This window comes from Kitasatospora saccharophila (assembly GCF_039529925.1).
GTDB lineage: Bacteria > Actinomycetota > Actinomycetes > Streptomycetales > Streptomycetaceae > Kitasatospora > Kitasatospora saccharophila.
In genome coordinates, this window is sequence record NZ_BAAANS010000012.1 from 114616 (window position 1) to 169681 (window position 55066).

The 55066-nt window shown below is 75.0% G+C and carries 44 protein-coding genes and 2 pseudogenes (1 of these 46 cut by a window edge); 27 read left to right on the forward strand and 19 right to left on the reverse strand.

The features are described from left to right. Positions 1 to 1136 carry the 3' portion of a SpoIIE family protein phosphatase gene (locus ABD345_RS11590; protein ID WP_344551899.1) on the forward strand. It extends 1066 nt beyond the left edge of the window, so 1136 of the gene's 2202 nt are visible here — the last part of the coding sequence; its start codon lies off the left edge, out of view; its stop codon occupies positions 1134 to 1136. Between the two features lie 203 nt (positions 1137 to 1339). On the opposite strand, the gene ABD345_RS11595 is transcribed toward ABD345_RS11590, so the two are convergent. From ABD345_RS11595 to ABD345_RS11615, 5 genes are all read right to left on the reverse strand, one after another. After that, positions 1340 to 2362 (reverse strand): DUF2637 domain-containing protein, encoded by a 1023-nt coding sequence (locus tag ABD345_RS11595; RefSeq protein WP_344551900.1) that lies wholly within the window; start codon positions 2360 to 2362, stop codon positions 1340 to 1342. 165 nt (positions 2363 to 2527) lie between these two features. Next, complete coding sequence (locus ABD345_RS11600) at positions 2528 to 3343, reverse strand: (2Fe-2S)-binding protein (RefSeq protein WP_344551901.1); 816 nt, start codon at positions 3341 to 3343, stop codon at positions 2528 to 2530. A gap of 95 nt (positions 3344 to 3438) precedes the next feature. Beyond that, positions 3439 to 4308 (reverse strand): hypothetical protein, encoded by an 870-nt coding sequence (locus ABD345_RS11605; RefSeq protein ID WP_344551902.1) that lies wholly within the window; start codon positions 4306 to 4308, stop codon positions 3439 to 3441. A gap of 264 nt (positions 4309 to 4572) precedes the next feature. Next, positions 4573 to 5430 carry a hypothetical protein gene (locus ABD345_RS11610; RefSeq protein ID WP_344551903.1) on the reverse strand — a complete coding sequence of 286 codons (858 nt, stop codon included), beginning with the start codon at positions 5428 to 5430 and terminating at the stop codon, positions 4573 to 4575. Positions 5431 to 5721: 291 nt separating this feature from the next. Then, positions 5722 to 6375 carry a nucleotidyltransferase family protein gene (locus ABD345_RS11615; RefSeq protein ID WP_425556799.1) on the reverse strand — a complete coding sequence of 218 codons (654 nt, stop codon included), beginning with the start codon at positions 6373 to 6375 and terminating at the stop codon, positions 5722 to 5724. A gap of 130 nt (positions 6376 to 6505) precedes the next feature. Between ABD345_RS11615 and moaA the strand changes: the two genes are divergently transcribed. From moaA to ABD345_RS11630, 3 genes are all read left to right on the forward strand, one after another. Beyond that, positions 6506 to 7525: a GTP 3',8-cyclase MoaA gene (gene moaA, locus ABD345_RS11620; RefSeq protein ID WP_344551904.1), complete on the forward strand. Its 1020-nt coding sequence runs from the start codon at positions 6506 to 6508 to the stop codon at positions 7523 to 7525. 77 nt (positions 7526 to 7602) lie between these two features. Beyond that, positions 7603 to 8271 (forward strand): pyridoxine/pyridoxamine 5'-phosphate oxidase, encoded by a 669-nt coding sequence (locus tag ABD345_RS11625; protein WP_344551905.1) that lies wholly within the window; start codon positions 7603 to 7605, stop codon positions 8269 to 8271. Between the two features lie 180 nt (positions 8272 to 8451). Continuing rightward, positions 8452 to 9201 (forward strand): HNH endonuclease family protein, encoded by a 750-nt coding sequence (locus tag ABD345_RS11630; RefSeq protein ID WP_344551906.1) that lies wholly within the window; start codon positions 8452 to 8454, stop codon positions 9199 to 9201. 119 nt (positions 9202 to 9320) lie between these two features. Here the strand turns inward: ABD345_RS11630 and ABD345_RS11635 are convergent, their stop codons facing one another. Both ABD345_RS11635 and ABD345_RS11640 read right to left on the reverse strand, forming a co-directional pair. Then, entirely contained in the window at positions 9321 to 11822 is a 2502-nt protein-coding gene (locus ABD345_RS11635; RefSeq protein WP_344551907.1) for an ArnT family glycosyltransferase, read from the reverse strand. Positions 11823 to 12000: 178 nt separating this feature from the next. Next, complete coding sequence (locus ABD345_RS11640; RefSeq protein WP_344551908.1) at positions 12001 to 13152, reverse strand: alpha/beta hydrolase; 1152 nt, start codon at positions 13150 to 13152, stop codon at positions 12001 to 12003. Positions 13153 to 13373: 221 nt separating this feature from the next. Between ABD345_RS11640 and ABD345_RS11645 the strand changes: the two genes are divergently transcribed. Further along, positions 13374 to 15230 (forward strand): HEAT repeat domain-containing protein, encoded by a 1857-nt coding sequence (locus ABD345_RS11645; protein ID WP_344551909.1) that lies wholly within the window; start codon positions 13374 to 13376, stop codon positions 15228 to 15230. A 90-nt stretch (positions 15231 to 15320) separates the two neighbouring features. Here the strand turns inward: ABD345_RS11645 and ABD345_RS11650 are convergent, their stop codons facing one another. After that, a complete protein-coding gene (locus tag ABD345_RS11650) occupies positions 15321 to 17657 on the reverse strand; it encodes a glycosyl hydrolase family 18 protein (RefSeq protein ID WP_344551910.1) in 2337 nt (778 codons plus the stop codon). A gap of 143 nt (positions 17658 to 17800) precedes the next feature. Next, a complete protein-coding gene (locus tag ABD345_RS11655) occupies positions 17801 to 19609 on the reverse strand; it encodes an MFS transporter (RefSeq protein ID WP_344551911.1) in 1809 nt (602 codons plus the stop codon). 94 nt (positions 19610 to 19703) lie between these two features. Between ABD345_RS11655 and ABD345_RS11660 the strand changes: the two genes are divergently transcribed. From ABD345_RS11660 to ABD345_RS11675, 4 genes are all read left to right on the forward strand, one after another. Next, the gene (locus ABD345_RS11660) at positions 19704 to 20612 is read left to right on the forward strand and encodes a LysR family transcriptional regulator (RefSeq protein ID WP_344551912.1); all 909 of its coding nucleotides are present in this window, start codon (positions 19704 to 19706) and stop codon (positions 20610 to 20612) included. Between the two features lie 644 nt (positions 20613 to 21256). Then, complete coding sequence (gene nicT / locus ABD345_RS11665) at positions 21257 to 22351, forward strand: Nickel transporter NicT (protein ID WP_344551913.1); 1095 nt, start codon at positions 21257 to 21259, stop codon at positions 22349 to 22351. 303 nt (positions 22352 to 22654) lie between these two features. Further along, positions 22655 to 25099: an endonuclease/exonuclease/phosphatase family protein gene (locus ABD345_RS11670; protein WP_344551914.1), complete on the forward strand. Its 2445-nt coding sequence runs from the start codon at positions 22655 to 22657 to the stop codon at positions 25097 to 25099. Between the two features lie 151 nt (positions 25100 to 25250). Next, entirely contained in the window at positions 25251 to 26909 is a 1659-nt protein-coding gene (locus tag ABD345_RS11675; RefSeq protein ID WP_344551915.1) for an FAD-binding dehydrogenase, read from the forward strand. Between the two features lie 50 nt (positions 26910 to 26959). Here the strand turns inward: ABD345_RS11675 and ABD345_RS11680 are convergent, their stop codons facing one another. Next, positions 26960 to 27457: a DinB family protein gene (locus tag ABD345_RS11680; RefSeq protein WP_344551916.1), complete on the reverse strand. Its 498-nt coding sequence runs from the start codon at positions 27455 to 27457 to the stop codon at positions 26960 to 26962. Positions 27458 to 27565: 108 nt separating this feature from the next. On the opposite strand from ABD345_RS11680, the gene ABD345_RS11685 reads away from it, so the two are divergent. From ABD345_RS11685 to ABD345_RS11695, 3 genes are all read left to right on the forward strand, one after another. Next, entirely contained in the window at positions 27566 to 28330 is a 765-nt protein-coding gene (locus ABD345_RS11685; protein ID WP_344551917.1) for an aminotransferase class IV, read from the forward strand. A 124-nt stretch (positions 28331 to 28454) separates the two neighbouring features. Continuing rightward, on the forward strand, positions 28455 to 30077 hold the full coding sequence (locus ABD345_RS11690) for a purple acid phosphatase family protein (protein ID WP_344551918.1): 1623 nt from the start codon (positions 28455 to 28457) through the stop codon (positions 30075 to 30077). Between the two features lie 69 nt (positions 30078 to 30146). Beyond that, a complete protein-coding gene (locus ABD345_RS11695; RefSeq protein WP_344551919.1) occupies positions 30147 to 30479 on the forward strand; it encodes a YnfA family protein in 333 nt (110 codons plus the stop codon). A 6-nt stretch (positions 30480 to 30485) separates the two neighbouring features. Here ABD345_RS11695 and ABD345_RS11700 read toward each other — a convergent pair whose 3' ends face one another. Both ABD345_RS11700 and ABD345_RS11705 read right to left on the reverse strand, forming a co-directional pair. Further along, positions 30486 to 31004: a hypothetical protein gene (locus ABD345_RS11700; RefSeq protein ID WP_344551920.1), complete on the reverse strand. Its 519-nt coding sequence runs from the start codon at positions 31002 to 31004 to the stop codon at positions 30486 to 30488. 85 nt (positions 31005 to 31089) lie between these two features. Beyond that, positions 31090 to 33051, reverse strand: a complete 1962-nt coding sequence (locus tag ABD345_RS11705; RefSeq protein ID WP_344551921.1) for a hypothetical protein — start codon at positions 33049 to 33051, stop codon at positions 31090 to 31092. A 113-nt stretch (positions 33052 to 33164) separates the two neighbouring features. Between ABD345_RS11705 and ABD345_RS11710 the strand changes: the two genes are divergently transcribed. Beyond that, positions 33165 to 33929: a DUF6215 domain-containing protein gene (locus tag ABD345_RS11710; RefSeq protein ID WP_344551922.1), complete on the forward strand. Its 765-nt coding sequence runs from the start codon at positions 33165 to 33167 to the stop codon at positions 33927 to 33929. A gap of 30 nt (positions 33930 to 33959) precedes the next feature. On the opposite strand, the gene ABD345_RS11715 is transcribed toward ABD345_RS11710, so the two are convergent. Then, positions 33960 to 35171, reverse strand: coding sequence for a pyridoxal phosphate-dependent aminotransferase (locus tag ABD345_RS11715; RefSeq protein WP_344551923.1), 1212 nt, complete (start codon positions 35169 to 35171; stop codon positions 33960 to 33962). Positions 35172 to 35270: 99 nt separating this feature from the next. Between ABD345_RS11715 and ABD345_RS11720 the strand changes: the two are divergent. The 4 genes and pseudogenes from ABD345_RS11720 to ABD345_RS11735 form a co-directional block, all read left to right on the forward strand. Continuing rightward, positions 35271 to 35624: pseudogene (locus ABD345_RS11720) on the forward strand (winged helix-turn-helix transcriptional regulator); the annotation flags it as partial. 85 nt (positions 35625 to 35709) lie between these two features. Next, a complete protein-coding gene (locus tag ABD345_RS11725) occupies positions 35710 to 36219 on the forward strand; it encodes a hypothetical protein (protein ID WP_344551924.1) in 510 nt (169 codons plus the stop codon). Between the two features lie 58 nt (positions 36220 to 36277). Next, positions 36278 to 36823, forward strand: coding sequence for a sigma-70 family RNA polymerase sigma factor (locus ABD345_RS11730; protein ID WP_344551925.1), 546 nt, complete (start codon positions 36278 to 36280; stop codon positions 36821 to 36823). A 35-nt stretch (positions 36824 to 36858) separates the two neighbouring features. After that, positions 36859 to 36981, forward strand: a complete 123-nt coding sequence (locus ABD345_RS11735) for a sigma factor-like helix-turn-helix DNA-binding protein (protein ID WP_344551926.1) — start codon at positions 36859 to 36861, stop codon at positions 36979 to 36981. Between the two features lie 59 nt (positions 36982 to 37040). On the opposite strand, the gene ABD345_RS11740 is transcribed toward ABD345_RS11735, so the two are convergent. After that, positions 37041 to 39143, reverse strand: a complete 2103-nt coding sequence (locus ABD345_RS11740) for an MMPL family transporter (RefSeq protein WP_344551927.1) — start codon at positions 39141 to 39143, stop codon at positions 37041 to 37043. A gap of 60 nt (positions 39144 to 39203) precedes the next feature. After that, entirely contained in the window at positions 39204 to 40034 is an 831-nt protein-coding gene (locus tag ABD345_RS11745) for an SDR family NAD(P)-dependent oxidoreductase (RefSeq protein WP_344551928.1), read from the reverse strand. 95 nt (positions 40035 to 40129) lie between these two features. On the opposite strand from ABD345_RS11745, the gene ABD345_RS11750 reads away from it, so the two are divergent. The 8 genes from ABD345_RS11750 (at position 40130) to ABD345_RS11785 (ending at position 48096) form a co-directional block, all read left to right on the forward strand. Continuing rightward, positions 40130 to 41068, forward strand: coding sequence for a LysR family transcriptional regulator (locus ABD345_RS11750; protein ID WP_344551929.1), 939 nt, complete (start codon positions 40130 to 40132; stop codon positions 41066 to 41068). Positions 41069 to 41077: 9 nt separating this feature from the next. Then, complete coding sequence (locus ABD345_RS11755; protein WP_344551930.1) at positions 41078 to 41998, forward strand: MerR family transcriptional regulator; 921 nt, start codon at positions 41078 to 41080, stop codon at positions 41996 to 41998. Positions 41999 to 42055: 57 nt separating this feature from the next. Continuing rightward, positions 42056 to 42508: a MarR family winged helix-turn-helix transcriptional regulator gene (locus ABD345_RS11760; protein ID WP_344551931.1), complete on the forward strand. Its 453-nt coding sequence runs from the start codon at positions 42056 to 42058 to the stop codon at positions 42506 to 42508. Positions 42509 to 42651: 143 nt separating this feature from the next. Further along, positions 42652 to 43695, forward strand: coding sequence for a Dyp-type peroxidase (locus tag ABD345_RS11765; RefSeq protein ID WP_344551932.1), 1044 nt, complete (start codon positions 42652 to 42654; stop codon positions 43693 to 43695). Beyond that, a complete protein-coding gene (locus ABD345_RS11770) occupies positions 43692 to 44492 on the forward strand; it encodes a family 1 encapsulin nanocompartment shell protein (protein WP_344551933.1) in 801 nt (266 codons plus the stop codon). Before ABD345_RS11765 ends, ABD345_RS11770 begins: the two co-directional genes overlap by 4 nt. Before the next feature lie 210 nt (positions 44493 to 44702). Continuing rightward, positions 44703 to 45947 carry a cytochrome P450 family protein gene (locus tag ABD345_RS11775; RefSeq protein ID WP_344551934.1) on the forward strand — a complete coding sequence of 415 codons (1245 nt, stop codon included), beginning with the start codon at positions 44703 to 44705 and terminating at the stop codon, positions 45945 to 45947. After that, on the forward strand, positions 45944 to 47182 hold the full coding sequence (locus ABD345_RS11780) for a cytochrome P450 family protein (RefSeq protein ID WP_344551935.1): 1239 nt from the start codon (positions 45944 to 45946) through the stop codon (positions 47180 to 47182). The genes ABD345_RS11775 and ABD345_RS11780 overlap by 4 nt, the downstream gene beginning before the upstream one ends. A gap of 68 nt (positions 47183 to 47250) precedes the next feature. Then, positions 47251 to 48096: an SGNH/GDSL hydrolase family protein gene (locus ABD345_RS11785; protein ID WP_344551936.1), complete on the forward strand. Its 846-nt coding sequence runs from the start codon at positions 47251 to 47253 to the stop codon at positions 48094 to 48096. A 33-nt stretch (positions 48097 to 48129) separates the two neighbouring features. Here the strand turns inward: ABD345_RS11785 and ABD345_RS11790 are convergent, their stop codons facing one another. Next, positions 48130 to 48516 carry a PPOX class F420-dependent oxidoreductase gene (locus tag ABD345_RS11790; RefSeq protein ID WP_344551937.1) on the reverse strand — a complete coding sequence of 129 codons (387 nt, stop codon included), beginning with the start codon at positions 48514 to 48516 and terminating at the stop codon, positions 48130 to 48132. A 29-nt stretch (positions 48517 to 48545) separates the two neighbouring features. Continuing rightward, positions 48546 to 49904: a glycosyltransferase 87 family protein gene (locus ABD345_RS11795; protein ID WP_344551938.1), complete on the reverse strand. Its 1359-nt coding sequence runs from the start codon at positions 49902 to 49904 to the stop codon at positions 48546 to 48548. 336 nt (positions 49905 to 50240) lie between these two features. On the opposite strand from ABD345_RS11795, the gene ABD345_RS11800 reads away from it, so the two are divergent. Beyond that, entirely contained in the window at positions 50241 to 52592 is a 2352-nt protein-coding gene (locus ABD345_RS11800; protein ID WP_380276282.1) for a Tex family protein, read from the forward strand. A gap of 45 nt (positions 52593 to 52637) precedes the next feature. Here the strand turns inward: ABD345_RS11800 and ABD345_RS11805 are convergent, their stop codons facing one another. Further along, entirely contained in the window at positions 52638 to 53201 is a 564-nt protein-coding gene (locus ABD345_RS11805; protein ID WP_344551939.1) for an NUDIX hydrolase, read from the reverse strand. Positions 53202 to 53640: 439 nt separating this feature from the next. Between ABD345_RS11805 and ABD345_RS11810 the strand changes: the two genes are divergently transcribed. Then, positions 53641 to 54567: an SCO4651 family lipoprotein gene (locus ABD345_RS11810; RefSeq protein ID WP_344551940.1), complete on the forward strand. Its 927-nt coding sequence runs from the start codon at positions 53641 to 53643 to the stop codon at positions 54565 to 54567. A gap of 281 nt (positions 54568 to 54848) precedes the next feature. Here ABD345_RS11810 and ABD345_RS11815 read toward each other — a convergent pair. Beyond that, positions 54849 to 55066: pseudogene (locus tag ABD345_RS11815) on the reverse strand (hypothetical protein); the annotation flags it as partial.

The window sequence follows — 55066 nt, forward strand, 5'->3', positions numbered from 1 at the left end:
CCGAGCACGAACTCGCCGCCGGCCTGCAGCGCGTCATGCTGCCCCGCACCGTCCCCGCCGTCCCCGGCGTCAGCACCGCCGTCCGCTACCTCGCCGCCGGCTCCGGACTCCAGATCGGCGGCGACTGGTACGACGTCGTCCCGCTGCCCGGCGGCCACGTCGGCCTGGTCATCGGCGACGTCCAGGGCCACGACGTGCACGCCGCCGGCATCATGGGCCAGCTGCGGATCGCACTGCGCGCCTACGCCGCCGAGGGCCACCCGCCCGCCGCCGTGATGGCCCGCGCCTCCCGCTTCCTCGCCGACCTCGACACCGACCACTTCGCCACCTGCACCTACGCCGAGGTCAACGTCGACTACGGCGTCGTCTACGCCGTCCGGGCCGGCCACCTCGACCCCGTGGTCCGCCGCGCCGACGGCACCGCGCACCCCGTCCCGGTCTCCGGCGGCCTCCCGCTGGGCGTCGACCCCGACGAGGAGTACCGGGTCACCCGGTTCAGCCTCGACCCCGGCGAGACGGTCGTGCTCTGCACCGACGGACTCGTCGAAGCCCGCGACATGGACCTCGACACCGGGTTCGCCCGGCTCTGCGCGACCGTCTCCGGCAGCCTCCCCGGCATCGACGAGTCCCCCCGCGAACCGCTGGAGGAACTCGCCGACCGGATCGCCTCGCAGGCCGCCGACACCAGCGAACGCGAGGACGACATCGCGCTGCTGCTGCTCCGCTGGGACGGCCCGGCCGGCGGCCGCGCCGCCCAGCAGCTGCGCCGCCGGATCGGCCAGGCCGACCTGGCCCGGATCGCCGAACTGCGCGGCGAACTCCGCGACGCGCTGCGGCGCTGGGGCGTGCCCGACCTCATCGACACCGCCGAACTGCTCTCCTCCGAACTCGTCACCAACGCGATCCGGCACACCGACCGGGACGCGATGTTCACCGCCCGCCTCTACCAGGAGCACGGCCGGGCCCGGCTGCGCGTCGAGGTCGAGGACGAGTCGGACCTCTGGCCCACCCGCCGCACCCCCGGCGAGCAGGCGTCCTCCGGCCGCGGACTGATGCTGGTCGAGGCGCTCGCCGACACCTGGGGCGTGGAGCCCCGGGGGACGGGCAAGCGGATGTGGTTCGAGCTCAGCAGTTAGGCAGACGAAGGGGAGCGAACCAGGGGCTCGGGGAACGGCGAGGCCGTGGCTGCGGGCGGTTCACTGCCGTGGCGTGCGTCTGCTTCGGGTTCTGTTCGCGGCACGCAGCAGCACGGACCTTCGGTGGGCTCGGGCCGTCAGCAGCATCGACCCGCCGTTCCCCGGGCCCCTGAATGTGCGTCCCGCTGTTCTTCACGACCTGCTCAGCCGAACTGCTGCTCCAGGTCCTTGAGCTTCTGCTCCAGGGAGTCGAGCCGGGGCAGGGTCACGGTGTCCTCCTCGGGGGTGAGGTCGATGACGCTGCGGTGGGGGGCGGGGGTGGCGGGGTGGCCGGTGGGGGTCGCTATGGCGGGCTCCGTCGGGGTGGCGGGGGTGGTGGGGGCGGCGGCCGGTTCGAGTTGGCGGGCGGCGCGGTGGCGCCAGCCGGAGCCGGGCTGGCGGCCGATGGCGCGGATCTCGGCGCGTTCGCGGCGGGAGGCCATCCGGCGGCGTTCGCGGTCCTCGGCGGCGGTCCGCTTGTCGTCGCGGACCTCCTCGACCGCCTCGTCCAGGGTGCGGACGCCCTCCAGCAGCATCAGCGACCACGCGGCGTAGGTCTCGCGCGGGGCGCGCAGCCAGCGGACCACCCGGATCTGCGGGAGCGGGCGGGGCACGAGTCCCTGCTCGCGGAGGGCGGCCACCCGGGTCTGCTTGAGGGCGCGGTCGAAGAGGACGGCCGCGGAGAGCGACATGCCGGCGAAGAACTGCGGGGCGCCGTCGTGGCCGAGGCCGCGCGGGGCGTGCACCCAGTTGAACCAGGCGGACGCGGCGGCGAACAGCCACACCAGCAGGCGGGAGCCGAGCGCGGCGTCGCCGTGGCTGGCCTCGCGGACGGCGAGGACGGAGCAGAACATGGCCGCGCCGTCGAGCCCGAACGGGACGAGGTACTCCCAGCCGCCGGAGAGGCCGAGGTTCTGGACGCCGAAGCCGACCAGCCCGTGGAAGGAGAGCGCGGCGGCGACCGCGGCGCAGCAGAACAGCAGCAGGTAGGAGGCCCCGCCGTAGAGGGACTCGGTGCGGCGGCGGCGTTCCTCGGCCCGCTCCCAGGCGGAGTCCGGCCCGCTGCCGGTGGTGGTGGCGTTGGCCGGCCCGGTGCGGCTGCGGGCGAAGGCCAGCAGGGCGATGACGGCCAGCAGGACGGCCGTACCGGCGACGGCCCAGCCCAGCGGTATGTCCGACAGTCTCATGACCTGATCCAGCCTCGCTTTCCGGTCGTGATGGCGGGGACCATCATGGCGGAGAAATTCGGCGATCAAGGCGGGATCGGGGGCATTACCCCGTTAGGGGGGAATTTCGGCGGGGTCAATGAATTATCGTCAGACCGGTGTTGCCCCGGGGGCGTTCCCGCGGCGCTACCGGGCGCGCGGGCAGCTGACGCAGAGTTCGGCGGGGCGGACGGTGTAGTACAGACAGCAGCTGACCCGGGTCCGGGACCGGGCGCCGGCCGGGCCGCGGAAGCCCGGCGTGCCGACGAACGGGGCCGCGGCGGCGTCGCCGGTCAGCAGGGCCTCCAGTTCGGCCACCGCGCGGGGCTCCTCGCCGAGCAGCCCGGCGGCGTACCAGAGGCCGTCCACCACGTCGTCGGTGACCAGCGCCCACAGGGTGCGCGGGCCGCGGCGCACCGCGGGGCGGAAGGAGTCGAGCAGCGGCGCGAAGTGCTCGGCGAGCGCGGTGCGCAGGGCGGCGTCGAGCGCCGGGCGGTCCGGGACGACCAGGGCGTCCGGGCGGGCGGCCGCCGGGTCGTCGGGCAGGCAGTGGAAGCCGGCCGGGCGGGCGGTCAGTTCGCCGGTGCCGCGGTTGATCGAGACCCGGGACGGCGGCAGCAGCGGGACCCGGCGCTCCAGCAGCCAGGGCAGGGTGAAGGCGAGCGCGACCGGCCAGGCGTAGCGGTGCAGGCTGAACCCGGCGGTGACGTCCGGACGGGTCGGGGCGCCGTACAGGTCGAGGCCCAGCCGCTCGTCGAAGGCGATCATCGCGTCCAGCGCGGCCCGGTCGCCGGCCAGCGCGGTGGCGGTGGTCCAGCCGGGGCCGGTGCGCGGGGCGGCGTGGTGGATCCGCAGGTCGGGGAAGGCCCGGCCCAGGCGCAGCCAGCTGTCCCGGCAGGGGAGCGCGTCGAGGGCGGCGGTGCGGGGGGAGGCGGGGGACTGCTCGACCTGGTAGGTGGTCACGCGGGCTCCCTGGGTGGTGCTCCCGGGAGCGGGCCCGGGCACGGCGAGGTGGACCTGCCCGGGCTGCTGTTCACCCCGGGCAGGTAAGGCTCACCTTAGCTGATGCCGTGCCGCAGGTCGCGCCCGATGCCGCCGTCCGTGCTGCCGCCGTCCGTGCTACCGCTGCCCGTGCGGCCGCCGTCCGTGGGGCCGCCGTCCGTGCGGCCGGCGCGCGGGGAGCCGGCGTCCTGGGGGCCGGGCTGCGCCGGGACCTGGGCCAGCCGCCGCGCCAGCCACACCGGCACCCCGCCGAGCGCCTGCACCAGCCGGGACGCCTCGGCCCGCAGCCGCTCCGCCTCGGCCGGGTCGGACACCTCCGCCAGCGAGGCCAGCGCCGGGGCCACCCCCACCGTGAAGCCCAGTTCCTCGCGCAGCCGCAGCGAGGCCGTGAACCCCGCGCGCGCCCGCTCCCGGTCGCCCGCCGCCCGGGCCAGGCCCGCCAGGTGCCGCCAGGTCGAGGAGCGCAGCAGGTCGTCCCCCCGCTCCCGGGCCCCCTCGTGCGCCCGGGCGTACGCGCTGTGCGCCGCCGCCGGGTCGTGCAGCAGGTTCTCCGCGACCAGCCCCCGGCGGAAGTCCAGCAGCGGACGGCCCGGCGCCCGCGGCGCCAGCAGCGCGGAGGTCCGCCCCAGCGCGGCCTGCGCCTCGTCCAGCCGGTCCCGCCGGCCCAGCACGCTCGCCACGTACGCCAGGAACCCCCGGGCGCAGGACGCCGCCGCGCGCGCCTCGATGCCCGCGACCGAGGCTTCGGCGTGCCGCAGCGCGTCCTCCGCGCGCTCCCAGTGGTCCGCGGTGAACAGGCACTGCTCGATCAGGAGTTCCGCCCGCTGGAGCGCCGCCGTCGGGTCCCGCCCGGCCTGCGGGCGGAGCAGGTCCGCGGCCTCCTGCCAGCAGCCGCGCGACCGCAGCCGCCAGACGACGTCCGCCATGCCCCCCGGGCCAGTACCGTGCACCGACAACGCCACCTCCTTGTGCGCGCCATGCAACGTCCCGCCGGCCCGAGGGCCCGCGTCGTGGCGGCAATTCAACACGCGCGGGAGCTTGTGCACCAGATCACGAGCGCGAGGAAATCCGGAACGGCCCGATCCGGACGGTGGTCGTCGGGGACGTGCGACGGGGGGCCGCCGGGGGTCCGGCGGGCCGCCGTCAGGGGCGTCCCCGGTGGCGCGCGGCGGGGCCGCGCGGGCGCGGCGTCAGGACGTCCAGCCGGTCTCCATCAGCGCCTCGGCGGCGCCGTTCGACGGCTGCGGGATGCCCGCCGCGTCCAGCGTGAACAGCGCCACCAACAACTGCTCGCCGCGCACCGCGGTCTGCCGGGAGTACCCCGAGACGGTGAACATGGCGGCCGCGACGTCCTCGCTGTGGAGCGTTTCCAGCCACAGGCACTCCACCGCCTTCACGTCGGCGGGCTCCGTCCAGGTGTCCACCCGGGCCACCATCCGGCTGCCCAGCAGGGTGGTCGAGTCGCGCTCCTGACCGGGCGTCAGCTCCAGGTCGCAGAAGCCCAGCCACTGCAGGTACCGGGCCGCCGTCAGCACCGCGTCCTGCGGCGTGCGCACCGGCTGCGGCCGGAACGGTTGGCGCAGCGCCCGGGCCGCGCCCGAACCGGCCGCCAGCGGGCCCGGCGCCTGGGCGGGCGGGGCCGGCGGCACCGCGGTGGTGTACGGACGGGCGCTCTCCACCGGCCGGCTCGACCGCGCGTCGGTGCTCTGCAGCCGCGGCACCCGGTCCACCGGCAGCCGGACCGTCGCCCCGCAGTCGCAGGTGAACTCCGGCTGCGGCCACTGGTCGCTGCGCCCGCAGTGCGGACAGCGCATGTTCAGCCAGGAGTCCTCCCAGGAGCGGAACCTGACCTGCACCGGCACCCCGCCGCGCAGCAGCGGCACCCGCAGCTGCGCCCCGCACGGGCACGGCAGGCTCGGCGGCTCGTACCGGTGCTCCGCCCGGCAGGCCGGGCAGCGCAACTGGCTCGCCCCCGACGGCGAACCGGGGGAGAAACCGGTGGGCACCGCGTCCGCGGTGGCGTCGGCGGCATCCTCGGGCAGCGGCATGGCGGTCACCGTCCGTTCGGGTCGACTGGGAGGGAGGTCCTTCCATCCTGGCCGATCGGGGGCCCGGCCGCCGCGGAATGAGGGATTCCTACAACGGAGTTGAGGTGGCGAAAAGGTGAGCGAACGGTTGCGCGCCGGGGGCGTGCGCGGTCGTACGGGACGCCGGTGCCGGGCGGGGCGCGAGAGCCCCGACAGGACTCGATGACGGTACGTCAACTTGCTTGCTGCGGGCGGAAAATACCCGACGGTTCTCCGGCACCGGCGGCCTCCCGGGCCGGCTGCGGACGGACGTCAGCCGATGCCCCACCGGGTCAGGTCCTCCGGGGTGTCCAGGTCGTCCGGGGTGCCCGCGCCGGTGCAGTCGACCAGCGCCACCGGACGGCCCGCCAGCAGGGCCCGGGCGCCCGCGTCGCCGGTCGCGGTGGCGCGCAGGAACGGGAAGTGCGCGGCACCGATCAGCACCGGGTGGGCCCGGCGCCCGGCGTAGGCGCAGGCGGCCAGGTCCGTGCGGGCGGTGTGCGCGGAGCGCAGCCGGCGCACCGCCTCCGCCGTCACGCCCGGGGTGTCCACCAGGAGGACGAGGGCGGCGGTGGTCCCCGGCGGCAGCGCGGCCAGGCCGGCGAGCAGCGAGGAGGCCATTCCGGTGCGCCAGTCGGGATTGTCGACCAGTCGACAATCCGGGGCTTCGGTCGGGGCCCACGGCGCGATCCGGGCCCGCACCTCCGCGGCCGCCGCGCCCAGCACCGCCACCGCCCCGTCGCAGCCGCCGTCCGCCGCCACCGCCAGCACGTGCTCCAGCAGCGGGCGCCCCCGGTAGGGCAGCAGCGCCTTCGGCCGGCCGCCCAGCCGGGAGCCGCCGCCCGCCGCCAGCACCAGGGCCGGGACCCGCAGCGCCGCCGGGCCGCCGTCCGCGTCCGTACCGTCACCCACCGCGCCGCCAGTCACACGGACAGTCTGCCGCCCCGCCCCGCCCCGCCGCCTTGGACGATCCGACAGGCCGGGCCCGCCGCCCGTCCGCCGCTCCCGGCCGTTCCGTCCCTGGACCGGGCCCCGGCCGCCCCCGTTCACTGGCCCCATGGCACCGCGCACCCCAGACACCCCCACCGGCGCTCCCGCCCCGCTGGTCGACCGGTACGGCCGGGTCCACACCGACCTGCGGATCTCCCTCACCGACCGGTGCAACCTGCGCTGCACCTACTGCATGCCCGCCGAGGGACTCGACTGGCTGCCGCGCGACCAGGCGCTCACCGACGACGAACTGCTCCGGCTGGCCCGGATCGCCGTCCACCGCCTCGGTGTCCGCACCCTGCGCCTCACCGGCGGTGAACCGCTGCTGCGCCGCGGCCTGCCCGCGCTCGTCGCCCGGCTCGCGGAACTCGGCGCGGAACTCTCACTGACCACCAACGGCATCGGACTCGCCCGCAGCGCCCCCGAGTTGAAGCGGGCCGGACTGCACCGGGTGAACGTCAGCCTGGACACCCTGCGCCCCGAACGGTACGCGGCGCTCACCCGCCGCGACCGGCTCGCCGACGTCCTGGCCGGGCTGGCCGCCGCGCAGGACGCCGGACTGGCACCGGTCAAGGTCAACGCGGTGCCGGTGCGCGGCGTCAACGAGGACGAACTCGTCGACCTGGTCCAGTTCGCGGTCGACCACGGCTACCGGATGCGCTTCATCGAGTCGATGCCGCTGGACGCCCAGGGCGCCTGGGACCGGGCCGCGATGCTCACCGCCGACGAGATCCTCGCCGCCCTCGCCGCCCGCTGGCCGCTCGTCCCGGTCGGCCGGCCCGGCAACGCGCCCGCCGAGGAGTGGCGGCTGGACGGCACCCCGCACGTGGTCGGCGTGATCGCCTCCGTCACCCGCCCGTTCTGCGGCGGCTGCGACCGGGTCCGGCTCACCGCCGACGGCCAGCTGCGCAACTGCCTGTTCGCGACCGCCGAGTCCGACCTGCGGGCCCTGTTGCGCGGCGGCGCCGACGACGCCCGGATCGAACGGGCCTGGCGGGACTGCGTGGCCCGGAAGGCCCCCGGGCACCGGATCGGGGACGCCGACTTCGTCCGCCCGGACCGGCCGATGTCCGCGATCGGGGGGTGAGGACCGGAGGGCCGGAGGAGCGGTGCGGCGTAGGATCGCGGGCGTACGGCGGGCACCGGAGGGGGAGGGGATTTCCCATGGCGGACATCGGCACGGCGGACGTCAGGCAGTACCTGCGCGGCCTCGCGGTCTTCGCGGGGGAGTTGCCGGAGTTCGATCCGGACGCGGCGCCGGAGCGGCCCGAGGAGCTGTTCGTCGACTGGCTGACCGGGGCGGTGGACGACGGGGTCCGGGAGCCGCACGCGATGACGCTCTCCACCGTGGGGGCCGACGGCAGGCCCTCGGCGCGGGTGCTGCTGCTGAAGAACGTGGACCGGCACGGGTGGCAGTTCGCCGCCGGGGCCGCCAGCCCCAAGGGGCGGGACCTGGCCGCGAACCCGGTGGCGGCGCTCTCCTTCCACTGGCCGCAGCAGGCCCGGCAGGTCCGGATCACCGGCACCGTCGCGCCGGAACCGGCGGAGCGCAGTGCGGCCGACTTCCTGGCCCGCTCGCCCGGGGCGCGCGCCGAGGCGCTGGCCGGGCGGCAGAGCAGCCCGCTCCGGGACGTCCGGGAGCTCGAACTGGCCACCGAGCGGGCGCTGGAGCGGATCGAGCGGGAACCCGGCCTGGTCGTGCCCGAGTGGACGCTCTACACCGTCCGCGCCGAGCAGGTCGAGTTCTGGCAGGCCGACAAGCAGCGCAGGCACACCCGGCTGCGCTACGAGCGCGTGGGCGAGGACTGGACGCGCGGGCAGCTGTGGCCCTGAGCGGATCCGGCGCGGGCGGGTGACCGCCGATCTGCGGTTCGTGCTGGAGGGAGTGCGCGGCGGGGCGACATTTGCCCGCTTTGTGAGGTGTGTCATGCCGGGCCCCGATCGGCTTGACCGGGGGGAGCGGGGCTGGTCTCCTGGTGGGCCGTCAGAGTCGCCCAGCAGCAGAGGAACACCGTGCGCTCCCGCCGTACCGCCGTCGTCGCCGTCCTGTTGCTCGGTCCGCTCGCCCTCGCCGGGTGCACCAGCGCGCAGAAGGGGGGCGGGGGTGGTGGCGCCTCGGGGGCGGCCTCGCAGGGGACGAACCCGCTGCAGAACCCGGACGGGACCAAGCCCGGCCTGGCTCCGGTCAGCGCCGACGCGGACAAGAAGGCCGGGCGGGACCTGATCGCCAAGGTGAAGACCGCCGACGCCGGCCCGAAGACCGGCTACGACCGCGACCAGTTCGGGCCGCCGTGGACCGACAACGTGGACGGCGTGCCGCTGGGCCACAACAACTGCGGGACGCGCGACGACGTGCTGGCCCGGGACGGCAAGGGCGTCGAGCACAAGGACGGCTCCGCCTGCGTGGTCACCGGCATGACCATCTGGGACCCGTACACCGGCAAGACCGTGCAGTGGACCAAGCAGCAGGCGTCGAAGATCCAGATCGACCACGTGATGCCGCTCTCCTACGACTGGCAGCAGGGCGCCGCCCAGTGGGAGAAGGCCAAGCGGGTGCAGATCGCCAACGACCCGCTCAACCTGATCCCCGCCGACGGCTCGCAGAACGCCTCGAAGGGCGACTCCGGTCCGGCGACCTGGCTGCCCGCCAACACCGCCGTGCACTGCTCGTACGCGATCCGGTGGGCGCAGGTCTCGCTGAAGTACCAGCTGCCGGTGACGCCCGCCGACAAGAAGACGATGCTCGCGCTGTGCGGCGGCTGAGCCGGGGCCGGTAGGACGACGCGCCGGACGCGGAACGGCCCGGGGCCGTCCGGGGCTCCCGGGAGGGGAGTCCGGACGGCCCCGGGCCGTTCACGGGCCGTTCGAGCAGGGCCGGAGGGTCAGCTGCTCGCCTTCGGGCTCGCCGTCAGGTCGTACATGGTGGTGGTGCCGACGGTCTTGGCGGTGTAGGTGGACTCCACCCAGGAGGAGATCTCCGAGGAGTAGTTGGAGCCGCCCATGCTGCCGCCGCCCATCCCGCCGCCGCCGATGAACCAGTGCACCTTGCCCTCCTTGACCAGCTGCTTGAAGCCGTCGAGGGAGAGCGACGGGTCGCTGCCGTTGAAGCCGCCCAGGGCCATCACCGGCTCGCCGCTGGCGAGCTGGTAGCTGGCCTGGTTCTGCGAGCCGACCGCGGCCGCGACCCAGGTGTACTTGTCGGCGTCCTGCTTGAGCAGGTCGGCCACCTCGGAGGAGACCAGGGCGCCGTTGAGCAGGCCGCCCATGCCGCCCATGCCGCCCATGCCGCCGAAGCCGCCGCGGCCGGTGCGGCCGTCCTCGCCGGTGGTGCCGCCCGGGAAGCCCGGGAAGGCGCCGCCGTTGCTGCCGGTGCCGGTGCCGCCGGGGAGGCTGGGCATGCCGTTGCTGTTGCCGGTACCGCCGGTGCCGCCCGGGAAGTTCGGCATGCCGTTGCCGGTGCCGCCGTTGCTGCCGGTGCCGCCGTTGCCGGTGCCGCCGGGGAAGTTGGGCATGGTGCCGCCGGTGCCGCCGTTCTGGCCGCCGCCCGGGAAGCCCGGGAAGTTGCCGCCGCGGCCGCCGCCACCGCCGCCGGGGAAGCCGCCCCGGCCGCCGAAGCCGCCGCTCTGGACGGCCGGTCCGGCGGTGACGATGGAGCCGCTGTGGCCGGTGGAGACGGTGTCGAGGGCGTAGGCGGTGGGGCCGGCCAGGCCGGTGGCGAGGGCGGCGAGGCCCGCGGCGGTGGCGATCCGGCGGCCGGTGAGGCCGGCGATCCGGCTGGAGAAGAGCAGGGCGAGGGCGGCGAGGACGCCGACGACCAGCACCGCGTTGCCCAGCCACGGCACGAAGTCGGCGCTGCGGCCGAGCAGTTGGCGCGCCCACCAGGCGGTGACCAGGACGGTCACGGCGAGCACCGCGGCGTACGGCAGGCGGTGGCGGGCCTTCCACAGGCCGTCCGCGCCCATGCCGACCAGGGCGGCGACCGCCGGGACGAGGGCCACCGTGTAGTACTGGTGGAAGATGCCGGACATGAAGCTGAAGGTCAGTGCGGTGGAGAGCAGCCAGCCGCCCCAGACCAGGAAGGCGATCCGGGCCGAGTCGGTGCGCGGGTAGCGGCGGGTCGCCCACAGGCCGAAGACCAGCAGGATCAGCGCGGCGGGCATCAGCCAGGCGATCTGCCCGCCGATGTCGCCGTCGAACAGCCGGGTGAGGCCGGTGCTGCCCCACATGCCGCCGCCACCGCCGCCGCCCATCCGGCCGCCGCCACCGCCGCCGCCGACCGAGCCGGTCTCGTCGCCGGTGATCCGGCCGAAGCCGTTGTAGCCGAAGGTCAGCGAGAGGAAGGAGTTGTCCTGCGAGCCGCCGATGTACGGGCGGGCCGAGGCGGGCATCAGCTCGACGATCGCGACCCACCAGCCGCCGGCCACCACCATCGCGACGGTGCCGTACAGCAGTTGGAGGAAGCGCCGGCGCAGGGCGGTGGGCGCGCAGACCAGGTACACCAGGGCGAACGCGGGCAGCACCAGGAACGCCTGCAGGGTCTTGGCGAGGAACGCCAGGCCGAGCATCGTGCCGACGAACACCAGCCAGCGGGTGGAGGCCGTCTCGGTGGCCCGGACGACGCCGTACGCGGCCAGCGTGAGCAGCAGCACCAGCGCCGCGTCCGGGTTGTTGAACCGGAACATCAGCGCCGCGACCGGGGTCAGCGCCAGCGCGGCGCCCGCGACCAGGCCGCCGAGCGCGGAGAAGCGGCGGCGCACCGTCGCGTACACGGTGGCGACGGTGCCGACGCCCATCAGGACCTGCGGGGCCAGCACGCTGAACGAGCTGAGGCCGAGGATCCGGGCGGAGAGCGCCATCGGCCACAGCGCCAGCGGCGGCTTGTCGACGGTGATGAAGTTCGCCGAGTCCGAGGACCCGAAGAACATCGCCTTCCAGCTGACCGAGCCGGCCTGCACGGCGGCCGAGTAGAAGGAGTTCGCCCAGCCGGAGGCGGTCAGGTTCCAGAAGTACATCACCGCCGTCGCCAGCAGCAGGCCGAGGAAGGCCGGACGCACCCAGCGCGGGTCGTCCGCGCGGCCCCGCCAGGTGCGGGCGGGCAGCGTGCGCAGCCGGCCGGCCCAGGAGGCCCGGCCCTTGGGGCCGACGGGCGGCAGCGCGACGGGCGGGAACAGCGTCCCGGCGGGCCGCTCGCGTCCGGTCCCGGCGGGCGGGAGCGGCGCGGCGGCGGGCCACTCGGTCGGCCCGGCCTCGGCGTCGGCCGCCGGGCCGGACGCGGTGGCGGTCGCCGGACCGGCCGCCGCGTCGGCCGCGACCGCCGGTGGCGGGTACTTCGCGGCGTCGGGCCACGGCTCGCTGGTCGGGGGAACGGAACTGGACGTGGTCATGGGCAATACGCTCGGAGGCCCGGCTGAGAGGTTGATGAGAGAGGGCTATGAGGCCGCTCTAATCTCCTCGCGAACGGGTGACCTGCGCCTCGGCGAGGGGTGCCCGGAGGACGGCCGCGGCGCCTCGGCGGGTGCGCGGAAAGGGGTGCGGCCGGCCGGCCGGTGGCGTGACGGGGGGTCAGTTCGCGGCGGGCTTCGGGGCGGCCGGGTCCGGGGCGGGCGGGGCGAGGCGGGTGCCGAGCCAGGTCAGCGCGGGCGGGATCTCCCGCGTCCAGGTGTGGAAGTTGTGGCCGCCGCTGTCCAGGGTGATGGTGGACAGCCGGGTCGGGGCCTTGAACGCGGCCACCATCTGCTGGGTGGGCTGGTAGTTCTCCTCGTTGCGGCTGGTGGCCAGCAGCAGCGAGACCGGCGGCGCGGGCTGGGTGCGCAGCCGCCACAGCAGGTCGTTGTCCTGCTTGACCTGGTCGCTGCCGCCGAACAGGTCGCCGGTGGTGGGGTCGTTGTGCACCTCGTAGTAGCCGGACAGCGCGATCGCCGCCCGGTACGAATCCGGCTTGCGCACGGCGAACTTGACGGCGCAGTAGCCGCCGGTGGAGTCGCCGATCACGGCCCGCGCCTCGGGCCGGTCGTCGACCCGGTAGGAGGCGGACATCGCCTTCGGCAGGTCCTCGGTGAAGAAGGTCTCCACCTGCGGGCCGCCGGGCACGTCCATGCACTCGGTGTCCCGGTTGCCGACCAGGGTCGGCCGCATCATCACCAGCACGGTGGGCGGCATCTCCTTGGCCTCGATGGCCTTCAGGGTGGACGCCGGGTACTGGAGCAGCGAGATCAGCTTCTCCGGGGTGCCCGGGTACCCGGACAGCGCCAGCACCATCGGGAACCGGCTGTTCGCGTACTCGGGCTGGAAGTACTGCGGCGGCAGGTAGACGTACGCGGGCGTGCCGGTCAGCCCGGAGCCGCGGCCGTGGATCTCCACCTGCTGGATCACCCCGGAGCGGTCCTGCGCGGAGCCCTGTGAGGAGTACATCTTCTGCTCGCCGGTCACCGAGACGGCCTTGCCGCCCGGCTGGTGGTCGACCACGGTGCCCGGGCTGCCGTCCAGGCCGAGCAGGTCGCTCCAGGTCGAGTAGAAGCCGAAGTACGAGTTGGCGACCAGGCCCATCGCGGCCAGCACCGCGATCTGCGTCCCGAAGAACGCCCCGACCCGGCCCAGCCAGGCCCGCCAGTTCCGGCCGCCGAGCCGGGGCCACAGCCACATGGTGGCGGCGAACGCGGCGAGGGCCACCAGGGTGGCGATGATCTGCAGCGGGAGTCCGGTCAGGCTGGGCACCCGATGATCGTAAGGTACGCCTTCATCGAACTCACAGTCGGCTCCCAGCGGGTTCACGGTTTCGCCAAGCGGGCCCCAAGCGGGCCCCAACCCACCTCGCCGGACGACCGGGGCGCCGGGCCCACCCGGAGGGGGCGGGGCGGCGGTGTACGGTCGCACGGGGTGCCCGGGCGAGGGGCTCCGGGGGCGGGCGGGGAAGCCGGCGGCGGGAGGGGACGGACGTGCGGACGCCTGAGGAGCTCGGTCTGGTCGACTGGGCGGAGCTGGGTCACGCGTTCGGCAGTGCGGCCGAAGTCCCGCACTGGGTGAGGGCGTTGTACGGCGGGGACGCGGCGGCCGCCGACCGGGCGGTGGACCTCCTGTTCGACCGGGCGCTGCACCAGGGGGCGGCCTCCTCGGCGGGCGTCGCCGCCGTGCCGTACCTGGCGCACGCCGCCGTGCACGGGATGCACCGGCGGGACCGCGCGTTGGCGTTCATCGCCGGGACGGGCGGGACCGAGGAGGACTGCTGGTACGAGGAGGCGTGGGCGGCGGCGGAGCTGGCCGGCCGGGCCCGGGCGGCTGCCGAACTGCCGCTCCTGCTACGGCTGTTGGGGGACGCGGACGTCGAGGTGCGGCGGCAGGTGGTGCGGGTGGCGCGCTGGGCGGCGGGGGAGTCGCTGCCGCCGGCGGTGACGGCGCTGACGGAGTGCTTCCGGGCGGACCCGTCCGCGTGGGTGCGGGCCGAGGCGCTGGAGGTGCTCAGCCGCTTGGACGGGCGCCGGGGGGAAGTGCTGCGGGCGGCGCTGGCCGACCCGGCGCCCGCGGTCCGGGCCACGGCCGCGCTCGGACTGCTGGAGGAGTCCGAACTCCCTTACCCGGCCGAGCTGTTGGAGGTGCTGCTGGCGGACGGCGGCGATCCGGCGTTCCGGGTGGTCCGGGACGAGTGGTTCCCCGGCGTCGGCAGCACCGAGAGCCGGGTGCAGCACCTGCTCGACGCCGACCCCGACGCCACCCGGGCCGCCGCGGCCGCCTGGATCGCCGCCGGTGACCACGACGCGCGCGGCACCCGCCGCGCCCTGCGGCTGGCCGCCCGCTGGCCCGGCCGCGAGGCGCCGGCCCTCGACCTGCTGGTCGCCGCCCTGCCGCACCAGCACGACGGGTACTGGCGGGCGAACCTGCTGCGGGGCCTGGCCGAAGGGGTGGCCCGCCACCCCGACCCGGCCGCCCTCGCCGCCGCCGTCCTCCCGGACACCGCCCACCCCGACCGCCGGGTCGCCGAACCCGCCCAACTCCTCCTCGGCCGCACCGGCGACGCCCGGCTGCTCACCGCCGTCCCCGACCCGGCCCCGGCCGCGCTCGACGCGCTGGCCGCCCGCACCCCCGACCTCGCGCTGCGCCGCCGCGCCCTCGCCCCGTACCGCTGCCCGGGCGACGGCACCGACCGCAGCGCCGCCGACGAACTCCTCGACGCGCTCACCCCCGCCGACACCGCCGCCCTGCTGCCCGAACTGACCCGGCTGCTGCGCGCCGCACCGCACCGGAAACTGCTGCACCTGCTCGGCGGCTCCGGCCTCGCCGACCCTCGACTCACCACCGCGCTGGGCGAACTGGCCGCCCGCGACGGCCACCCCCTGCAGGCCGCGGCCGCCGTCGCCGCCGTCCGGCTCGGCGCCGACCCGGGCCCCGCGCTGCGCCTGGTCGCCGAACGGCTCGCACAGGGCCGGGGCGCCCTCGTCGAGGCGGCCCGGCTCGGACCGGTCGGCGCGCCGCTACTGCCGCTGGTGGAACGGCACTTGGCGGGGAGCGACCCGCGGGGCCGGGTGGACGCCGCCGAGGCGCTGTGGCGGATCACCGGCGACCCCCGGCGGTCCGTCCCCGTCCTGCTCGACGCCTTCCGCCCCACCTGGACCGGCCTGCGCGCCCTGACCGTGCTGCGCCGGATCGGCCGCCCGCTGCCCGCCGAACACCGTGCCCTGCTGGACAGTTGGCTCTCCCCCGACCACGTCGGACCGAGCGAGGAGGAGGTCTTCTGGTACGACCGCCTCGGCAACCGGCTGCGCGCGGAGGCCCGGTTGCTGCGCGCCCGGCAGCCCTGAGCGCCCGGCTGCTGCGCGCCCGGCGGGAACGGTGACGGCCCGCCGCACCCATGGGGAAGGTGCGGCGGGCCGTCAGTCCGTGGCGGTGCGTCAGCCCAGGCTGTTGTAGATGGTGTTCAGCAGCGTGGAGTTGTTGTCGTCGTTCTCCAGGGCGAAGGCGAACATGCCGCCCAGGCCCTTGTTCTTCGCGTACGCGGCGCGGGCCTGGATGGCCTTCGGGTCGTCACCGGTCCAGAAGTTGGTGCCGTCGTAGACCCAGGTGCTCTCGGTCACCGGGTCCCAGTGGGTGTTCTGGGCGGTGAGGGTGAGCTCGCGCCAGCTGGCCAGGCCGGCCTCCTGGCTGCCGGGCTTGGCCGGGGTGGCGCCGGTGGCGTTCTGGTACAGGCCGTAGTTGTTGCCGGCCTGGACGCCGGTCCAGCCGCGGAAGTAGAACGGGATGCCGAGGATGATCTTGTTGGACGGGAAGCCGCCCTTGATCCCGTACTCCGGCAGGCCGGTGGTGTACGCGGCCAGCGTGGTGTCCACGTTGTACTTGGCGGTGCCGGGGGCGATCGGCGTGGTCGGGTCGGCCGGGCTGTCGTGCAGCGGGTCCTGGAGGTTGGTCGGACCGGTGGCGTCCCACGAGCCGTGCATGTCGTACGACATGATGTCGGCGTAGTCCAGGTACGAGCCGATCTTGTCGGTCTCGATGTACTGGATCTTGTCCTGGCCGGACGGCAGCGCCGCGGTGAGCAGGAACTTCTTGCCGACGCTGGCGCCGTACGAGTCGAGCTGGCTGCGGAACTCGGCGAGCAGCGCGGTGAAGTTCTGCTTGTCGGCCGCGGAGTAGTGGTTGCCGGTGTGGCCGCCGGCCGAGCCCGGGTACTCCCAGTCGATGTCGATGCCGTCGAAGATGCCCGCGGCGCTGGCCGCGCCGCCCGCCGCGTCACCCGCGACGTTGGTCGGCAGGTTGCCCTTCAGGAACATGTCGATGCAGGACGAGACCAGCTTCTTGCGCGAGGCGTCGGTGGCCGCCGCGTCGGAGAAGTACTTGGAGTACGTCCAGCCGCCCAGCGAGAGGGTGACCCGCAGGTTCGGGTTCTTCGCCTTGAGCTGGCGCAGCTGGTTGAAGTTGCCCTTCAGCGGCTGCTCCCACTCGTCGGTGGAGCCGTCCACCGAGATCGCGTTGGAGTAGTCCATCTGGTAGTCGGCGTACGCGTCGGCCGCGCCGTCGCCCGCGTTCGGGTTGTCCTCGTGGCTGGCGTCCGACGCCTTGACCGCCTCGAAGCAGTTGAGGTTGGTCGGGTGGATGTTCTCGAACGCGTACGAGATCACGTCCAGCTTGGTGGCCGCGCCCGAGGTGTCCACGTTCTTCGGGTAGTAGGCGGCGTCGTACACCGACCACTGGTCGAAGTACGCCGACTTCAGCGGCTTGGCGGTGGCCGGCGCGGCGGCGGTGGAGGTGGTCACCGCGGCGGACTGCAGCGAGGCGTGGCCCGCCTTGTCGTACGCCTGCACGCTGAAGGTGTACGAGGTGCTCGGCAGCAGCGAGGAGATCGCGATGTTGGTGCCCATCGAGGTGCCGACCAGCTGGCCCTTCGACCACACCTTGTACCCGACGTAGTTGTCGGTCGAGTCGGTCGAGGCGTTCCACTTCAGCACCACCGCGTTGGCGGTGGCCTTGGTGACCGTCACCCCGCCCGGCACGGTGATCTTGCCGTCGCCCGACGGGCCGTTGCCGGTGCCCGAGCTGGAGCTCGCGGACGGCGACGGGGACGTCGAGGCCGAGTTGGACGGGCTGGGCGAGGTCGAGTTCGACGGGCTCGGCGAGGTCGAGGCCGAGTTCGACGGCTTGGGCGAGCCGGAGGTGCTGGTGGACGCGGACGGGCTGGTCGAACCGCCGGTGCCCGGGCCGGTCAGCGCCAGGTCGTCCGCCTGGTAGGCGCCGGTGCCGTACCAGCCGTGGGTGAACACCGTCACCGAGGTGGTCGACGCGCCCGTGGTGAACGTGGTGCTCAGCTGGGTGTAGTTGGTGGCGCCCGGCGTCCAGGTGGACGCGTTCACGCCGGTGCCGGTGGCGCCCAGGTACACGTAGCTGCCCTTGAGGAAGCCCGAGAGCGTGTACTGGGTGTTCGGCTGGACGGTGACGACCTGCTGGCACTGGCCGGTGTCCGAGGCGGTGGCGTTGCCGTTCAGCGCGTAGGACCCGCCGTGCACGGGGGTGCTGACCACCGAGCCGCTGGTGCAGGTCCAGCCGCTCAGCGAGCCGGCCTCGAAGTCGCCGTTGGCGAGCAGGTTGACGGTGGCGGCGGAAGCCGAACCGAGCGAGAGCGCCAGGGCGGTGGAGCCGACGGTCATGGCGGCGGCCACCACGAGGGCGCCGGCGCGGCGCCGGGAGGGAGCCCGGCGCGAGGTCGACTCGGGTGCGGGCGTGGCCCGTTCAAGCATGGAGGAACCTCCGGAGAAGTGGGGTTGTCCGGTAGGTGCGGCGGCCGTGGGGACCAGGTGGGAGCCTGCGCGCTTGGGGTGAGCGCGTCACCTAGATTGGACTGGACCATTCGTCCGGGTCAAGGATTTTGGACCACGAACCGTCAGGAAGCTTTCCGATCAGTCCCTCCGGGGGCGTCCTGCCCCGCCCCGCCCGCCCACCCGTGCGCCTCCCGCGCGGGTGCGCCGGGGCTTCGCTGCGCGGGCTCGTGGGGTTCGCCTGCGGCGGGCTTCGGGGGCGGGGAGGGAGACCGGAGGCGGGGGGTGGTGCGGGGCTTCGCTGCGCGGGCTGGCGGTGGGCTGGTGCGGGGCTTCGCTGCGCGGGCTCGTGGGGTTCGCCTGCGGCGGGCTCCGGGGGTGGGGAGGGAGGCCGGAGGCGCGGGCTGGCGGTGGGCTGGTGCGGGGCTTCGCTGCGCGGGCTCGTGGGGGTTCGCCTGCGGCGGGCTGGCGGGCTGGCGGGCTGGCGGGGGGCTTTGCTGCGCGTGGCTCGTGGGGTTCGCCTGCGGGGGCGGGGGCGGGGGCGGGGGTCCGGGGCGGCGGGTGGTGCGGGCGACCAGGGCGGCGGCGGGGAGGCCGACGGCGGCGAGGACGTAGCCGGCGGTGGGGAGGGCGCCGAGGGTGCCGAGGACGGCCACGCCCAGGGCCGAGCCGGCCTGGCGGACGCCGTTGAGGGCGCCCTGGCCGGTCGCGGCGTACGCGGGCGGGGCGGCGACCGCCATCGCGGCGGCGGCCCCCGGGATGGAGAGCGTGCCGGTCGCGGCGAGGGCCAGCTCGGCGGCGACCAGGAGCGGCAGCGGGGGGTGCGGGCCGCCGCAGGCGACGAGCAGCAGCCCGGCCAGGACGCTCGCCGACATGCCCGCCAGCAGGACCGGCCGCGACCCGTACCGGGCCACCAGGCGACCGGTGAAGAACGGCATCACGCACACCGGGAAGGCGATCGGCAGCGAGGCCAGCCCGGCCTGCAACGGACTCAGGCCGTAGCCGTGCTGGAGCCGCACCGCGAACAGGTACATGCCGCCGAAGTACGCGAAGCAGGACACCGCCGCCGCGACCATCGCCGCCCGCACCCGCGGCAGCGCCAGCAGCGCGGGCGGCAGCACCGGCGCGGCCACCCGGCGCTCCACCAGCGCCAATGCGGCGAAGCAGACCAGCGCCGCCGCGGCCGGCACCAGGGCGAACGGCGACCCCCACCCCGCCGACCCGGCCTCGACCAGGCCGAAGGTCAGCAGGCCGAGCGCGGCCGTGGACAGCACCAGGCCGGGACGGTCCAGCGCCCGGGCGGCCCGCACCGGCGGCCGGGGCAGCCGACGGGCCAGCAGCAGCGCGGCCAGCGCGATCGGCGGGTTGACCAGGAACACCAGCCGCCAGCCGCCCAGTTCGACCAGCGCCCCGCCGAGCACCGGCCCGGCCGCCGCACCCAGGCCGCTGAGCGCCGTCCAGGCCCCGATCGCCCGGGTGCGGCGGCCCGGATCCGGGTTCAGGTGGATCAGCAGCGCCAGCGAGGCGGGCACCAGCCCCGCGCCCGCCGCGCCCAGCAGCGCCCGTCCGGCGATCAGCCAGCCGATGCCCGGCGCCAGCGCGCACAGTACCGACAGGACCGCGAACAGGCCGAGCGACCAGGCGTAGACCCGCCGGGCGCCCCACCGGTCGGCGACCGCGCCACCCGCCAGCAGCAGACCCGCGAAGACCACCGTGTAGGCGTCCACCGCCCAGGGCAGCGCCGCCGCGCCCGGGTGCAGCGACGCCTGCACGTCCGGGACGGCGATGTTCAGGACCGAGGTGTCGAGCAGGACGAGCAGGTTCCCGGCGGCGATGCCCGCGAAGGTCAGCTTGGCGCGGGTGCGGGGGGTGGGGGCGGTGTCGGTGTCGGTGCCGGTGGCGGGCGGGCGGAGGGAGGGGAGGGTCGTGGTCATGGGGGCAGCCTGTCCCGGCGGGCGGGCGGTCCGCGACGCCGGGAATCCGATGCCCCCATCGGAGAGTCCGATGGGCCGCGGTTAGGCTGCCGCAGTGGACTCCCGTTACCTGCGCGCCCTCGTCGCGGTCGTCGACCACGGCGGCATCTCCGCCGCCGCCCAGGCCCTCGGCTACGCCCAGTCCAGCGTCAGCGCCCAACTCAAGCGGCTGGAAGCCGACCTGGGCGTGAGCGTACTCGTCCGGGCCGGCACCGGCGCCGTGCTCACCGAAGCCGGCACCCGGCTCCTCCCGCACGCCCGGGCCGCCCTCGAACTGGAGGAGCAGATGCGGCGGGCCGCCCTCGGCGACCGCCCCCGGCTGCGGATCGGCGCCCAGGAGTCACTGGCGCACGCCTGGATGCCCGACGTGCTGGCCGCGCTGGAGTACGGGACGGCAGGGGGCCCGTCCGGCCGGGACGCCGGAGCGGACGTCGAGCTGACGGTCGCCAACCGGGCCGTACTGGAACGGGCCTTCGGGGCCGGCGAACTGGACCTGGTCCTCCAGTACGACAACGGCGCCCGCGCACTCGGCCCGCACACCGTCGTCGGACACGACCGCACCGTCCTCGTCGCCGGACCCGGCCACCCGCTGGCCCGACGGGAACGGGTCACGCCCGAACAGGTGCTCCGCCACGACTTCCTGGTGGCCGAACGCGGCTGCACCTCCGAGATGCTCGTCGACCGCTTCGGACGCGACCTGCTCTCCGGAGCCCAACTCACCATGGTCCAGGGCTCGCTGTCCGCCCTGCTCCGCCTCACCGGACACGGCCAGGGCCTCTCCCTGCTCCCCGCACTGGCCGTGGCCCGGGAGCTGGAGGACGGCGAACTCGTCGAACTGCACCTCACCGAGCAGCTCCGCCCGGTCGCCATCGTCGCCCGCTGGCGGCCCCGACCGGGCCTCGCCGAGAGTGCCCTGCGGGCGCTGCTGGACGTGGCGCGCCGGGCGGATCCGCTGGGGGGCTGAGCGGCGCTTTCCCTGGGTGTCCGCCCGCCCGCCCACCCGTGCGCGCCCCGTGCGGGTGGGCGGTGGGGGTTCGCTGCGCGTGGCTGTGGGGGTCGGTGGGGTCCGCCTGCGGCGGGCTCCGTCCCACCCGCCCACCCGTGCGCCGCCTGCGGGTATGGGCGGTGGGGCTTCGCTGCGCTCGCCCGTGCGCCGTCCGCTGGAGCGGTGGGGCTTCGCTGTGCTCATCCACGTTCCGTCGGCGGGTGCGGGCTTCGCTGCGCTCGCCCGTGTGCCGCCTGCGGGTGTGGGCGGTGGGGCTTCGCTGCGCTCGCCCGTACGCGCTGCTGGGCGGGGTGGGCTTCGCTGCGCTCGCCCGTAAGACGCCCGTTGAGGCGCTGGGGCTTTCGCTGCACTTGCCCGTGGGTCGTCCATTGGGGGCGCTGGGGCTTCGCTGTGCTCGCCCGTGTTCCGTCGGCGGGTGTGGGCTTCGTCGTTCGGGTTCGTCGGCGGGTGGCGCACGGGTGGGCGGGTGGGCGAGGGGGCGCGGGAGCCGTTGTGCGCCCCTGGCTCGTAGTTGCACATGACTTGCAATTGCGTCCGTATAAGCGGAAGGATGGCCCAGCTCACCGCCCCGCGGCACCGTCGGCATCTCGGAGGGAACTTCCATGGCAGCGCCCAGTCGTCTGCGCGACCGGCTCACTCGGGAGGAGTGGATCCGGCTCGCCGGGATGGGCGGGTTCGTCCTGCTCCTGCACGTGGTGGGGTGGGTGACCCTGCTGGCGGTGATCGCGCCGAAGCACTACGACGTGGGCGGGCAGGTGTTCGGGGCCGGGATGGGGCTGACGGCGTACACGCTGGGGATGCGGCACGCCTTCGACGCGGACCACATCGCGGCGATCGACAACACCACCCGCAAGCTGATGGGGCAGGGCAAGCGTCCGCTCTCGGTGGGGTTCTGGTTCTCGCTGGGGCACTCGTCGATCGTGTTCGGGCTGTGCGCGCTGCTGGCGTTCGGGATCAGGTCGCTGGCGGGGCAGGTGGAGTCGGACGACTCGACGCTGCACGACGTGACGGGGCTGATCGGGGTCAGCGTCTCGGGGACGTTCCTGGTGCTGATCGGCCTGATCAACCTGGGGGCGTTCAACGGGATCCTCAAGGTGTTCCGGCGGATGCGCCGGGGCGACTTCGACGAGGCCGAGCTGGAACGGCAGCTGGACAGGCGCGGGTTCATGAACCGGATCCTGGGGCGGGTGACCCGGGCGGTGACCAAGCCGTGGCACATGTACCCGGTGGGGCTGCTGTTCGGGCTGGGCTTCGACACCGCGACGGAGGTCTCGCTGCTGGTGCTGGCGGGCGGCGCGGCCGCGTTCTCGCTGCCCTGGTACGCGCTGCTGGTGCTGCCGGTGCTGTTCGCGGCGGGGATGAGCCTGCTGGACACCATCGACGGCTCGTTCATGAACTTCGCCTACGAGTGGGCGTTCTCCAAGCCGGTCCGGAAGATCTACTACAACCTGACGGTGACCGGCCTGTCGGTGATCGTGGCGCTGGTGATCGGCGTGATCGAGCTGCTCCAGCTGGCCTCGGAGAAGCTGGACGTCACCGGCGGCCCGATCGGTTGGATCGGCTCGCTGGACCTGAACATGGTGGGCTACGTGATCGTCGGCCTGTTCGTGGTGACCTGGGCCGGGGCGCTGGCGTTCTGGAAGTTCGGCCGGGTCGAGCAGAAGTGGGGCGCGGGCCTGCGCGGCGAACAGGCGTGAGCGGGCGGGAACGGGTGTGAGCGGGCGTAGCGGCTGAGCAGGAGTCAGGAGGGGCGTCCCGGACGGGGCGCCCCTCTCCGTGTGCCGGGGGCCGCCCGTGGGGAACTGTTCACGTCGGCACCCTTGTCGCGTCAACTTCTACGCGCGTATCTTCTGGACGTGGATCTACGCGAGTAGTCCGCCGGGGTCCGTCCGAGCGTCCGAACCGGTCCCGGCGAACGGCCTTCTGACGAACCCTCACCACCACCCGGGGAGCCCGCGCGGCCCCGGGCCACGGCCTTGCCACGAAGGAGCCCCGCAACGGTGCCCAGCCCCACTCCCGCCCGCCGCTCCCGCCGCACCCTGCTGCGCGTCGCCTCGACGGCCGCGGTCGCCGCGTCCCTGTTGGCCGTCCCGCTGCCGGGGGCGTTCGCCACGCCGTCCACCGGTGCGGTGATCGCCGAGGTGTACGGCGGCGGCGGCAACTCCGGCGCGACGCTGAAGAACGACTTCGTCGAGCTGGGCAACCCGTCCGGGGCGGCCTTCGGCCTGTCCGGCTACAGCGTGCAGTACCTGCCGGGCAGCCCGAGCGCCTCCAGCCAGTGGGGGGTGACCCCGCTGAGCGGGTCGATAGCCGCCGGCGGGCGCTACCTGGTCGCCGAGGGCGCGGGCGCGGGCGGCACCGCCGAGCTGCCGGCCGCCGACGCGAGCGGCAGCCTGGCGCTGTCGGCGACCACCGGCACCGTCGCGCTGGTCAACGGCACCGCCGCGCTGACCTGCAAGACCGCCGCGGACTGCGCGGCCGACCCGCGGATCGTCGACCTGGTGGGCTTCGGCACCGCCGTGGTCCGCGAGGGCAGCCCGGTGACCGGGGCGTCCAACACGGCCTCGGTGGCGCGCGGCGCCGCGCTCGCCGACAGCGACGACAACGCCAGGGACCTCGCGGCCGGCGACCCGACGCCGACCAACTCCAAGGGCCAGAGCACCGGCGGCGGCACTCCGGGCGGCGGCGACGGCGGCACCACCACCCCGCCGGTCCCCGGCGACCTGCGGATCCACGACGTCCAGGGCACCACCCGCGTCTCGCCGAAGAACGGCCAGAGCGTCACCAACGTCCCGGGCGTGGTCACCGGCGTGCGGGCGTACGGCACCAAGGGCTTCTGGATCCAGGACCCGAACCCGGACGCGGACCCGGCCACCAGCGAGGGCGTGTTCGTCTACACCGGCTCGGCCAACCCGACGGTGAAGGTCGGCGACTCGGTGCTGGTCACCGGCAAGGTCAGCGAGTACTACCCGAACAGCTCGGGCGGCTCGCAGTCGGTCACCGAGCTGACCGGCCCGAAGACCACCGTGCTGTCCGCGGGCAACCCGGTGCCCGCGCCGGTCGTGCTGAGCGCCGCGAACGTCCCGGCGGCGTACGCCCCGGACGCCGCCGGCGGCTCGATCGACGCGCTGCCGCTGGACCCGGCGAAGTACGCCCTCGACTTCTACGAGTCGCTGGAGGGCATGAACGTCCAGGTCGCCGACGTGCCGGTGGTGCAGGCCACCGACAAGTACAACGAGCTGTGGGTGGACGCGGTCGCCACCGACCCGCGCACCGCCCGCGGCGGCGTGGTCTACCTCGGCTACGACCGGCCCAACAACGGCCGGATCATGGTCCAGTCGCTGCCGCCGCTGACCGAGGTGCCGTTCCCGGTCGCCAACGTCGGCGACGAGCTGACCGGCGCCACCGCCGGCCCGCTCGACTACAACCAGTTCGGCGGCTACACCATCGCCGCCAACACGCTGGGCGCGGTCAAGGACAACGGGCTCAAGCCCGAGGTCGCCGAGCAGGGCAAGAAGAACGAACTGAGCATCGGCACCTACAACGTCGAGAACCTCGACCCGGGTGACGGCCCGGAGAAGTTCGCCCAGCTCGCCGAGGGCGTCGTCACCAACCTGGGCTCGCCCGACATCGTCGCCCTGGAGGAGATCCAGGACGACAACGGCGCCGTCAACGACGGCACGGTGGGCGCCGCCACCACGGTCAGCACCTTCATCGAGGCGATCAAGGCGGCCGGCGGCCCCGCCTACGACTGGCGCGGCATCGACCCGGTCGACGGCCAGGACGGCGGCGAGCCCGGCGGCAACATCCGCCAGGTGTTCCTGTTCAACCCCGAGCGGGTCTCCTTCACCGACGTCCCCGGCGGCACCTCCACCACCGCCGTCGACGTCACCGGCAAGAACAACAAGGCCCGCCTCACCGCCTCGCCCGGCCGGATCGACCCCGGCAACGAGGCGTGGACCGCCAGCCGCAAGCCGCTGGTCGGCCAGTTCGAGTTCAAGGGCAAGCCGGTCTTCGTGATCGCCAACCACTTCAACAGCAAGGGCGGCGACCAGGGCATCGACAGCCGCTTCCAGGCCCCCGCCCGCTCCTCCGAGGTGCAGCGGGTCAAGCAGGCCACCGTCGAGCAGGCGTTCGTGGCCAAGCTGCTGGCGGCCGACCCGAAGGCCCGGATCGTCTCGCTCGGCGACTTCAACGACTACCAGTTCTCGCCCGCGCTGCAGACCCTCACCAAGGACGGCGTGCTGCGCGACCTGGTGAACGAACTGCCCGAGAGCGAGCGCTACTCGTACGTCTACCAGGGCAACTCGCAGGTGCTCGACCACATCCTGGTCAGCCCCGCGCTGAAGCCGAACAAGACCGACTACGACGTGGTGCACATCAACAGCGAGTTCGCCGCCCAGGCGTCCGACCACGACCCGCAGGTGGTCCGGATCAAGCCCTGACGGCCCCCGCGCCAGGCAGCCCCCGCCCGGCCCGGCGGGGGCTGCCGCCGTTCCGCGGAGGTTCCGAAGTTACCGGCGGGTTGACCGGGAGGCCCGCAGGCCGGAGGATTCGGGGCACCCCCCGCGCCAGGTCTGGAAGGACGCTCCCCGCATGGTCTACGACGCCGACGTCATCGTGATCGGAGCGGGCCTCGCCGGCCTGGTCGCCACCGCCGAACTCGCCGACGCCGGACGGAAGGTGCTGCTGCTCGACCAGGAGCCGGCCGGCTCGCTCGGCGGACAGGCCCACTGGTCCTTCGGCGGCCTGTTCCTGGTCGACTCGCCCGAGCAGCGCCGGATGCGGATCAAGGACTCCCGGGAGCTGGCCTGGCAGGACTGGCTCGGCACCGCCGGGTTCGACCGCGCGGAGGACGCCTGGCCGCGCCGCTGGGCCGAGGCGTACGTCGACTTCGCGGCCGGCGAGAAGCGCGCCTGGCTGCACGGGCAGGGCGTCCGGCTGTTCCCGGTGGTCGGCTGGGCCGAGCGCGGCGGACTGCTGGCCTCCGGGCCCGGCAACTCGGTGCCGCGCTTCCACATCACCTGGGGCACCGGCCCCGGCATCGTCGAACCCTTCGCCCGCCGGGTCCGCGAGGCCGTCAAGGCCGGCCGGGTCGAACTGCGCTTCCGGCACCGGGTCACCGGCCTCGCCGCGAGCGCGGGCAGCCTGGACACCGTCAGCGGCGAGCTGCTCGCCCCGTCCGCCGTGCAGCGCGGCGAGGCCAGCTCCCGCGAGGTCGCCGGCCACTTCGAACTGCGCGCCCAGGCCGTGGTCGTGGCCTCCGGCGGCATCGGCGGCAACCACGAGAAGGTCCGCGCGGCCTGGCCCGAGCGGCTCGGCACCCCGCCCGCCAAGCTGCTCTCCGGCGTCCCCGCGCACGTCGACGGCCTGATGCTGGACGTCGCGGGCGCGGCCGGCGGCAACCTGATCAACGGCGACCGGATGTGGCACTACACCGAGGGCATCGAGAACTGGAACCCGATCTGGGCCAAGCACGGCATCCGGATCCTGCCCGGCCCGTCCTCGCTCTGGCTCGACGCCACCGGCAAGCGGCTGCCCGTCCCGCTGTTCCCCGGCTTCGACACCCTCGGCACCCTCGAACACATCATGCGCACCGGCCACCAGCACACCTGGTTCGTGCTCACCCAGAAGATCATCGAGAAGGAGTTCGCGCTCTCCGGCTCCGAGCAGAACCCCGACCTGACCGGCCGCTCGATCCGCCAGGTGCTCGGCCGCGCCCTGCCCGGCGCCACCGGCCCGGTCGAGGCGTTCAAGCAGCACGGACCGGACTTCGTGGTCGCCGACACCCTGGAGGAACTCGTCCGCGGCATGAACGAGCGGCAGGGCGACGCCCCCGCCATCGACGGCGCCGAACTGCGTCGCGAGATCGAGGCCCGCGACCGCGAGATCGCCAACCCGTTCAGCAAGGACCTCCAGGTCACCGCCGTCCACGGCGCCCGCCGCTACCTCGGCGACAAGCTGATCCGCACCGCGAGCCCGCACCGGCTGCTCGACCCCAAGGTCGGCCCGCTGATCGCCGTCCGGCTCAACATCCTCACCCGCAAGTCCCTCGGCGGCCTGCAGACCGACCTCGACTCCCGCGTCCTGCGCGCCGACGGCACCCCCCTGGACGGCCTCTACGCGGCCGGCGAGGCCGCGGGCTTCGGCGGCGGCGGCATCCACGGCTACCGCTCCCTGGAGGGCACCTTCCTCGGCGGCTGCCTCTTCTCCGGCCGCGCCGCCGGCCGCGCGGCGGCCGCCGCCACCGCGTAGCCGCCGCCACCGCGTAGCCGCCGCCACCGCCCGACCCGCGGCGGCGCGGCTCAGCGGCCGGTGGTGCCGTCGATCTGCTCGCGCAGGATGTCGGCGTGGCCCGCGTGGCGGGTGGTCTCGCCGGTCACGTGGGCCAGGATCCAGCGCAGCGAGCGGAGCTCCCCGCGCACCGGGACCGCGGTCGGGCGCGAGGGGTCGGCGCCGCGGAGGAGCGCGTCGCTCGCCGCGCACGCCTCCCGGTAGTCGGCCAGCACCCGCTCCACCGGCACCCCCTCCGGCACGGCCATGCCGAAGTCGACGTCCCGGTACTGCTCCAGGCCCGCGACGTGGTACCCGAACCAGTACCGCTCGGCGTCCGTCAGGTGCCGCACCAGCCCCAGCAGGTTCGTCCCGGTCGGCACCAGGACCCGGCGCAGCTGCTCCTCCGTCAGCCCCTCGGTCTTCTTCAGCACGCACTCCCGGGCGAAGGCCAGGAAGGCGAGCGCGACGGCGAGTTCGCCGTCGTCGGTGAGGGGGACGGGGCGGCGCTGGCTCTCGATGTTCGTCATGTCCGGGAACCTAGCCCGGCCCGGCCCGGGGCGCACCGGGGTTTCGGGGGGCCGTGGGGGCGGCCCGCGCGGATCGCCGAGAATGGGCGCACGAGCGGAGGAGGCGCGGTGGCGGAGCTGGACGGGCGGCCGGTGACGGCGGGGCAGTTGCAGGTGTTGGCGCTGACGAACTACGGGCACTTCACCACGATGCTGGTGGAGGACGGCCGGGTGCGCGGGCTCGACCTGCACCTGGAGCGGCTGGAGCGGGACTGCGCGGCGCTGTTCGGGGTGGTGCCGGACCGGGAGCGGGTGCGCGGGTTCGCCCGGCGGGCGGTGCCCGCGGCGGGGGCGGTCGCGGTGCGGGTGACGGTGTTCGACCCGGCGATCGACCTGGGCAGCATCGGCGGGCGGGCCGAGCCGCGGGTGCTGGTGACGGCCCGTCCGGTGGGCGGCGGGGAGCCGGGGCCGATCCGGGTGCGGACGGTGCGCTTCGAGCGGGAGCTGCCGGAGGTGAAGAGCGTGGCGCTGTTCGGGGCGCTGCGCCAGCGCCGGCTGGCCCAGCAGGCCGGGTTCGACGACGCGCTGTTCGTGGACCGGGACGGCGGGGTGACCGAGGGCGGGACGTGGAACGTCGGGTTCCTGCGCGGGGGCGAGCCGCTGTGGCCGCGCGGCGCGTACCTGGCGGGGACGGCGATGGCGCTGCTGCGCGGGGCGTGCGGGGGCGTCGAGGAGCGGGTGGGGACGGAACTGGCGGGCGTGGAGGCGGTGTTCGCGACCAACGCGGCGGTCGGGGTGCGTCCGGTGGCGGCGGTGGACGGGCGTGCGTTCGACACCGCGGGGGTGGCGCGGCTGCGCGCGGCGTACCTGGCGGTGCCGGGGGAGCGGCTGTAGCCGGGGTCGGGGCCGGGGCTTTGCCAGCGCATGGTCGGATCATGTGCTGGACCAGACCGGCCCGATGACGCTCGTTCACCGACCATCAGGGCGCCCGCCACCGGCCGCTGACAGTCTCCCGCGCATGGATATCCCGAACATGGGCGTGCCCGCCGAGCTCGCCGCCCGCATGAGCATGGCGGAGCAGCACGAGTACCTGCGCAGCAAGTTGTCCCGCCGCACCCTGCTGCGCTCCGGCGCGGTCACGGTCGGCGCACTGGCCGTCGGCGGGGCGCTGGGCTCCGGCACGGCGTTCGCCGACCAGCCGGTCAAGCCCGGTGCCGCCACCGCCGGCGTGAACGGCTCGCTGGTCGCGCCGACCGGCCGCCACCTGCAGTTCGGCGCCGACGCCGGGACCCAGATGCGGGTGTCCTGGCAGGTGCCGGCGGCGGTGAAGAAGCCGTTCCTGCGCTTCGGCCGCCACCCCTGGGAGCTGAGCGGGAAGATCGAGGCCGAGGTGCGCGCGCTGCACACCCCGGCGCTGGTCGACGGCGCCGTCCCGGTCGACCAGTACTACCTGCACGTGGCGCTGGACCACCTGCAGCCGGGCACCACCTACTACTACGGCGTCGGCCACGAGGGCTTCGACCCGGCCTCGCAGCAGTCGATCTCCACCCTGCGGACCTTCACCACCGCGCCGTCCCGCAACGGCCGGCACAACCGCCCGTTCGAGCCCTTCACCTTCACCGCCTTCGGCGACCAGGGCGTCTCCGCGCACGCGGCCGGCAACGACAACGTGATCCTGGCGCAGAACCCGGTGTTCCACCTGCACGCGGGCGACATCTGCTACGCCGACCCGATGGGCCAGGGCCTGGACGCCGACAGGTCCGCGTTCAACGCGCTGACCTGGGACGCCTTCCTGGCGCAGACCGAGCCGGTGTCGGCGGGCATCCCGTGGATGGTCTCCTACGGCAACCACGACATGGAGGCCTGGTACTCGCACAACGGGTACGGCGGCGACGACGCCCGCTTCACCCTGCCGACCGACGGCCCGGACCCGCGCAAGGCCCCCGGCGTCTACTCCTTCACCTACGGCAACGTCGGCGTGATCTCGCTGGACGCCAACGACGTCTCGTACGAGATCCCGGTCAACTTCGGCTTCACCAACGGGCAGCAGACCCAGTGGCTGGAGCGGAGGCTGCGCGAGCTGCGGGCGGACGAGACGGTCGACTTCGTGGTGGTCTTCTTCCACCACTGCGCCTTCTCCACCACCCACCAGCACGCCTCCGAGGGCGGGGTCCGGGAGGCGTGGGTGCCGCTGTTCGAGAAGTACCGGGTGGACCTGGTGGTCAACGGCCACAACCACGTGTACGAGCGCACCGACGCGATCCTCGGCAACAAGGTCTCCAGGGCCGTGCCGAGCGGCGAGACGGTGGACCCGGAGAAGGACGGGGTGGTCTACGTGACCGCGGGCGCGGCCGGCCGCAGCCTGTACTACTTCGACGCCCCCGACACCTACGAGGGCCACGAGAACCACCAGGACGAGGTGGTCACGTACCACTTCGACAAGGGTGCGGCGAAGGTCCCCGAGACGGTGCACTGGTCGCGGGTCCGCTACACCGGCTACTCCTTCATCAAGGTGGACGTCACCCCGGCGCACCGCGGCGCGAACACCACCATGAAGGTGACCGCGCTGGCCGAGGACGGCACCCGGATCGACCACTACTCGATCGTCCGCCGCGCGGGCCGCGGCGGGCACGGCCGCTGACGCCGGGTCGGCGCCCGCCCCGGACCCGGTGCCGTCGGGTCCGGGGCGGGCGCCGTCTAGGGTGAAGCGGTGAGCACCGCCCGTTCGATCCTGCTGTTCGCGCTGGCCGCCGTCCTGGAGATCGGCGGCTGCTGGCTGGTCTGGCAGTCCGTCCGCGAGTCCCGTCCGTGGTGGCTGGCCGGGCTCGGGGTGCTGGCCCTGGGCCTGTACGGCTTCACCGCGGCCCTCCAGCCGGATGCCGACTTCGGCCGGGTGCTGGCCGCGTACGGCGGGGTGTTCGTGGCCGGTTCGCTGCTGTGGGGCGTGCTGCTGGACGGCTTCCGGCCCACTCGGTGGGACGTGCTGGGGGTGCTGGTCTGCCTGGTCGGCGTCGGCGTGATCATGTACGGGCCGCGCCGGTAGCGGGCCTCAGGACGCGACCCAGCGCCAGCCGTTCTTGTCCACGCAGACGATGACCCGGCCGGAGGCGTCGGTGCCCGAGACGCCGTGGTCGGAGGCGCGGCAGAACTGGCCCGCCTGGTAGCAGTTGCCCGCGTTGGACAGCGGGTGGCAGCCCGCGGCCTGCTGGGCGTGGGTCGGCGTCGGCGTCGGCTGGGCGGCCGGCTTGCTGGTGGTGCGGGCCGTGGTGGGGGTGGACGCCGCCTTGGGGGTGGTGGCGGCGGGCCTGGGCGCCTCGGTGGTCGCCGCGACGGTCGGCGTGGGCGTGGGCGTGGGCGTCGGCGTGGGGGTCGGGGACGGGGACGGCGTCGGGCTGGGCGTGGGGGTCGGGGACGGGCTCGGGCTCGCCGCGGGGGCGCTGCTGCTGTGGGTGGCGGCCGGGGAGGGCGGTGCCGTCTGGTCGGTCGGTTCGCAGGCGGTGGCGAACAGGGCGGCGGCGAGCAGCGCACCGGCGGCGGAGGCCCGGCGCAGGCGGAGGGAGAGGGACAAGACGGCTCATCTCGGGGGAACGGCTGTGGACGATCCGCCATCCTTCCGAGTGTGTGCGACCGGTGGAGTTGGGGTGACGGTTTCGTTACCGATCGGCAATCGGAACGCCGCGCAGCACCCCTTCGACGCAGGCCCGGACGTGCCGGCTCGGGTCCGCCCGCAGCCCGGCGACCAGCTCCAGCGCCTCCGGAGTGCCCAGCAGCGCCAGCGACTTGACGGCCTGTGCGCGGGCCCGGGGCTCCTCCGCCGCGGCGATCCGGCGCAGCCGCTCCATCCGGCCGGGCCGCTCGGGCACCCGGGGTTCGAGCCAGGCCGCGGTGGTGTCGTCCCGCAGCCAGCGCAGCTGCTCCCCGAGCCGCTCGGGGTCCGCGTCCGGGTGGTGGGCGGCGCGCCGGATCCCCTCGGTGGCGAGCCGCCGGATCCGCGGGTCGGTCGCGGTGCGGATCACGTGGATCATCACCTCGACCAGCGCCGGGTCGCCGCGCTCGGCCAGCGGCCGCACCAGCGCGGCCCGGACGGTGCCGTGCAGCAGGGTCTGCGCGACCAGCTCGGTGGCGCGCGGCGAGTCGCACAGCGCCAGCACGTCGACGGCCAGGTCGCGCAGGAAGGTGCCGCCGGAGCCCCGGACGTCCAGGACGCTCCAGCGCACCATGTCGAGCGCCAGGTCCTCCACCCGGGCCGGGTCGGGCCCCGGGCCGAGCTGCCGCAGCGCCAGCAGCCGGGCGTCGTACCTGCTGCGGATCCGCTGCCCGGTGGTCCACGGCAGTGCGGCGATGTCGGGCACCGCCTCGACGGCGCGCAGCCGGGCCAGCGCGGCGACGGCGGCGGCCCGGCCCTCCCCGGACCCGTCGCGCAGGACGCCGATCAGCCCGGGCACGGCCTCGGTCAGCCCGAGCCGTCCGGCGGCGTACGCGGCCCGGCGGTGCGCGGCGGCCGGGTCGCGCAGCACCGCCAGGACGGCCTCGCGGCGGGCGGCCGGCCCGCCGATCCGCTCGATCGCCCGGTCGGCGTACGCCTGCATCGCCCCGTGCTCGTGGCCGAGCGTGGCGGTCAGCACGGGCAGCGCGGAGGCGTCGCCGTACTTCCCGAGCGCCTTGATCAGGTCGCCCTGGTAGGGGTTCTCGGCGACCCGGTCGATCAGCAGCCGGACCAGCTCCGCCCGCCCCGCGGGCGCCGGGTCGGCCCCGAGGCGGTCGAGCACCGCCCGGTACTCCCGCTCCTCCTCCTCGGCGTCGTACCGGGCGGCGGCCGCGCGGGCGGCCGGGTCGTCGAGGGTGCGGAGGAACTCGGCGAGGCAGTACCGCAGGTTGGCCCGCTCGTCCTCGTCCTCGTCGTCCTCGTCCTCCTGCCCGGGTTCCTGCGCGGGCTGTTCCGCCGGCTGCTCCGCGGGCTCGGTCCCGGCGAACAGCCGCAGGGCGAGCGGCAGGTGGGCGGGGGTCATCGCGTCGGTGGCGGCGGACCCGAGGGCCTCGGCGGCGTAGGAGAGCGGCGCCCCGGCGGCGAGCACCCGGGTCCGGGCGGCGAGCAGCGGTTCGACCGCCTCGGGGCGGCGCAGGGGGGTGAGGGCCGTGACGGCGTACCAGAGCGTGCGCTCGGCGTCGGTCCCCAGGTCGGCGATCAGCCGCCGCACGGTGGCGGCGTCGCCGAAGCCCGGCCGCCTGCTGTCCGCCCGGGCCAGGTCCTCGCCCCAGACGAGGTCGTTCGGGCCCCGGTCGAAGAGCTCCCGGTGGCACTCCGTGATCAGCAGGGCCCGGGCGGCGGCCCGGGGCGGGAAGCGGTCCAGCCGGCTGAGGTGGCTCCAGGCGGCGCCGCCGGCGTCCAGCAGCCGCCGGCCGAACCCGAGGGCGGCCAGCTGCTCGCGGGTCCAGCCGCAGGAGAGCAGCGCGCTGACGTAGACGGCGGCCCGGGTGACCGGGTCGGTGGTGCGGGCGGCGACCGCGTCCGCCAGTTCCTCGGTCTCCTCCAGCACCGGCCGTCGGCTCGCCACCCGGGGCAGTCGGCCGGCGAGGTGGTGGTGGGCGAAGGCGCGGACGCCGGAGGTGCGCATACCGCGCATTGTGGGCGAGGGGGTGCCCGGCCCGCCAACTTCCCTGGTGGAAAAGGTCGGTGCGGATCCGAACGGAACTGCTACATTCCCCTGGTTTCAGTTCGAGGAGGATCATGCAGAAGTACCTGGCGGGGGTCGGTCGGGCGTTCGCCGTACGCGTGGTGGTGGGGATGCTCGTCCTGACGGGCGGGCTGTTCTGGCGGGCGCTGCACGCGTCGGACGGGCAGCGGGCCGAGGGTGGCGAGCCCGTCCTGTGCGGCCCGATCAAGGAGGGCCAGCCGGCCGGCTACCCGGCGATGTGCGCCGCGCTGAACCGCCCCGACCTGGCGGAACTGGTCGGCGCCCCGGGCGAGCGGATCGTGTCCGCCGGGGTCGGCACCTACTCGACGTGGGACCTCGGGGCGGCGCAGGCGCAGGTCGGCCAGCTGGAGGTGGCGATCTCCGACCGCCGCACCATCCCGTACGACCTGCTGCTGGACAGCACCCGGGTGAGCGCCCGCGAGGTGGCCCCGGTGGCCGGGCGGCCCGCGGTCGCCTACGCGGAGCCGCTGCACTGGGTGACCCTCAACCTCGGTACCGGCGGCTCGGGTTCGGACCCGATCCCGGCCCCCGCGCCCACCCGCGACCCCGGCACGGCCTACCACCTCGTGGTGGCCCGGAACGCGGACGGCAGCGGCGGCTCCCTCGACGTGTCGCTGCAGCGGGTCGACGGCGGTTCCGCGGACAGCGAGCGGCTGCCCGCGCTGGCCGAGAAACTGATGGCCGACCTGGACGGCTGGAACGCGCCCCCGCTCCCGACCGAGCCGGGGCAGCCGACCCGCGCGCCCCGGCCGTCCCCGTCGCCGACCGAGTTCCGGCCGTTCTCGGGCGGGTACTGAGTCGGCCGCCCCGCTGCCCGGCCGCCGCCGTCACTGCCGGTAGGTGGCCAGGAAGCGGCCGATCCGGTTGATCGCGGTCTCCAGTTCGTCGGCGCGCGGCAGCGTGACGAAGCGGAAGTGGTCGGGGCGGGGCCAGTTGAAGCCGGTGCCCTGGACGATGTGGATCTTCTCGCGGAGCAGCAGGTCCAGCACGAAGCGCTCGTCGTCGACGATCCGGTGCACGGCCGGGTCGAGCTTGGCGAAGGCGTACAGCGCGCCGCGCGGTTTGACGCAGGAGACGCCGGGGATCTCGTTCAGCGCCCGCCAGGTGACGTCGCGCTGCTCGGTGAGCCGGCCGTTGGGCAGCACCAGGTCGTTGATCGACTGCCGGCCGCCGAGCGCGGCCTGCACCGCGTACTGGGCGGGCACGTTGGGGCACAGCCGCATCGAGGCCAGCATGGTGAGGCCCTCCAGGTAGTCCCTGGCGTGCTCCTTGGGGCCGGAGACCGCGAGCCAGCCGCTGCGGAAGCCGGCCACCCGGTACGCCTTGGACAGGCCGTTGAAGGTCAGGGTGACCACGTCCTCGGAGAGCGCGGCCAGGCAGTGGTGCTCGGTGCCGTCGTAGAGGATCTTGTCGTAGATCTCGTCGGCGAAGACCAGCAGGTGGTGGCGGCGGGCCAGGTCGAGGATGCCCTCCAGCAGCTCCTTCGAGTAGACCGCGCCGGTCGGGTTGTTCGGGTTGATCACCACGATCGCCTTGGTGCGGTGGGTGATCTTGGCGGCGATGTCCTCCAGGCTCGGGTACCAGTCGGACTCCTCGTCGCACAGGTAGTGCACCGCCTTGCCGCCCGCGAACCGCACCACGGCCGTCCACAGCGGGTAGTCCGGCATCGGGACGAGCACCTCGTCGCCGTCGTCGATCAGCGCCTGCACGGCCATCTGGATCAGCTCGGACACGCCGTTGCCCAGGTACACGTCGTCCACCGTGACGCCCTGCACGCCGCGCTGCTGGTAGTACTGCACGACGGCGCGCCGGGCGGGGAGGATGCCGCGCGAGTCGGAGTAGCCGTGGGCGTTGGACAGGTTGCGGATGATGTCCTGGACGATCTCCTCGGGCGCCTCGAAGCCGAACGGGGCCGGGTTGCCGGTGTTCAGCCGCAGCACGCTGTGCCCGGCCTCCTCCAGCGCGTTGGCGGTGTCGACGACCGGGCCACGGATCTCGTAGCACACGTCCTTCAGCTTGCTGGACTGGCGAAACTCCATCAGCGGCCTCCCGACCCGTCACCGAGCCCCTGCGGCCGGCTTGCTTCGTTCTACCAAGTAGTGACTTGGAAAGTCCAACCTATTGGCTATGCTGACGGCATGCCACGCCGAAGCTACGACCAGTACTGCGCCGTCGCCCGCGCCCTGGACGCGGTGGGGGAGCGCTGGAGCCTCCTGATCGTCCGTGAACTCCTCGGCGGACCGCGCCGCTACACCGACCTGCACGCCGACCTGCCCGGCGTCTCCACCGACATCCTCGCCACCCGCCTCAAGCAACTGGAGGGCGAGGGACTGGTCGAACGCCGCCGCCTGGAGCGCCCCGCCAACGCCACCGTCTACGAACTCACCCCCCGCGGCGCCGAACTCCGCCCCGTCGTCGAGGCCCTCGCCCACTGGGGCGGCCCCGACCTCGGCGAGCCCCGCCCCACCGACGCCGTCCGCGAGCACTGGTACACCACCACCGCCTGAGCGCCGTCGGCCCGCCGTGACGCGCGGGGGCGGTGGCGGCCGCGGGGAGCGGGAACGGTAGGTTCCGGGCGTGAACGAGACGGATCTGGCCGGGGTGCGGGACGGCTTCCGGGCCGGGGCGGCCGGGGTGGCCATCGGCGCGGGCGTCGGGCTGGCGGCCTGGGCGCTGTCGGCGCTGATCGGCGACGGGGCGTTCCCCGGGTACCTGGTCGGGCCGCTGGTGTGGCCCGCCATGAGCTTCGTGGTGCCGCTCTGGCGGGAGCGCCGGGGCCACCGGCGGCCCGCCACCCTGGTCACCCTGCTCGTGGGCCTGCTGGGCCTGGTGGCGATGTTCGCGGTCGGGGACCGCATGGAGAGCGGCCCCGACAACGAGCTGACCGCCTGGGCGGGGGCGGCCTACCTGGTGCTGCTGCTGGTCTGCTGCACCGTCTTCGGTGCGCTGGCCGGCCCGGCCGGGGCCGAGCACGGCCGCAGCTGGCTGCGCTTCACCGGCCGCGGCCGCCACTACCATCTCGCGGTGTACGGCGGCCTGGCCGCCCTGGCCGTCCTGGCGGTCGGGGCCGCCGCGGTCACCGCCTGAAGCGCTGCACGAACGCTGCGAGTGGCGTCCGTCCCGGTGCCGGGACGACCGTGGCAGGGTGACGGTGGAAGCGTGCGGCGACGAACTGGTGGCCCGGGTGGCCCGGGGCGAGCGGGACGCCTTCGAGGCGTTCTACCGGCAACTGCTCGGCCCGGTCGGGGCGGTGGTGCGCCGGGTGCTGCGCGACCGGGCGCAGAGCGAGGAGGTCGTCCAGGAGGTCTTCCTGGAACTGTGGCGCACCGCCGACCGCTACCGCCCCGAACGCGGCAGCGTGCACGCCTGGGCGCTGACCGCCGCCCACCACCGCGCCGTCGACCGGGTCCGCGCCGCCCGGGCCGGGGCCGAGCGCGAACGCGCGGCCGCCCTGCGCGACTACCGCCCCGCGTACGACAGCGTCGCCGCCGAGGCCGAGCGCCGCATCGAGGACCACGCCGTCCGCACCGCCCTCGCCGCCCTCGCCCCCGCCCAGCGCGAGGCCCTCGCCCTCGCCTACTGGGGCGGCTGCACGCAGACCCGGATCGCCGCGCTGCTGGGCGCCCCGTTGGGGACGGTGAAGAGCCGGGTGCGGGACGGCCTGCGGCGGTTGCGGGTGGAGTTGGGGTGAGTGAGGGGGCGGGCGCGGGGCGGGTGGAGGTGGGGGTGAACGAGGGAGGGGGCGGCTGCACGCGGACCCGGATCGCCGCGCTGCTGGGCGCCCCGTTGGGGACGGTGAAGAGCCGGGTGCGGGACGGCCTGCGGCGGTTGCGGGTGGAGTTGGGGTGAGTGAGGGGGCGGGCGCGGTCGCCGGTGGAGCCGGGGTGACGGGCGCCCGCCGCGGGGCGTCAGTCCGGTCGGCGGGCCGGCCACCAGGTGCGGCCGCCGAGGTCGTGGACCAGGGCGGGCACGAGCAGCGAGCGGACCAGCAGGGTGTCGAGCAGGACGCCGAAGGCCACGATGAAGGCGATCTGGGCGAGGAAGGCGAGCGGGATGACGCCCAGGGCGGCGAAGGTCGCGGCCAGCACCACGCCCGCCGAGGTGATCACGCCGCCGGTCGCGGTCAGGCCGCGCAGCACGCCGGCCCGGGTGCCGAGGGCGGCGGTCTCCTCGCGGACCCGGGTCATCAGGAAGATGTTGTAGTCCACGCCGAGGGCGACCAGGAACACGAACCCGTACAGCGGCACCGACGGGTCGGTCGCCGAGAACCCGAACACGTGCGGGAAGACCAGCGCCGAGACGCCCAGCGTGGCCAGGTAGGAGAGCGCGACGGTGGCCGCCAGCAGCAGCGGCGCCAGCACCGAGCGCAGCAGCAGCACCAGCACCACCAGGATGCAGAGCAGCACCACCGGCATGATCAGCGTCCGGTCGTGCCGGGCGGTGCTCCGGGTGTCGGCCTGCTGCGCCGAGTAGCCGCCGACCAGCGCGTCGGCCCCGTCCACGGCGTGCACGGCGGTGCGCAGCCGGGCGACGGTGGCGAGCGCGGCGTCGCTGTCGGCGGGGTCGGCGAGCGTCGCGTCGAGCCGGACCAGGCCGTCGACGGTGACCGGCGGGTCGGTGGGGGCGCCGCCGGTGTACGGGCGGACGGCGGCCACTCCGGCCACCGGCGCGGCGGCGGCCGTCACCGCCTCGGCGCGGTCGGCGCGGGCGACGATCACCGCCGGGTTGCCGGAGCCGCCCGGGAAGTGCGCGGAGAGCAGGCGCTGCGCGGCGACCGAGGGCTGGGCGGTGGTGAACAGTTCGGACTGCGGCACGCCCCGGGCGTCCAGCAGCGGGGAGCAGGCCGCGAGGGCGGCCAGGACGGCGGTCGAGCCGATCCACAGCAGGCGCGGGCGGCGGCCGACCAGGTCGGCGATCCGCTGCCAGACCCGGTGCCCGCCCCCGGTGCCGTCGGTGGCGGGCCGGGCGGGCCAGAACGCGGCCCGGCCGGACAGGGCGAGCGCGGCGGGCAGGAAGGTCAGCGCGGACAGCACGGCGCAGGCGATGCCGATCGCGCCGACCGGGCCGAGCGCCCGGTTGTTGGTCAGGTCGGAGAGCAGCAGGACGAGCAGGCCCAGGCCGACGGTCAGGCCGGAAGCGGCGATCGGTTCCACCGAGCGGCGCAGCGCGGTGCGGGCGGCGGCGAACCTGTCCTGCCCGGTGGCGAGTTCCTCGCGGAAGCGGGCCGAGTACAGCAGCCCGTAGTCGGTGGCCGCGCCGATCACCAGGATCGACAGCAGCCCCTGCACCTGCCCGTCCACCCGGACCACGCCGTGCCGGGCGAGGGCGTAGACGATCGCGCAGGCCGCGCCGAGCGCGAACACCGCGCCGAGGATCACCAGCAGCGGCAGCAGCACCGCCCGGTAGACCAGCAGCAGGATCAGCAGCACCACGCCGAGGGCCACCCCGAGCAGCAGGCCGTCGATGCCCGCGAACGCCCCCGACAGGTCGGCCAGCACCGCCGCCGGACCGGCCACCCCGGCCACCGCGCCCGGCACCTGCTCGGCGTACCCGCGGATCGCCGCGACCGCCTCCTTGGTGTCCGGCCCGAGGTCGGCGCGCAGCTGCACCACCGCCTCCAGGGCCTTCCCGTCCTCGGACGGCAGCAGCGGCGAGGCCGCCCCGACCGTCCCCGGCACCTGCGCGGCCGCGGCCAGCGCCTTCCCGGCGTCGGCCCGCAGCGCCTCGTCCACCTGCCCGGAGCGGGACTCCCAGACCAGGACGACCGGCAGGGTCGACTCGGTGCGGAAGTCCTTCTCCAGCTGGGCGACCCGGGTCGACTCGGCGCTGCGCGGCAGGAACGCCGCGCCGTCGTTGGTCGACACCTCGCCCAGTTTTCCGGCGAAGGGTCCGAGCGCGCCGCCCAGTGCCAGCCAGACCAGCAGCAGGACGAGCGGGAGCAGGAAGCGCAGGCGCCGCGCGGGGGACGGGGGCGCGGGCGTCGGGACGGGGGTCGGGACGTGCGTCGGCATGGCCCGGAGAATATCTCAATCATTGAGAGATCTGGGCGCCGACGACACGACCCGCCCGGCTCAGGCGTCGAAAGCGGTGTCCCGGGAGCGCTTCTCCCAGCCGAGGACGTCCTCCCGGACCTGGTCCAGGTGCGCGAGCACGCCGTCCACCGCGTCCCCGCCCAGCGCCAGCCGCAGCGGGGTCCGCTCCGCCGCCAGCGCGGCCAGGATCGCCGCCGCCGCCTTGTCCGGGTCGCCGGGCTGCGCGCCGTGGCCGCCGGCGACCATGGCCCGGGTCGCGGCCACCGCGGCGTACTGCCCGCCGTCGGCGCTCACCCCGGCCCGGTCGGCCTCGAACAGCGAGGTCCGGAACGCGCCCGGCTCCACGATCAGCACCTTGACGCCGTACTCGCGCACCTCGTCCGCGAGCGCCTCGGACATCCCCTCCAGGGCGAACTTCGTCGCGCTGTACGCCCCGAAGCCCGCGAAGGACAGCTGCCCGCCCACGCTGCTCATCTGCACCACCGCGCCCGAACGCCGCTCCCGCATGTGCGGCAGCACCGCCCGCACCAGCGCCGCCGGCCCGAACACGTGCACGTCGAACAGGGCGCGCAGCTCCTCGTCGGTGGTCTCCTCGACCGCGCCGACGTGGGTGCGGCCCGCGTTGTTCACCAGCACGTCGATCCGCCCGTGCCGGGCCAGCACGCCCCGCACCGCGGCCCCGACCGCGGCGGTGTCCGTGACGTCCAGGGCCAGCGCCTCCACCTGGTCGGGGTGCGCGGCCACCAGGTCGGCCAGCGAATCCGGCCGCCGCACCGCCCCGACCACCACGTCCCCGGCGGCCACCGCGGCCCGCGCCACCGCCCGTCCGAAACCGCTGCCCGCACCGGTCACCAGCCACACCTTGTTCACGGCAACTCCCGTTCCACCCAATCGACTTCCGACGACCGCAAGCCTGCCGCCGAACCCCGTTGCCGGTCCAAGACCCGTGGTGATAACCAATCGGCATGGCCCTGGACGTCCACACCCGAGACCTGCGCTACTTCCTCGCCGTGGCCGAGGAGTTGCACTTCACCCGCGCCGCCGAACGGCTGCACGTCTCGCAGCCCGCGCTCAGCAAACAGGTCCGCGCCCTCGAACGGCGGCTCGGCACCGAACTGTTCCGCCGCGACCAGCACCGGGTCGCCCTGACCGCCGCCGGACACGCCCTGCTGCCGCACGCCCGCGAGGTCCTGGACGGCTGGGCCCGCGGCGCGGACGCGCTGGCCGCCGCCAAGGCCGAGCAGCGCAGCACCCTGACCGTCGGGATGAGCACCAGCCCCGCCCGCGGCGGCCTGCTGCCCGCCGTCCGCTCCCGCCTCGGCGCCACCCACCCGCAGGCCACCACCCGCCTGCGCCAAGTCAGTTGGGACGACCCGACGGCCGGCCTGGCCGACGGCGGCACCGACCTCGCCTACGTCTGGCTGCCCCTGCCCGACCCGCACCGCTACGACTGGACGGTGGTCGCCGAGGAACCCCGCCTGCTCGCCCTCCCCGCCGCCCACCCGCTCGCCGCCCGCCCCGCGCTCGACTTCGCCGACCTGCTCGACGAACCCTTCCTCGCCCTGCCCCCCGACGCGGGCCCGCTGCGCGACCACTGGCTCGCCCTGGACGCCCGGGCCGGCCGGCCGCCCCGGATCGGCGCCGAGGTCGCCGGCGTCGAGGAGACCTACGAAGCCCTGATCGCCGGCCTCGGCGTCTGCCTGGTCGCCGCCGGCAACGCCCCCCTGATCACCCACGACGGCGTCACCACCCGCCCCGTCACCGGCGTCGGCCCCAGCCGCTACGCCCTCGCCTGGCGCCGCGAGGACGCCCACCGCCCCCTGCTCCGGGCCTACGCGGACGCCTGCCGCGCGACGGTGGACGCGTGGCGCGAGGCGGCCGCGGGGCGCGAGGCGCGGCACTAGGCTGACGGGGTGCCAGAAGAACTGCCCGCGACGACGGCCGGTACGGGGGAGGTGGCCCGGCGGCTCGGCGTGTCCCCGACCACCGTCCGGTCCTGGGAGCGCCGGTACGGGATCGGTCCGGCCGAACGGGCGGAGGGCCGGCACCGGCGCTGGACGGAACGGGACGTCGCGGTGCTGGAGGCGATGTGCCGGCTGACCGCGCGCGGCACGCCGCCCGCCGAGGCCGCCCGGCTCGCCCCCGCCCTCGCCGGCCGGCCCGTCGAACCGGTCACCGCCCGGGCCCCGGACGCCCAGGTGCGGCCCGAGGTGCGCGGCCTGGCCCGGGCGGCCCGGCGGCTGGACGCCCCCCAGGTCGCCCGGCTGCTGCACACCAGCGTGGAACGGCTGGGCGCCGTCGCGGCCTGGACGGACGTGATGACCCCCGCGTTGCGCGCCGCCGGCCGCCGGTGGGCCGCCGGGGGCGGCGAACGCTACGTCGAGGTCGAGCACCTGCTGTCCTGGCACGTCTCCAGCGCGCTGCGCCGGATCGCCGAACCCCCGGCGGACGCGGGCGGGCCGTCCGTGCTGCTGGCCGCGATGCCCGGCGAGCAGCACACCCTGCCGCTGGAGGCGGTGGCCGCCGCGCTCGCCGAACGCGGCCTGCCGTTCCGGGCCTTCGGGGCCGCGCTGCCCGCCGAGGCGCTCACCGCCGCCGTCCGGCGCACCGGCCCCGCCGCCGTCCTGCTCTGGTCGCAGACCCGCGCCACCGCCGACCCGGCCCCCGTCCGGGCCGTCGCCGCCACCGCCTGGGGCCCGCGCGGCGCCCGGGTCCGCCCGGCCCTGCTGGCCGCGGGCCCCGGCTGGCACCGCGCCGCCCGCCCGCCCGGCACCCTCGCCCCCCGCGACCTACCGGGTGCGCTCGACCTGCTGGCGCGGGCGCTAGGGTCGTGACCGGACCGGCGGGTGACCGGGCAGGTGAGGCGGACGGGTGTGGTGGAGGAACGGCCGGTGGCGCAGCGGGAGTTCGCACGGCTGCTGCAGGGATTGGCGTCCGAGATGAACCTGCTCGGGCACGACTTCGCCGACGCCTCCGGCCTGCACGCCACTGACGTCCAGGCGCTGCTGGCGGTGCTGCGGGCCCCCGACCCGCCGGGGATCACGCCGGGCGGGCTGCGGACCGAACTCGGCCTCACCTCCGGCGCGGTGACCGCCGTCCTGGACCGCCTGGAGCGGGCCGGGCACGTCCACCGCAGCCGGGACGAGGCCGACCGGCGGCAGGTCCACGTGCACTACCACCCGGGCGCGGCCCGGATCGCCGGGGAGTGGTTCGCCCCCGTCGCCGAGTGCACCGACCGGGTCCGGGCCGAGTTCGCGCCGGAGCAGGTCGCCACCGTGGTCCGCTTCCTCACCCGGATGACCGAGGAACTCGCCGAGCTCCGCCGGGAGCGCCGCACCGGGTAGGGCGCCCGGACGCGTTGCGCCGGGCGGGGCCGGCCGGTCCTCCGGACACGCCCGTTCGGGGGGACATCGCGCGGTCCCGTCCCTTTTGCCGGGTATGGTCGGCGGGCGTCCGAACCTCCGGCAGTCCCCTGGGAGCCCCCGCCATGCCGCAGCCCCAACCGGTCCTCGCCACGCTGACCGGGGCCGCCGTGTTCCTGGTGCTCGGGATCGAGGACGGCGGCGAGCAGGCCGTCCGCGACCTGCTGCCCGACCTCGGCGGCCTGGCCCGCACCGTCGGCAGCCGGGCGCCCCGGCAGGAGGTCAGCCTGGTGCTCGGCATCGGATCCGACGCCTGGGACCGCCTGTTCGCCGGCCCCCGCCCCGCCCGGCTGCACCCCTTCGTCGAACTGGCCGGCCCCCGGCACCTCGCCCCCGCCACCCCCGGCGACCTGCTGCTGCACGTCCGGGCCGAACGCATGGACCTGTGCTTCGAACTCGCCACCCTGGTCAGCCGGCGGCTCGGCGACCGGGTCACCGTGCTGGACGAGACCCACGGCTTCCGGTACTTCGACTGCCGCGACCTGATCGGCTTCGTCGACGGCACCGAGAACCCCACCGGGGCGGACGCCGCCGACGCCGTCCTGATCGGCGACGAGGACCCGGACTTCGCCGGCGGCAGCTACGTGATCGTGCAGAAGTACCTGCACGACATGGCCGGTTGGCACGCGATCGGCACCGAGCAGCAGGAGCGCGTCATCGGCCGCACCAAGCTCGACAACGTCGAACTCGACGACGCCGCCAAGCCCGCCGACTCGCACGTCGCGCTGAACACCGTCACCGGCCCCGACGGCGAGGACCGCGACATCTGGCGGCTCAACATGCCGTTCGGGTCCTTCGCCGAGGGCGGCGAGTGCGGCACCTACTTCATCGGCTACGCCCGCGACCCGTGGGTCACCGAGGAGATGCTCCGCAACATGTTCCTCGGCCGCGGCCCCGCCGCCCACGACCGGCTGCTGGACTTCTCCACCCCCGTCACCGGCACCTTCTTCCACGTCCCCAGCGCGGACTTCCTCGACGACCCGCCCCCCGCCCCCGGCGAGCCCGCCCCGGCCGCCGCCGAAGACGGCCCCGCCGCCGCCCCGCCCGCCCCTCAGGTCCGGGACGGCAGCCTCCACATCGGCAGCCTGAAAAGGAGCACCGCATCGTGAACAACCTGCACCGCGACCTGGCGCCCGTCTCCGCCGCCGCCTGGGCCGAGATCGAGGAGGAGGCCCGGCGCACCTTCCGCCTGCACGTCGCCGGGCGCCGGGTGGTCGACCTGGCCGGGCCGGACGGCCCCGAGCTCGCCGCCGTCGGCACCGGGCACCTGGCCGACATCGCCGCCCCCGCCAACGGCATCCAGGCCCGGGCCCGGGAGGCCCTCCAGGTGGTGGAACTGCGCGTCCCCTTCACCGTCACCCGGGCCGCCGTCGACGACGTCGAACGCGGCTCCAAGGACTCCGACTGGGACCCGGTCAAGGACGCCGCCCGCACCATCGCCCTCGCCGAGGACCGCGCGGTCTTCGACGGCTACCAGGCCGCCGGCATCACCGGCATCCGGGACGGCTCCTCCAACCACCCCGTCGCCCTCCCCGCCGACGTCCGCGAGTACCCCAACGCCGTCAGCCGCGCCCTCACCGCGCTGCGCCTGGCCGGCGTCGGCGGCCCCTACTCGCTGCTGCTCGGCGCCGACACCTTCACCGCCGTCAACGAGACCTCCGACCACGGCTACCCCGTCCACAACCACCTCGCCCGGCTCCTCGACGGCGAGATCATCTGGGCCCCCGCCGTCGAGGGCGCCGTCCTGCTCTCCGCCCGCGGCGGCGACTTCGAACTCCACCTCGGCGAGGACCTCTCCATCGGCTACCTCTCCCACGACGACACCACCGTCCACCTCTACCTCCAGGAGTCCCTCACCTTCCAACTCCACACCCCCGAAGCCGCCGTCACCCTCACCTCCGCCTGACCCCGCGGCCCGCCACCCGACAACCCCGCCCGCCCCGGCCCGCCTGGCCGGGGCGGGCGGGGTTTCTGGGGCCAACCGGGGCTGGTGGAAGGGGAGTTGGAGGTGGCGGGGGCGGAATCAGGACAAAGCCGGGGAGTTGCTTCCGGGGGTGGGGCGGCGGGCCGCACCATGTGAGGACTCGTGCGGGGATTTCGGTGAGGGGAGCACGCCGTGTCCGATTCTTCCGTTTCCAGATGTCCTTTCCTCGATCCGGCCGGGAGCGCGCTGCACGCGGAGGCGGCCGGGCTGCGGGAGCAGGGGCCGGCGGTGTGGGTGGAGCTGCCGGGCGGGGTGCGGGCCTGGTCGGTGACCAGGTACGCGGTGATCCAGGCGCTGACGACCGACCCGCGGGTGTCGCGGGACCACCGGCTGCACTGGCCGGGGGCGGCGGACGTGCCGGAGGGCTGGGTACTGGGGCCGGTGGCGTTCCAGGACAGCTTCGTCAACCAGTACGGGGCGGAGCACCGGGCGTCGCGGGGCCGGCTCGGGCCGACCTTCCTGCCGCGCCGGGTGGAGCTGATGCGGCCGCGGGTGCAGGCGACGGCGGACCGGCTGGTGGGGGCGCTCGGCGCGCTCGGGCCGGGGGAGTCGACGGACCTGCGGCTGGCGCTGTCGCGGCCGCTGACGCTGACGGTGATCTGCGACCTGTTCGGCGTGCCGGAGGAGCTGCGCGACGCGCTCTGCGAGGTGATCGACAGCGTGCTGGACTCCTCGCTCGACGAGGGGGCCGCGCTCGCCGCCCAGGTCGAACTGAACGAGCGGCTCAGCGAGTTGCTGGCGCACAAGCGGGCCCATCCGGCGCCGGACCTGACCAGTGACCTGCTGCTGTCGGACCGTCCGGGCGAACGGCCGCTCTCCGACCAGGAGTTGATCGGCACCCTGTTCACGATGATCACCGGCGGGTTCGAGACGGCCGTCAACCTGATCACCAGCGCGGTGTTCGAACTGCTCACCCACCCCGAGGAGTTGGCCAAGGTGCGGACGGGCGGGACCGGCTGGGCGGACGTGATCGAGGAGACCCTGCGGGTCGAGGGCCCGGTGATGCACGTCCCGCTGCGCTACGCGGTCGAGGACATCGACCTCGGCGAGGGCGTGCTGATCCGCAAGGGCGACCCGATCATCATCGGCTTCGCCGCCGCCGGGCGGGACCCGCGGGTGCACCCGGACCGCCCGGACGTCTTCGACCCGGCGCGCCCGGACAAGAGCCACCTGGCGTTCGGCTACGGCCCGCACTTCTGCGTGGGCGCGCCGCTGGCCCGGCTGGAGACCGAGATCGCGCTGAGCACCCTGTTCGAGCGGCTGCCCGCCCTGGCGCTGGCCGAGCCCGGCGGCACGCCCGCCCGGCTGCCCTCGATGATCATCAACGGTCCGGCGGTCCTGGACGTGGTGCCCCACCCGGAGGGGGCGGCCCGGTGACCGGGGAGGGGGACCCGGCGCCGCGCTGCCCCGCGCTCGACCCGGCCGGGGGTGCGCTGCACGCGGAGGCCGCCGCGCTGCGGGCGCGCGGCCCGGCGGTGCGGGTGGAGCTGCCGGGCGGGGTGCCGGCCTGGGCGGCGACCGGGCACGCGGCGATCCAGGCGCTGGCCGCCGACCCGCGGGTCTCCCGGGACTACCGGCACTGGCCGGGCGCGGGGCAGGCCCCCGAGGGCTGGGTGCTGGCGCCGTTCGCGTTCCAGGACACCTTCGCCAACACGCACGGCGCCGAGCACCGCCGGGCCCGGGCCCGGATCGCCCCGGCCTTCTCGCCGCGCCGGGTGGAGCTGCTGCGCCCGCAGGTGCAGGCCACCGCGGACCGGCTGGTGGGGGAGCTCGCCGCCCTCCCGCCGGGCGGGCGCGCCGACCTGCGGCAGGCCCTGGCGCTGCCGCTGGCGATGACGGTGATCTGCGACCTGTTCGGCGTGCCGGAGCAGCTGCGCGGCGCGCTCGGCCGGGCCATCGACACCATGATGGACTCCTCGCTGTCCCAGGCCGATTCCCTCGCCGCGCAGGCCGAACTCGGCCTGCGGCTCAGCGAGTTGCTCGCGCACAAGCGGGCCGTTCCGGCGCCGGACCTGACCGGCGACCTGCTGCTCTCCGGCGGCCCGGACGGGCGGCCGATGCCCGAACCGGAGCTGCTCGGCACGCTGTTCGCGATGGTCGGCGCGGGCTACGAGACGGCCGTCAACCTGATCACCAGCGCGGTGCTCGAACTGCTCACCCACCCCGGGGAGTTGGCCAAGGTGCGGGCGGGGGAGACCGGTTGGGCGGACGTGATCGAGGAGACGCTCCGGGTCGAGGGCCCGGTGATGTACCTCCCGCTGCGCTACGCGCTGGCCGACATCGACCTCGGCGGGGGCGTGGTGATCCCGGCGGGCGACCCGGTCGTGCTCGGCTTCGCCGCCGCCGGACGGGACCCGGAGCGCCACCCGGACCGGCCGGAGGTCTTCGACCCGGCCCGCCCCGACAAGGCCCACCTGGCGTTCGGCCACGGCCCGCACTTCTGCCTGGGCGCCCACCTGGCCCGGCTGGAGGCCGGGATCGCGCTGCGCACCCTGTTCGAGCGGCTGCCCGACCTCGCCCTGGCCGACCCGGACCGGCCGCCCGCCCGGATCCCGTCCGTCATCGTCAACGGCCCGGCCGCGCTGGAGGTGGTGCCCCGCCCGGCGGCCTGAACGCCCGGCCCGGACCCACCGGTTACGCCTCGGTAGGGTGGGCGGTCGGGAACGATCCAGGAGGCGGTGTGCGGCAGTACCGGACGATGGTGGCGGTGGGCGACTCGTTCACGGAGGGCATGTGCGACGACGTGCTGCCCGACGGGCACTTCCGCGGCTGGGCGGACCGGGTCGCGGCCGCACTGGCCGCCGAAGCCGCCGAAGCCGCCGGAGCCGCCGAGGACGGGGAGCCCGGGCAGTCCGGGCAGGCGGGCGCGGCGGGCGGGTCCGGCTTCCGGTACGCCAACCTCGCGGTGCGCGGCAAGCTGATCGGCCAGATCCGGGCCGAGCAGGTCGACCTGGCCGCGGCCACCGACGCCGACCTGGTGACGCTGGCGGGCGGCCTGAACGACGTGCTGCGCCCGGGCTGCGACGTCGCGCGGGTCGAGCGGCTGCTCGGCGAGTGCGTCCGCGGACTGCTCGCCGAGGGCCGCACCGTGGTGCTGTTCACCTCCACCGACCCGACCCGCCGGATGGCCGGCAGCGGCCGCCTGCTGCCCGCGATCCTGCGGATGAAGGCGTACGTCGAGGGCGTGGTCCGGGAGAACCCGGGCCGGGTGGTGCTGGTCGACCTGTTCTCGGCGCCCGCCTTCGACGACCGCCGGCTCTGGGCGGAGGACCGGCTGCACCTGTCCCCGGAGGGCCACCGCCGGGTCGCGCTGGCGGTGCTGGAGGCGCTCGGCCGCCCGTCGGCCGAGGACTGGCGGGCGCCGCTGTCCGAGCCGGACCCCCGCACCCGCGGCCAGAAGGCCCGCGCGGACGTCCGCTGGCTGGGCACCCACGTCGGCCCGTGGATCGGCCGCCGGCTGCGCGGCCGCTCCTCCGGCGACGGCCGCCCGGCCAAGCGCCCCGACCTGCTGCCGTACGAGGGCTGAGGCCGGGGCGGCGCGGTACGGGGGCCGTCGGGCCTACTGGTCCAGCCGGACGGTGATGCCGACCGTGCCGGTCCTGCCCCGGCGCAGGCGGCTGCCGAGCAGGGTGAGCCGGCCGAGCAGGCCGTACTTGCGGGCGAGCAGCTGCCGGTAGCGCTCGGTGGTGTCGGCGTCGGCGATCTCGGCGTGCGCGGGCAGCGGCTTGCCGCTGGGGTTGCCGCGCACGTCGCACGGTCCGACCAGGACGTCCGCGCGGCGCCGGATCCGCTTGACCTTCCAGGAGTCCGCGACGGTCCAGGCCCCGAGGGCGTCGCCGTCCCGGACCACCCAGACGGGGGTGGGCACGGCGCTGCCGTCCTTCTTGTAGCTGGTGATCAGCAGGTACTTGCCGGCGGCGAGCCGGTCCAGCGCGGTGTCGGCCATTGGGGGAGTGTACGACCCCTGACGCGGGGTCAGGCCGCAGGCACCGCGTCCGGGTCGGTACGCGGGTCGTCGGTGGCGTCGGTGGCGTCGGTGGCGTCGGTGGCGTCGGTGGGGTCAGGGGCGTCGGAGGCGTTCGCGGCCGGTCGGGGCGCGGGCAGCGGGGAGACGGTGGCCCGCCACAGCCGGGCCGCCGACCAGCCGGCGGCGGCGAGCAGCAGCCCGTTGCGGGCCAGGATGACGGCGGTCGGCCACCAGCCGCCGGCCTGCATCGCGTCGAAGAACAGCGGGTAGTCGATGGTGGTGACGCCGACCGCGGGCAGCAGCAGGAACGCCACCGGCCGCTGCGTGGTGCCCTCCACGGTGAGGCAGACCGCGGCCAGGCCGATCAGCCAGACCAGGTACTGCGGGGAGATCACCCGGCTGGTGACGGTGAACAGCAGCACCGCGCTCAGCGCCGCGTCGTACGGGGTGGCGGCCGTCCAGCGGCGGGCCCGGACCCGCCACAGCAGCAGCCAGGCGAAGGCGGCGGCGGTCAGCAGCAGCGACAGCTGCGCGACGCGGTGCACGTACCGGCCGAGGAACTCCAGCGAGCCGTAGTGCTGCTCGACCCGGCCGGACCAGCCGAACTGCCGGGCGACCTGCAGGGCGCTGCCGCCCAGCGACTCGATCTCCACGCCCCGGCCGCGCTGGGCGTGCAGGAAGTCGAAGGCGTGGTCGAAGAACGCGGCGAACACCAGCAGCAGGGCGAGCGCCGAGACGGCGGCGGCGGTCCAGGCCTGCCGGGTGGTGCGGCCGCGCGGGGTGCCCAGCAGGGTCAGCGCCGGCCAGACCTTCACCAGGGCGCCGACCCCGGCCAGCACCCCGGCGGCCCCGGGCCGGGCCGGGACCAGCAGCAGCGCGCCGACCGCGAGCGCGGTGGCGGGCAGGTCGTACCGGCCGTACGGCAGGCCGAGCAGCAGCGGCAGGGCCAGCGCCCAGGCCCAGGCGCCCCAGTCGGAGCGGCCCGGGCCGCGCCCGGCGGCCAGCAGCGCGACCTGCACGGCGGCGTCGGCCACCAGCACCAGCAGCACGAACGCCTGCAGGTAGCTGAGGAAGGGCAGCAGGCCCGGCGCGAGCATCGGCAGCGCCGCGCCGGGCGGGTACTGCCAGGTGACGTCGTCGACCGGGAAGGTGCCGGTGCGCAGGACCCGGTACCAGCCCTGGTAGAGCCGGTGCACCTCGATGGCGGGCTCGGTCCGGCCGGAGCGGATCAGGCCGACCATCAGCGCCCGGCTGGCGATCCAGTACGCGGCCAGGGCGAGCACTTCGCGGGGCCAGGTGGCGGGGCGGGTCCAGCGGACCGGCCGGGCGGGCGTCCGGACGGCCGGGGCGGGGGCCTGCGCCACCATGTCCTCCTGTGTGCTCTGGCCGACCGGGCGCCCCGACGGGCCGTGCGCTCCGGCGGCCGGGCGGGCGGGCGAACCGTGCGGGCGGGCCGTGCCTGCGGGCGGGCCGGGCGGGCGAGGTCGCCGACGGCGCCCCGGATGCGGTCACAAAACAGCTGTTCGTCTCTCATATCAGACACGGCGGGCGGCCCCCGGGTCGCCCGTCGCGTGTCCCCCGACGTCCCCGGAACGCGCCACGCCCCCGGCGGCCACCCGGAGCACCCGGCCCGTGTCGGCCGGACCTGCCAGAATGCACGGGCGACACCGCAACCGTCAGAAGGGGTGACCGGCACCGTGACCATGCCCGTCGAACGCAAGATCGCCGAGGAGCTCGGCGTCCGCGAGAACCAGGTGCAGGCCGCCGTCGGCCTGCTCGACGGCGGTGCGACCGTGCCCTTCATCGCCCGGTACCGCAAGGAGGCCACCGGCGCCCTCGACGACACCCAGCTGCGCACCCTGGAGGAGCGGCTGCGCTACCTGCGCGAGCTGGAGGAGCGCCGCACCGCCGTCCTGGAGTCGATCGAGGCCCAGGGCAAGCTGGACGACGCGCTGCGCGCGCAGGTCCTCGCCGCCGACTCCAAGGCCCGGCTGGAGGACATCTACCTCCCGTACAAGCCCAAGCGGCGCACCAAGGCGCAGATCGCCCGCGAGGCCGGCCTCGAACCGCTCGCCGACACCCTGCTGAACGACCCCTCCCGGGACCCGGCCGCGCTCGCCGCGACGTACCTGAACGAGCAGGTCGCCGACGCCCCCGCCGCGCTGGAGGGCGCCCGCGCGATCCTGGTCGAGCGCTTCGGCGAGGACGCCGACCTGGTCGGCTCGCTGCGCGAGCGGATGTGGACCCGCGGTCGGCTGGTCGCGAAGGTCCGCGACGGCAAGGAGCAGGACGGCGCCAAGTTCGCCGACTACTTCGACTTCGCCGAGCCGTACACCAAGCTGCCCTCGCACCGGATCCTGGCCATGCTGCGCGGCGAGAAGGAGGAGGTCCTCGACCTCGACCTCTCCCCGTTCGACGGCGAGCAGGAGGCCGACCTGCCCGGCGCGAGCGACTACGAGCAGCGGATCGCCGCCCGCTTCGGCATCGCCGACCGCGGCCGCCCCGCCGACAAGTGGCTCACCGACACCGTCCGCTGGGCCTGGCGCACCCGGATCCTGGTCCGGCTCGGCATCGACCTGCGGACCAGGCTGCGCGCCGAGGCCGAGGACGAGGCGGTCCGGGTCTTCGCCGCCAACCTGCGCGACCTGCTGCTCGCCGCCCCCGCCGGGACGCGCGCCACCATGGGCCTCGACCCGGGTTTCCGCACCGGCGTCAAGGTCGCCGTGGTGGACGCCACCGGCAAGGTCGTCGCGCACGAGACGATCTACCCGCACCAGCCCGCCAACAAGTGGGACGCCGCGCTCGCCACGCTGGCCCGGCTGGCCCGTGAGCACCGGGTGGACCTGGTGGCGATCGGCAACGGCACCGCCTCCCGGGAGACCGACAAGCTCGCCGCCGACCTGATCGCGCGCCACCCCGAGCTGGGCCTCACCAAGGTGATGGTCAGCGAGGCCGGCGCGTCCGTCTACTCGGCCTCCGCGTTCGCCGCCCAGGAGCTGCCCGGCCTGGACGTGTCGATCCGCGGCGCCGTCTCGATCGCCCGCCGCCTGCAGGACCCGCTGGCCGAGCTGGTGAAGATCGACCCCAAGTCGATCGGCGTCGGCCAGTACCAGCACGACCTGAGCGAGCTCAAGCTCTCCCGCTCGCTGGACGCCGTGGTCGAGGACTGCGTCAACGCCGTCGGCGTCGACGTCAACACCGCCTCCGCGCCGCTGCTGACCCGGGTCTCCGGCATCACCGGCACGCTCGCCGACAACATCGTCGCCCACCGGGACGCCAACGGGCCGTTCCGCACCCGCAAGGCGCTCAAGGACGTCGCCCGGCTCGGCCCCAAGGCGTTCGAGCAGTGCGCGGGCTTCCTGCGGATCCCCGGCGGCGACGACCCGCTGGACGCCTCGGCGGTCCACCCCGAGGCGTACCCGGTGGTGCGCCGGATCCTCGCCGCCACCGGCGGGCAGCTCGGCGAACTGATCGGCAACGGCCAGGTGCTGCGCTCGCTGCGGCCCGGCGACTTCGCCGACGGCACCTTCGGCGTGCCGACCGTCACCGACATCCTCGGCGAGCTCGACAAGCCCGGCCGTGACCCGCGCCCCGCCTTCCGGACCGCCACCTTCAAGGACGGCGTCGAGAAGATCTCCGACCTGGAGGTCGGCATGGTCCTGGAGGGCGTGGTCACCAACGTCGCCGCGTTCGGCGCCTTCGTCGACATCGGCGTCCACCAGGACGGCCTGGTGCACGTCTCCGCGCTGTCGAAGAACTTCGTCAAGGACCCGCGCGAGGTGGTCAAGCCCGGCGACATCGTCCGCGCCAAGGTCACCGGCGTCGACGTCCCGCGCAAGCGGATCGGCCTGACCCTGCGCCTCGACGACGACACCACCCCGGGCTCGGGCTCCGGCTCCGGCTCGGGCTCCGGCGGCGGTGGCAACCGCCGCGAGCAGTCCGCCCGCCGCGACTCCCGCCCCCCGCGCCAGGACCGCCGCCCGAACAACGCCCCGCCCGCCCCCGCCAACTCGGCCATGGCCGACGCCCTCCGCCGGGCCGGCCTGGGCAAGTAGCGCCGCTCCCGCGGCGGTCGGGCCCCGAGGGGCTCGGCCGCCGGGTCAGCCGGTGCGGGACTCCACGGCCAGGGCGACGAGTTCGGGCCACCAGGATTCGTGGCGCTGGGTGAGCAGCCGCTGGGCCTCCTCGGGGGTGACCGGGCGGACCTCGACGACCTGCTCGCCGTCGTCCGGGTTGGTGGGGACGGAGTCGACCAGGACGTCGGCCCAGCCCCAGAGCCACGCCTTGACCGGGTGCGGCTGCCAGGGGCGGTAGGGGGCGGGGGTGTCGGTGACGGCGAGGTGGTGGCCGATCCAGGTGGGCGGGCCGACCAACCGGGCCCCGGCCTCCTCGCGCAACTCGCGCTCCAGGCAGGACTCCACGCTCTCGGCGGCCTCCCGGGTGCCGCCGGGCAGGAACCAGTAGCCGCGGGCGTCCAGGCACAGGACGATCCGGCCCTCGGTGAAGCCGACCAGGTGGATGTTGGTGACCAGTTCGTCCGGCGGCAGGTCGGTGCTGAACTGGGCGTCGATGCCGCCCCATTCCCAGCGCTGCGGCGCGTGCAGGGCCGGGTACCGGGCCGCCAGTTCGACGCTGTCGCTTGCTCTGCGTGTGGTGTCCGTCATTGATCGATCGTAGTCCTGGGTGCTCCCGAACGGACCCGGATGGTCAACAAAGCGGACGAAACGTCACCCGCCCGTGGCGGACCGTCAACCGGCGGTTCCGGTCGTTCGCCTGGCCGCGCCGGGGGTGTCGGGGGTGTCGGGGGTGTCGGTGTTCCGCCACCGGACGGGCACCGGTCCGTTGCCGGGCTGTCGCGGGGATCGGCTAGAGTCCGCGAGGAAATATGAGAACGGTATGAGATGAGGAATCGGCGCATTCCGTCGGCCGGGTCCGCCGACCGACGAGAGGCGCGGCCGTGGCGCCGGAAGGCCCCGACGCACTCCGTCCGAAGCCGTTCGCAGTCCCAGTGAAGCCCGTCCGGGCCCGGAGAACCACCGGGCCGGACACCAGCCGGGCGCGGAGACACCGCACCCGGACGTTCCCCAGGGGGAGAAGAACCACATGCTCAAGACCGGACGCACGTTCCTCGCCGCCACCGCCGTCGTGCTCGCCCTGACCGCGACCGGTTGTGGCAGCAAGGGGGCCGACGGCAACGGCCCCACGGTGGCCAGCAGCAAGGGCGGCGACTCGGGGACCAAGAACTCCGGCACGCAGAACGACAGCGCCCTCGACCCCGCCGCGCTGCTCAAGCTCGTCGGCGAGAAGACCTCCGCGGCCAAGTCCGCCAAGGTCGAGATCACCAACGACAGCGCCAACATGCAGGTCACCATGGAGGGCGCCATCTCCTGGCAGAACGGCCTCCAGGGCGAGCTGAGCGGCAAGGCCGGCGGCGAGGCGGCCAAGTCGCTCGCCGAGGCCGGCAGCGACGGCAACATGACCATCCGCTACCTCACCGAAGCGATGTACGTGAACATGGGCGACGGGATGGCCGCCCAGCTCGGTGGCGCCCACTGGATCAAGTACGGCTACGAGGACCTCGCCAAGGTGATGGGCGCGGCCGGCGACAGCCTCAAGAGCCAGCTGCAGAAGGCCGACCCGGTCTCCTCGGTGCGCGCCCTGATCGCCTCCGGCAAGGTCACCAAGAGCGGCACGGACACGGTCGACGGCGCCCCGGCCACCAAGTACGCCGGTGACTTCAACCTGACCGACCTCACCGGCGCCAACGCCAAGGACATCACCCAGGACCAGATCGACGCCCTGCAGAAGCAGCTCGACGCCGCCGGGATCACCACCGAGCACATCGAGGTCTGGATCAACGCCGACAACCTGCTGGTGAAGAAGGTCGAGAAGTTCGACAGCAAGGCCGGCCCGGTCACCACGACGGCCGTCTACAGCGACTACGGCACCTCGGTCACCGCCATCGCGCCGAAGGCCGGCGACACCGTCGACTTCGCCGACCTGATGAAGAGCGCCCAGGCCGGTTCCTGACCGTCCGGCACGCTCCCGCCGCCACCGGGGGACGAACCGGCCCGGCCGATCGCGCTTACTGACTGTGGGGGAGCGCGACGGCCGGGCCGTGTGGGGGTTGTTTCTCAACTGCCGCCCCGGAAGGCGGTTTTCGAACACCGTGCACGGAGCGGCCGAGCCGTTCCGTGCACTCAAAATGCCCGCCCCGCCGAGGCCAGTCAAGCGTTCCCCGCCCACTTGAGCTGCCCTTAAGGCTCTCTTCGCCGACAGCACTGGTGCCGCACCCGAACACCCCGCCGGCCTCAACGTCCTTCCGGCGGCGGGTCGGTGTGGATCTCGCTCCAGACGGTTTCGCGGGCGGTGCCGTTGTTGCGGGAGGGCGGGGAGTAGGTGTGTCCCCAGCGGTCGCCGAGGGCGAGGGCTTTGAGGACGGCCAGGTGGTCGTCGGTGCCGTGGGGGCGGGTGATGGCGAGTTCGACGCGGTAGCCGGTGGGGGTGGTGGTGAGGGTGGCGTCGGTGC

What these genes read in the sequence shown, in the direction of transcription:
- ABD345_RS11595 (WP_344551900.1), bottom strand. Translation starts at nt 2,362, where the DNA reads ATGAGACTGTCGGACATACCGCTGGGCTGGGCCGTCGCCGGTACGGCC.
- ABD345_RS11605 (WP_344551902.1), bottom strand. Translation starts at nt 4,308, where the DNA reads ATGGCGGACGTCGTCTGGCGGCTGCGGTCGCGCGGCTGCTGGCAGGAG.
- ABD345_RS11610 (WP_344551903.1), bottom strand. Translation starts at nt 5,430, where the DNA reads ATGCCGCTGCCCGAGGATGCCGCCGACGCCACCGCGGACGCGGTGCCC.
- moaA (WP_344551904.1), top strand. Translation starts at nt 6,506, where the DNA reads ATGGCACCGCGCACCCCAGACACCCCCACCGGCGCTCCCGCCCCGCTG.
- ABD345_RS11625 (WP_344551905.1), top strand. Translation starts at nt 7,603, where the DNA reads ATGGCGGACATCGGCACGGCGGACGTCAGGCAGTACCTGCGCGGCCTC.
- ABD345_RS11635 (WP_344551907.1), bottom strand. Translation starts at nt 11,822, where the DNA reads ATGACCACGTCCAGTTCCGTTCCCCCGACCAGCGAGCCGTGGCCCGAC.
- ABD345_RS11650 (WP_344551910.1), bottom strand. Translation starts at nt 17,657, where the DNA reads ATGCTTGAACGGGCCACGCCCGCACCCGAGTCGACCTCGCGCCGGGCT.
- ABD345_RS11655 (WP_344551911.1), bottom strand. Translation starts at nt 19,609, where the DNA reads ATGACCACGACCCTCCCCTCCCTCCGCCCGCCCGCCACCGGCACCGAC.
- nicT (WP_344551913.1), top strand. Translation starts at nt 21,257, where the DNA reads ATGGCAGCGCCCAGTCGTCTGCGCGACCGGCTCACTCGGGAGGAGTGG.
- ABD345_RS11675 (WP_344551915.1), top strand. Translation starts at nt 25,251, where the DNA reads ATGGTCTACGACGCCGACGTCATCGTGATCGGAGCGGGCCTCGCCGGC.
- ABD345_RS11680 (WP_344551916.1), bottom strand. Translation starts at nt 27,457, where the DNA reads ATGACGAACATCGAGAGCCAGCGCCGCCCCGTCCCCCTCACCGACGAC.
- ABD345_RS11690 (WP_344551918.1), top strand. Translation starts at nt 28,455, where the DNA reads ATGGATATCCCGAACATGGGCGTGCCCGCCGAGCTCGCCGCCCGCATG.
- ABD345_RS11705 (WP_344551921.1), bottom strand. Translation starts at nt 33,051, where the DNA reads ATGCGCACCTCCGGCGTCCGCGCCTTCGCCCACCACCACCTCGCCGGC.
- ABD345_RS11710 (WP_344551922.1), top strand. Translation starts at nt 33,165, where the DNA reads ATGCAGAAGTACCTGGCGGGGGTCGGTCGGGCGTTCGCCGTACGCGTG.
- ABD345_RS11715 (WP_344551923.1), bottom strand. Translation starts at nt 35,171, where the DNA reads ATGGAGTTTCGCCAGTCCAGCAAGCTGAAGGACGTGTGCTACGAGATC.
- ABD345_RS11740 (WP_344551927.1), bottom strand. Translation starts at nt 39,143, where the DNA reads ATGCCGACGCACGTCCCGACCCCCGTCCCGACGCCCGCGCCCCCGTCC.
- ABD345_RS11750 (WP_344551929.1), top strand. Translation starts at nt 40,130, where the DNA reads ATGGCCCTGGACGTCCACACCCGAGACCTGCGCTACTTCCTCGCCGTG.
- ABD345_RS11765 (WP_344551932.1), top strand. Translation starts at nt 42,652, where the DNA reads ATGCCGCAGCCCCAACCGGTCCTCGCCACGCTGACCGGGGCCGCCGTG.
- ABD345_RS11790 (WP_344551937.1), bottom strand. Translation starts at nt 48,516, where the DNA reads ATGGCCGACACCGCGCTGGACCGGCTCGCCGCCGGCAAGTACCTGCTG.
- ABD345_RS11795 (WP_344551938.1), bottom strand. Translation starts at nt 49,904, where the DNA reads ATGGTGGCGCAGGCCCCCGCCCCGGCCGTCCGGACGCCCGCCCGGCCG.
- ABD345_RS11800 (WP_380276282.1), top strand. Translation starts at nt 50,241, where the DNA reads ATGCCCGTCGAACGCAAGATCGCCGAGGAGCTCGGCGTCCGCGAGAAC.
- ABD345_RS11805 (WP_344551939.1), bottom strand. Translation starts at nt 53,201, where the DNA reads ATGACGGACACCACACGCAGAGCAAGCGACAGCGTCGAACTGGCGGCC.
- ABD345_RS11810 (WP_344551940.1), top strand. Translation starts at nt 53,641, where the DNA reads ATGCTCAAGACCGGACGCACGTTCCTCGCCGCCACCGCCGTCGTGCTC.